This window comes from Arthrobacter sp. B0316-1-20, assembly GCF_059091865.1.
The window spans coordinates 1-57,273 of the sequence record NZ_JBNHHC010000007.1; the positions used below are offsets into that span (position 1 = coordinate 1).

General features: G+C 66.7%; 48 protein-coding genes, 1 tRNA gene and 3 riboswitches (1 of these 52 only partly in view). Of the genes, 28 read left to right on the plus strand and 21 right to left on the minus strand.

From position 1 onward, the window contains the following. Window positions 1-104 precede the first annotated feature (104 nt). The 4 genes from AC5RW2_RS13075 to AC5RW2_RS13090 form a co-directional block, all read right to left on the minus strand. Window positions 105-1,142, minus strand: a complete 1,038-nt coding sequence (locus AC5RW2_RS13075; protein WP_493964366.1) for an LLM class flavin-dependent oxidoreductase — start codon at window positions 1,140-1,142, stop codon at window positions 105-107. 87 nt (window positions 1,143-1,229) lie between these two features. After that, on the minus strand, window positions 1,230-2,648 hold the full coding sequence (locus AC5RW2_RS13080; RefSeq protein ID WP_493964367.1) for a lipase maturation factor family protein: 1,419 nt from the start codon (window positions 2,646-2,648) through the stop codon (window positions 1,230-1,232). A 191-nt stretch (window positions 2,649-2,839) separates the two neighbouring features. After that, window positions 2,840-2,941: an MFS transporter small subunit gene (locus AC5RW2_RS13085; RefSeq protein WP_414962484.1), complete on the minus strand. Its 102-nt coding sequence runs from the start codon at window positions 2,939-2,941 to the stop codon at window positions 2,840-2,842. Window position 2,942: 1 nt separating this feature from the next. Then, a complete protein-coding gene (locus tag AC5RW2_RS13090) occupies window positions 2,943-4,343 on the minus strand; it encodes an OFA family MFS transporter (RefSeq protein WP_493951155.1) in 1,401 nt (466 codons plus the stop codon). A 182-nt stretch (window positions 4,344-4,525) separates the two neighbouring features. On the opposite strand from AC5RW2_RS13090, the gene AC5RW2_RS13095 reads away from it, so the two are divergent. Beyond that, complete coding sequence (locus tag AC5RW2_RS13095; protein WP_493964368.1) at window positions 4,526-6,127, plus strand: sialidase family protein; 1,602 nt, start codon at window positions 4,526-4,528, stop codon at window positions 6,125-6,127. 87 nt (window positions 6,128-6,214) lie between these two features. Continuing rightward, entirely contained in the window at window positions 6,215-7,900 is a 1,686-nt protein-coding gene (locus AC5RW2_RS13100) for a threonine/serine exporter family protein (RefSeq protein WP_493964369.1), read from the plus strand. A 118-nt stretch (window positions 7,901-8,018) separates the two neighbouring features. Here AC5RW2_RS13100 and AC5RW2_RS13105 read toward each other — a convergent pair whose 3' ends face one another. After that, window positions 8,019-8,906, minus strand: coding sequence for a siderophore-interacting protein (locus AC5RW2_RS13105; protein ID WP_493964370.1), 888 nt, complete (start codon window positions 8,904-8,906; stop codon window positions 8,019-8,021). Window positions 8,907-9,334: 428 nt separating this feature from the next. Next, window positions 9,335-10,090 carry a uracil-DNA glycosylase gene (locus AC5RW2_RS13110; protein WP_493951151.1) on the minus strand — a complete coding sequence of 252 codons (756 nt, stop codon included), beginning with the start codon at window positions 10,088-10,090 and terminating at the stop codon, window positions 9,335-9,337. A gap of 140 nt (window positions 10,091-10,230) precedes the next feature. Between AC5RW2_RS13110 and AC5RW2_RS13115 the strand changes: the two genes are divergently transcribed. The 3 genes from AC5RW2_RS13115 (at window position 10,231) to AC5RW2_RS13125 (ending at window position 11,609) form a co-directional block, all read left to right on the plus strand. Further along, window positions 10,231-10,539 (plus strand): DUF3263 domain-containing protein, encoded by a 309-nt coding sequence (locus tag AC5RW2_RS13115; RefSeq protein WP_136786851.1) that lies wholly within the window; start codon window positions 10,231-10,233, stop codon window positions 10,537-10,539. A 60-nt stretch (window positions 10,540-10,599) separates the two neighbouring features. Then, a complete protein-coding gene (locus AC5RW2_RS13120; protein ID WP_493964371.1) occupies window positions 10,600-11,250 on the plus strand; it encodes a LytR C-terminal domain-containing protein in 651 nt (216 codons plus the stop codon). 152 nt (window positions 11,251-11,402) lie between these two features. Continuing rightward, the gene (locus AC5RW2_RS13125; protein ID WP_127515201.1) at window positions 11,403-11,609 is read left to right on the plus strand and encodes a cold-shock protein; all 207 of its coding nucleotides are present in this window, start codon (window positions 11,403-11,405) and stop codon (window positions 11,607-11,609) included. A gap of 167 nt (window positions 11,610-11,776) precedes the next feature. Here AC5RW2_RS13125 and AC5RW2_RS13130 read toward each other — a convergent pair whose 3' ends face one another. Then, a complete protein-coding gene (locus AC5RW2_RS13130) occupies window positions 11,777-12,358 on the minus strand; it encodes a TM2 domain-containing protein (RefSeq protein WP_493964372.1) in 582 nt (193 codons plus the stop codon). Between the two features lie 393 nt (window positions 12,359-12,751). Between AC5RW2_RS13130 and groL the strand changes: the two genes are divergently transcribed. Beyond that, the gene (gene groL, locus AC5RW2_RS13135) at window positions 12,752-14,380 is read left to right on the plus strand and encodes a chaperonin GroEL (RefSeq protein WP_493951148.1); all 1,629 of its coding nucleotides are present in this window, start codon (window positions 12,752-12,754) and stop codon (window positions 14,378-14,380) included. Between the two features lie 89 nt (window positions 14,381-14,469). Here groL and AC5RW2_RS13140 read toward each other — a convergent pair whose 3' ends face one another. Then, window positions 14,470-15,387: a DUF4031 domain-containing protein gene (locus AC5RW2_RS13140; RefSeq protein WP_493964373.1), complete on the minus strand. Its 918-nt coding sequence runs from the start codon at window positions 15,385-15,387 to the stop codon at window positions 14,470-14,472. A gap of 51 nt (window positions 15,388-15,438) precedes the next feature. On the opposite strand from AC5RW2_RS13140, the gene AC5RW2_RS13145 reads away from it, so the two are divergent. Continuing rightward, window positions 15,439-16,443, plus strand: a complete 1,005-nt coding sequence (locus AC5RW2_RS13145) for an RNase H family protein (protein WP_493964374.1) — start codon at window positions 15,439-15,441, stop codon at window positions 16,441-16,443. A gap of 31 nt (window positions 16,444-16,474) precedes the next feature. Here the strand turns inward: AC5RW2_RS13145 and AC5RW2_RS13150 are convergent, their stop codons facing one another. From AC5RW2_RS13150 to AC5RW2_RS13175, 6 genes are all read right to left on the minus strand, one after another. Continuing rightward, window positions 16,475-16,765: a WXG100 family type VII secretion target gene (locus tag AC5RW2_RS13150; protein WP_493951145.1), complete on the minus strand. Its 291-nt coding sequence runs from the start codon at window positions 16,763-16,765 to the stop codon at window positions 16,475-16,477. Window positions 16,766-16,883: 118 nt separating this feature from the next. Next, entirely contained in the window at window positions 16,884-18,293 is a 1,410-nt protein-coding gene (locus AC5RW2_RS13155; RefSeq protein WP_493964375.1) for a sensor histidine kinase, read from the minus strand. A 54-nt stretch (window positions 18,294-18,347) separates the two neighbouring features. Further along, window positions 18,348-19,058, minus strand: a complete 711-nt coding sequence (locus tag AC5RW2_RS13160; protein ID WP_493951143.1) for a response regulator transcription factor — start codon at window positions 19,056-19,058, stop codon at window positions 18,348-18,350. A 98-nt stretch (window positions 19,059-19,156) separates the two neighbouring features. Then, window positions 19,157-20,812, minus strand: a complete 1,656-nt coding sequence (locus tag AC5RW2_RS13165) for a DNA repair helicase XPB (protein ID WP_493951142.1) — start codon at window positions 20,810-20,812, stop codon at window positions 19,157-19,159. Then, a complete protein-coding gene (locus tag AC5RW2_RS13170; protein ID WP_493964376.1) occupies window positions 20,813-23,464 on the minus strand; it encodes a helicase-associated domain-containing protein in 2,652 nt (883 codons plus the stop codon). Window positions 23,465-23,534: 70 nt separating this feature from the next. Further along, window positions 23,535-23,789: a hypothetical protein gene (locus AC5RW2_RS13175; RefSeq protein ID WP_493951140.1), complete on the minus strand. Its 255-nt coding sequence runs from the start codon at window positions 23,787-23,789 to the stop codon at window positions 23,535-23,537. 231 nt (window positions 23,790-24,020) lie between these two features. On the opposite strand from AC5RW2_RS13175, the gene AC5RW2_RS13180 reads away from it, so the two are divergent. The 3 genes from AC5RW2_RS13180 to AC5RW2_RS13190 are packed head-to-tail and all read left to right on the plus strand — an operon-like array spanning window position 24,021 to window position 26,430. After that, window positions 24,021-24,404 (plus strand): cold-shock protein, encoded by a 384-nt coding sequence (locus AC5RW2_RS13180; RefSeq protein WP_136786865.1) that lies wholly within the window; start codon window positions 24,021-24,023, stop codon window positions 24,402-24,404. Window positions 24,405-24,413: 9 nt separating this feature from the next. After that, window positions 24,414-25,115 (plus strand): DUF3027 domain-containing protein, encoded by a 702-nt coding sequence (locus tag AC5RW2_RS13185; protein WP_493964377.1) that lies wholly within the window; start codon window positions 24,414-24,416, stop codon window positions 25,113-25,115. Window positions 25,116-25,164: 49 nt separating this feature from the next. Further along, window positions 25,165-26,430 carry an MFS transporter gene (locus tag AC5RW2_RS13190; RefSeq protein ID WP_493951138.1) on the plus strand — a complete coding sequence of 422 codons (1,266 nt, stop codon included), beginning with the start codon at window positions 25,165-25,167 and terminating at the stop codon, window positions 26,428-26,430. Window positions 26,431-26,515: 85 nt separating this feature from the next. Here AC5RW2_RS13190 and serC read toward each other — a convergent pair whose 3' ends face one another. Further along, window positions 26,516-27,649, minus strand: coding sequence for a phosphoserine transaminase (serC, locus tag AC5RW2_RS13195; RefSeq protein ID WP_493964378.1), 1,134 nt, complete (start codon window positions 27,647-27,649; stop codon window positions 26,516-26,518). Between the two features lie 248 nt (window positions 27,650-27,897). Between serC and AC5RW2_RS13200 the strand changes: the two genes are divergently transcribed. The 12 genes from AC5RW2_RS13200 (at window position 27,898) to AC5RW2_RS13255 (ending at window position 41,975) form a co-directional block, all read left to right on the plus strand. Next, window positions 27,898-28,590 (plus strand): iron-dependent transcriptional repressor DtxR, encoded by a 693-nt coding sequence (locus AC5RW2_RS13200; RefSeq protein WP_493951136.1) that lies wholly within the window; start codon window positions 27,898-27,900, stop codon window positions 28,588-28,590. 97 nt (window positions 28,591-28,687) lie between these two features. Further along, window positions 28,688-28,900: riboswitch (cyclic di-AMP (ydaO/yuaA leader) on the plus strand. Window positions 28,901-28,904: 4 nt separating this feature from the next. Beyond that, entirely contained in the window at window positions 28,905-29,672 is a 768-nt protein-coding gene (locus tag AC5RW2_RS13205; protein WP_493951135.1) for a M23 family metallopeptidase, read from the plus strand. 117 nt (window positions 29,673-29,789) lie between these two features. Next, window positions 29,790-29,963, plus strand: a riboswitch (cyclic di-AMP (ydaO/yuaA leader). Between the two features lie 3 nt (window positions 29,964-29,966). Then, a complete protein-coding gene (locus AC5RW2_RS13210) occupies window positions 29,967-30,689 on the plus strand; it encodes an NlpC/P60 family protein (RefSeq protein WP_493964379.1) in 723 nt (240 codons plus the stop codon). Between the two features lie 234 nt (window positions 30,690-30,923). Beyond that, a riboswitch (cyclic di-AMP (ydaO/yuaA leader) is annotated at window positions 30,924-31,099 on the plus strand. A 4-nt stretch (window positions 31,100-31,103) separates the two neighbouring features. Further along, on the plus strand, window positions 31,104-31,910 hold the full coding sequence (locus AC5RW2_RS13215; RefSeq protein WP_493964380.1) for an NlpC/P60 family protein: 807 nt from the start codon (window positions 31,104-31,106) through the stop codon (window positions 31,908-31,910). Between the two features lie 288 nt (window positions 31,911-32,198). Then, entirely contained in the window at window positions 32,199-32,699 is a 501-nt protein-coding gene (locus AC5RW2_RS13220; protein ID WP_493951132.1) for an HNH endonuclease, read from the plus strand. Continuing rightward, on the plus strand, window positions 32,696-33,394 hold the full coding sequence (mobA, locus tag AC5RW2_RS13225; RefSeq protein ID WP_493964381.1) for a molybdenum cofactor guanylyltransferase: 699 nt from the start codon (window positions 32,696-32,698) through the stop codon (window positions 33,392-33,394). Before AC5RW2_RS13220 ends, mobA begins: the two co-directional genes overlap by 4 nt. Before the next feature lie 12 nt (window positions 33,395-33,406). Further along, on the plus strand, window positions 33,407-33,724 hold the full coding sequence (locus tag AC5RW2_RS13230) for a DUF6457 domain-containing protein (RefSeq protein WP_493951130.1): 318 nt from the start codon (window positions 33,407-33,409) through the stop codon (window positions 33,722-33,724). Then, a complete protein-coding gene (locus tag AC5RW2_RS13235; protein WP_493964382.1) occupies window positions 33,721-34,890 on the plus strand; it encodes a molybdopterin molybdotransferase MoeA in 1,170 nt (389 codons plus the stop codon). Before AC5RW2_RS13230 ends, AC5RW2_RS13235 begins: the two co-directional genes overlap by 4 nt. Before the next feature lie 171 nt (window positions 34,891-35,061). Next, window positions 35,062-35,946: a formate dehydrogenase accessory sulfurtransferase FdhD gene (gene fdhD, locus AC5RW2_RS13240; RefSeq protein WP_493964383.1), complete on the plus strand. Its 885-nt coding sequence runs from the start codon at window positions 35,062-35,064 to the stop codon at window positions 35,944-35,946. Window positions 35,947-35,997: 51 nt separating this feature from the next. Continuing rightward, window positions 35,998-38,307, plus strand: coding sequence for an FdhF/YdeP family oxidoreductase (locus AC5RW2_RS13245; RefSeq protein ID WP_493964384.1), 2,310 nt, complete (start codon window positions 35,998-36,000; stop codon window positions 38,305-38,307). A gap of 363 nt (window positions 38,308-38,670) precedes the next feature. Beyond that, window positions 38,671-40,545: an ABC transporter ATP-binding protein gene (locus AC5RW2_RS13250; RefSeq protein WP_493964385.1), complete on the plus strand. Its 1,875-nt coding sequence runs from the start codon at window positions 38,671-38,673 to the stop codon at window positions 40,543-40,545. A gap of 200 nt (window positions 40,546-40,745) precedes the next feature. After that, window positions 40,746-41,975 carry an ROK family transcriptional regulator gene (locus AC5RW2_RS13255; protein WP_493951125.1) on the plus strand — a complete coding sequence of 410 codons (1,230 nt, stop codon included), beginning with the start codon at window positions 40,746-40,748 and terminating at the stop codon, window positions 41,973-41,975. A gap of 411 nt (window positions 41,976-42,386) precedes the next feature. Here AC5RW2_RS13255 and AC5RW2_RS13260 read toward each other — a convergent pair. Both AC5RW2_RS13260 and AC5RW2_RS13265 read right to left on the minus strand, forming a co-directional pair. Beyond that, a tRNA-Arg gene (locus AC5RW2_RS13260) sits at window positions 42,387-42,459 on the minus strand. 120 nt (window positions 42,460-42,579) lie between these two features. Beyond that, the gene (locus AC5RW2_RS13265) at window positions 42,580-43,221 is read right to left on the minus strand and encodes a hypothetical protein (protein ID WP_493951124.1); all 642 of its coding nucleotides are present in this window, start codon (window positions 43,219-43,221) and stop codon (window positions 42,580-42,582) included. Window positions 43,222-43,317: 96 nt separating this feature from the next. Between AC5RW2_RS13265 and pcrA the strand changes: the two genes are divergently transcribed. From pcrA to AC5RW2_RS13290, 5 genes are all read left to right on the plus strand, one after another. After that, complete coding sequence (pcrA, locus tag AC5RW2_RS13270) at window positions 43,318-45,714, plus strand: DNA helicase PcrA (protein WP_493964386.1); 2,397 nt, start codon at window positions 43,318-43,320, stop codon at window positions 45,712-45,714. A gap of 86 nt (window positions 45,715-45,800) precedes the next feature. Beyond that, window positions 45,801-46,847 carry a mechanosensitive ion channel family protein gene (locus AC5RW2_RS13275; RefSeq protein ID WP_493951122.1) on the plus strand — a complete coding sequence of 349 codons (1,047 nt, stop codon included), beginning with the start codon at window positions 45,801-45,803 and terminating at the stop codon, window positions 46,845-46,847. Window positions 46,848-47,067: 220 nt separating this feature from the next. After that, complete coding sequence (gene sucC / locus AC5RW2_RS13280; protein ID WP_493940474.1) at window positions 47,068-48,231, plus strand: ADP-forming succinate--CoA ligase subunit beta; 1,164 nt, start codon at window positions 47,068-47,070, stop codon at window positions 48,229-48,231. 19 nt (window positions 48,232-48,250) lie between these two features. Beyond that, window positions 48,251-49,171, plus strand: a complete 921-nt coding sequence (gene sucD / locus AC5RW2_RS13285) for a succinate--CoA ligase subunit alpha (protein WP_493951121.1) — start codon at window positions 48,251-48,253, stop codon at window positions 49,169-49,171. A gap of 115 nt (window positions 49,172-49,286) precedes the next feature. Then, window positions 49,287-50,342: a zinc-dependent alcohol dehydrogenase family protein gene (locus tag AC5RW2_RS13290; RefSeq protein WP_493964387.1), complete on the plus strand. Its 1,056-nt coding sequence runs from the start codon at window positions 49,287-49,289 to the stop codon at window positions 50,340-50,342. Between the two features lie 261 nt (window positions 50,343-50,603). On the opposite strand, the gene AC5RW2_RS13295 is transcribed toward AC5RW2_RS13290, so the two are convergent. The 4 genes from AC5RW2_RS13295 to AC5RW2_RS13310 are packed head-to-tail and all read right to left on the minus strand — an operon-like array spanning window position 50,604 to window position 56,467. Continuing rightward, on the minus strand, window positions 50,604-53,093 hold the full coding sequence (locus AC5RW2_RS13295) for a GcvT family protein (RefSeq protein ID WP_493964388.1): 2,490 nt from the start codon (window positions 53,091-53,093) through the stop codon (window positions 50,604-50,606). Window positions 53,094-53,115: 22 nt separating this feature from the next. Beyond that, a complete protein-coding gene (gene purU / locus AC5RW2_RS13300; protein WP_493964409.1) occupies window positions 53,116-54,087 on the minus strand; it encodes a formyltetrahydrofolate deformylase in 972 nt (323 codons plus the stop codon). Window positions 54,088-54,115: 28 nt separating this feature from the next. Next, window positions 54,116-56,083: a BCCT family transporter gene (locus AC5RW2_RS13305; protein ID WP_493964389.1), complete on the minus strand. Its 1,968-nt coding sequence runs from the start codon at window positions 56,081-56,083 to the stop codon at window positions 54,116-54,118. A gap of 33 nt (window positions 56,084-56,116) precedes the next feature. Next, window positions 56,117-56,467 (minus strand): bifunctional 3-phenylpropionate/cinnamic acid dioxygenase ferredoxin subunit, encoded by a 351-nt coding sequence (locus AC5RW2_RS13310; protein WP_493951117.1) that lies wholly within the window; start codon window positions 56,465-56,467, stop codon window positions 56,117-56,119. A gap of 294 nt (window positions 56,468-56,761) precedes the next feature. Between AC5RW2_RS13310 and AC5RW2_RS13315 the strand changes: the two genes are divergently transcribed. Then, window positions 56,762-57,273, plus strand: the 5' portion of a protein-coding gene (locus AC5RW2_RS13315; protein WP_493951116.1) for an NAD(P)/FAD-dependent oxidoreductase. It continues 691 nt past the right edge of the window; 512 of the gene's 1,203 nt are visible here — the first part of the coding sequence; its start codon is at window positions 56,762-56,764; its stop codon lies beyond the right edge, outside the window.

Sequence of the window (57,273 nt, forward strand, 5' to 3'; positions counted from 1 at the left end):
CAAGAAACCAGGGTACGGTTCCCCGGCGGGGGGGTGGTTTTCAAACAAACGCCTCCCGCCGGCGTTGTACTTTAAGCGACGTGCTTTAGGCGAGGTTGCGTTGCCTACTGCGCCAGCTGCTCCCGCACCAGCGGCGCCACCTTGGTGCCGTAGAGCTCAATGGATTTCATCAGCTTCTCGTGCGGGAGCGTGCCCAGGCTGTACTTCATGTCCCAGCGGGAGAGGCCAAGACCCTTGGCGATCTTCACGATCTTGGTGGCCACGGTCTGCGGTGAGCCGACGAACAGCGCACCGTCCGGGCCCGCCTCGGCTTCGAACTGGCCGCGGGTCATCCGGCTCCAGCCGCGCTCGCGGCCGATCCGCTCCTGCATGTCGGCATACGGCAGCCACATCTCTTCGCGGGCCTGTTCGTCCGTGTCCGCAACGTAGCCGGGCGAATGCGCGCCGATGGGCAGCGCGGGCTTTTCGAACTGGTCCAGCGCGCGCTGGTAGAGGTCGGTGAAGGGCGCGAAGTTCATCGGTGCCCCGCCGATAATGGCCAGCATCAGCGGCAGCCCGTAGTGGGCGGCGCGGACCACTGACTGCGGCGTGCCGCCGACGGCGATCCAGGTCTTCAGGCTGCCGGACGCGGTGGGCGGGTAGATCCGCTTGTTGTCCAGCCGCGGACGCGTGCGGCCCGCCCAGGTGACAGGTTCTTCCTTGAGCAGTTCTGTAAAGAGCTGGAGCTTCTCGTCAAAGAGAATGTCGTAGTCGGCCAAATCCAGGCCGAACAGCGGGAAGGATTCGGTGAAGGAGCCGCGGCCCAGGATCACCTCGGCGCGGCCGTTGGAGGCGGCGTCCAGGGTGGAGAAGCGCTGGAAGACGCGAACGGGATCGTCGGAGCTGAGTACGGTGACGGCGGAACCCAGGCGGATGCGGCTGGTCTGGCCGGCGATCGCGGCCAGCACCACGTCCGGTGCGGACACGGCGAAGTCCTCGCGGTGGTGTTCGCCGATGCCGATGAAGTCCAGGCCTACCTCGTCGGCCAGCTTGGCTTCGGCCATGACATTCCGGATCACCTGGTCCTGCGGCAGGAGCTTTCCGTCCGCCCCGGTGGTGACGTCCCCGAAGGTGTCCAGCCCGAGTTCGATTGTTTGCGCCACGCGGTGGCCGCCTTTCGTCTGCGTTGGAGGAAATGTGCATGCATATGCATCTTGTGGTTACTGGCGGCAACCTCGGGGAGGCAGCGGTTATTCCGCCGTGCGCAGCCGGGAGAGCGGGGGCACCAGCTGGCCCGCCTCGGTCCGGATCCACCATTGCCCGGTCTGCCACCGCTCCGCCCAGCTGGAAAAGCGGTAGTGATACAGCGTCGCGCGGACCAGCAGCGGCGGTTCGCCGTTGAAGGGATCGTGCCGCAGCAGCTTCAGCGTGGCCCTGTCCGCTTCGAGCAGCTTCCGCAGCAGCGGGATGAACCAGCTCTCACCGGGGGAGCCCAGCGCCAGGAACCACATCAGCCAGTCCAGTCTCAGGTGGTACGGGGCGAACTGCCGCGGCATCCGCTGCGGATCCCCGGGCTTGCCCTTGAATCCGTACTCTTGCCAGTGGACGCCGTCCGCAGATCCTTCCACCACCACTTCGTATCGTTGCCGGGTGATCGACCCGAACGCGCCGTAGGCGTTGGCCAGGTGCCAGTTATTGAAGCTGGCGTTCATCAGCTGGCGCCTGGCGAACAGGTTCTTCAGCGGCCAGTAGCTCAGATACACCAGCAGGGCGCTGACCGCGAGCACCAGCACGGTGAACCACACCGGCTCCGGCTGATACTCCGGCGTGAAGTCGCCCACCGGCAGGATGGCCTGCACCGCGCGGTCGGACACCGCGGAGAAGGCCAGCAGGATGGTCAGCGTGTTCAGCCAGGCGAAGTTGCCGGAGGCCACCAGCCACAGCTGCGTGAAGATCACCACCGCGGCCGCGATGCTGCCCACCGGTTGCGGAAAGAACAGGAAGAAGGGCACCACCAGTTGGGCAAAGTGGTTGCCGGCCACCTCCACTTTGTGCAGCGGTTTGGGCAAGTGGTGGAAGAACCAGCTGGCAGGATTCGGCATCGGCTGGGTCTCGTGGTGGTAGTACAGGGCGGTCAGGTCCCGCCAGACGGTATCGCCCCGCATCTTGATCATCCCGGCGCCGAATTCCAGCCGGAACACCAACCAGATGAACAGCCACAGCACGGGGGCCGGCGGCGCCACCCGGTCCGAGCCCAGGAACGCGGCCAGGAAGCCCGCCTCGAGCAGCAGCGTCTCCCAGCCGAAGCCGTAGAACGTCTGGCCCACGTTCACAATGGACATGTACAGGAACCACAGCGCCAGGAACGCCAGCAGCGGCAGCCACGGCGGTCCCAACTGCGGCAGCCCAGCCAGCAGAAGTGCTGAAATCACGACGCCGGTGCCCGCCACGGCGCGCAGCCTTCCGTCGGTGTAGCCCCAGCGGAAGAAGGTGAAGCCGCGCGGCGTGCGCCGTTCCAGCAGCCGGGGCACGGGGAGCAGTCCGTGCTCGCCCAGCAGGGCGGGGAACTGGGACAGGGCGGAGGCGAAGGCAATCAGGAACACCGCGGCGATGCCTCGTTGCAGCACTTGCCGCGCCAGTTCGAACCCCTCGGCGCTGAACCACTCCATGGCACCTCCAACGGTACGGCGGACCGGTCGGGTGTCAAGGCGGCCGGTCGCGGGGGAACAAGGCTGCACGGCTCTAAGCAACGGGGCTCAGCGGAGAAGGCCCAGCTCAAAGCGGCAGGCCCGGCTCAGGAGAGCCGGGCCTGCCGCTACGTCTCGCTTCGCCGGGGCGTCCGGCCAAGCGGTGTGAGGGATCAGCCGAAGAGCGCCGGGACCTTCATCAGGGTCTGGGTGATGCCGTAGAGCAGCGGGATGCCCACCAGCACCCAGCCGAGGGCTACTTGTGCTTTCTTCATGTCAGGCCTCCTTTCCGGCCATTGCGGATTCGCCGGCTTCTTGGGCAGGAGCCTCGTGGTACTTGCTGTCCACCGGCTTGACCATCAGGTTGGCAATGAAGCCGATGATGAGCAGGCCCACCATGGTCAGCAGCGCCGGCTGATAGGCCTGCGCCGTGAGTTCCCCGGGCTTGCCCTGGGCGTCCAGGAAGGCGTTGACGATCAGCGGCCCGGCAATGCCCGCGGCGGACCAGGCCGTAAGCAGCCGGCCGTGGATAGCGCCCACCTGGAAAGTGCCGAACAGGTCGCGCAGATAGGCCGGAACCGTGGAGAAGCCGCCGCCGTAGAAGCTGATGATGACGGCCGCCAGCAGCACATACAGTCCGGTGGACGTGTAGCCGAACAGTGCCAGCACCACGTACAGCACGGCGCCGACACCCAGGTACAGCATGTAGTTGTTCTTGCGGCCCAGATAGTCGGACGTGGTGGACCAAACGAACCGGCCGCCCATGTTCGCAATCGAGAGCAGCCCCACGAAGCCGGCGGCAACGCCCGCCGTCACCAGCGAGACGCCGTCGGGCTGGCGGAAGAAGTCCTGGATCATCGGCGAGGCCTGTTCCAGGATGCCGATGCCCGCCGTGACGTTGCAGAACAGCGCGATCCACACCAGCCAGAACTGGCGGGTCTTGATGGCGTTCTTGGCCGACACATTGGCCGTGGTGACCAGTGCCTTGGCCTTGATCTTGGCGGCGTCGAAGCCGTCCGGCTTCCAGTCGGCTGCCGGCACCTTGATGGTAAACGCGCCGAACAGCATGTAGGCCAGATAGACCACGGCCAGGGTCAGGAAGAGTTTGCCGACCGCATCGCCGCTGGCCACCCAGCCCGGCGTGCCGTCGAAGCTGGGGTCATAGAACTGCAGCAGTGCGGTGGAGACCGGGCTGGCGATCAGCGCACCGCCGCCGAAACCCATGATCGCCATCCCGGTAGCCAGACCGGGGCGGTCGGGGAACCACTTGATCAGCGTGGACACCGGCGAGATGTAGCCGATGCCCAGGCCGATGCCGCCGATCACGCCGTAGCCCAGGTAGACCAGCCAGAGCTGGCCGGTGAAGATGCCCAGCGAGCCGACCAGGAAGCCGGCACTCCAGAAGACGGCGGACGTGAACATGGCCATCCGCGGGCCGTTGCGGTCCACCCAGGTGCCCATCACCGCGGCGGACAGCCCCAGCATCACCATGGCAATGGAGAAGATGATGCCGATCTCGGTCAAGCTCACGTCAAAGTGGGCCACCAAGGCGTTCTTGTACACGCTGGTGGCGTAGGCCTGGCCAATGCACAGATGCACGGCCAGGGCTGCCGGCGGAATCAGCCAGCGGTTAAAACCCGGAGGGGCGATCGTACGCGATCGGTCCAACCAACTCATCGTTGGGCGTCCTTTCAAAGACGGGTGCGAGGCGAAACTGCAAGATGTGTTTCACTTCACATCCTGACTGATGGTTGAGCTGGGCAACCGTATTCGTCCGGCGTGTCGCGCTGAGCCTTCCGCGGTCCCTGCCACTCCGGCTGCCTCTGCCCTCCAGGCATCGCGGCCGGTACGGTGGAGGAATGGAACAGGTCCTCGCCGTTCGGGGCGTGGGCGGCTACCGCGGCTACCGGACCCCGGCGCTCGCCGTTGCCCCATCCGGCAGCGTGATGGCCGCCTATGCCGGCGTGGGCGGGCAGGGCGGAACACGTCACTCCGGGGACCTGCTGCTGCGCCGCAGTTTCGACGGCGGCGCCAGCTGGGAGCCGCAGCAGGTGGTTTGGGGTGGCCAAGACGGGCAGGCGCCGGGCCGGCCGGGACTGCTGTCCGACGCCGCGACCGGGCGGATCCTGATGGCCTTCGTCGCCCGGGACAAAGCTGGCAGTGCGGGTCCGGTTCCTTCCGCCGCGGACCGTCGCTTTGAACTGATGTCATCCGACGACGACGGCGCCAGCTGGCAGCACCGGACGGTCACCCCGCGGGCGGCCTCGGACACGGTGACCGGACTGGCTGCGGCCGGCTCAGGGACTGGACTGCATGCCGGGCCATTCGCCGGACGGCTGCTGGTGCAGTTCGCGGTGACGGCGACGGACGGGCGGCCGGGTGCAGCCTCCGGTTACAGCGATGACCACGGTGACAGTTGGACTGTGGGTGAGCCGGTGGACGCGCCGGCCCCTGCCTCGGCCATCTCGGAGGCGCCGGGGGTGGCTAGGGCCTTGGAGTTGCAGCGGGCCTACCCGGTAGTGGACATGCCGGAACCGGAGCTGGACCCGGGCGCTGCGGCCTGCTTGCCCGATGGCCGAGTGCTGCTGCATCTGAGCGCCGCTGCCAGCCGGTGGGCCGCCGTCTCCGACAACGGTGGGCACAGCTATGGGCCACTGCAGCCGATCGAGGAATTGCCCGATTCCGGGACCCCCGGCTCGCTGATCCGCTTCGACGGGTTACCGGCCCTGGGCGGGTTGGCCGCACCGGAGAGCAGTAACTGGTTGCTGGCTGCCAACTGCCAGGATCCAGTGCTGAACCGTAACGTGGTGCTCAGTCTGTCCCGGGACGAGGGGGAATCCTGGCCGCACAAACTCACCATCTGGGGCAGCGGAGCCAGCGGGCCGGCCGTGGTAAGGCTGGCCGACGGCCGAATAGGGGTGCTGTACGCGCGGCAGGGTGGCCGCGAACTGGCCTACGCCACCGCTGATCCCGGAATGCTGCGGGCGGCATGGCCCCGCGGAGCGGTGACACGGAAGGCCGTTGAAGGCACCAGCCGGCAGCGGCCCGAGACCGGCCCGCTGCCGCTGGCCACAGATTATCCGTTGCGCTTCGACATGGTGCTGCACGCGATCCTCAGTACGGAGGTGGGGCAACCGGAGCCGGGCTATCGGGCCGGGGACCTGCTGGTATTTGCCGGACGGGCAAAGGTTTTGGGGCCGCAGCACTTGCGCGTGCAGTTGTCCGGCGCGTTCGACAATGCCGAGGATTTTCCGCCGCGGGAACTCGGGCCGGGTGCGGAAGCGCACTACCTCCATCCCATCCACACCGTGACCGCCGCCGACGTTGCTGCCGGCCGCTTCACCGTAGTCTTCACCTGCACTGCGGCTCCGGTGAACAACGCTCTGGGGGGTGCCCCAGTGGTGGACCGAGCGCGGGAGTTCAGCCTCGACGTCGTCAGCGGGGAAATCAGTGAGGGGTGACGCGGCTCTCTGCCTCGTCGGCAGTGTTCTCCCGGTGGCAGTGTGCAAGGATTTAACCGGGATCAACGAGCCGCCGTCACGGTGGCGATGACGCAGAACGGAGTGGGAGTGCAGGACAAGGACCCGGACCAGGAATCCATGTCGCCCATGACCCCGCAGGCGGGAATGCTGCCGATCATCAAACCAAAGAACGTTCCCGCTCCCGACGCCGGAACCGGCCGTTCCTCGACCCCCGGGCGCACCGGCTCCGCCGCCGGTCCACAGCCCACTCATCCTCCGGTGCCGCGTCCTACCGACCGGCCGGTGGCCAAGCAGGTCAAGCCCGTCCCGACCGGAACCGCACCTTTGCGCGCGTCGGCGGCGGCATCACGCTCCAACGTGGCGGCGCGCCGGATGCTGCGCAAGCTGGTGCAGGGCGAGGCGCCGCCCACTGCTCCGATGAGCATTGTGGAACGGCTGGCGGGCAGTCCGTACGCCAACCCGATGATCCAGGCCGCCGGCATCGACGCCTCCGCGCGGATTACGTTGGACTTTGTGCTGGACGTGGCAGAAACCATGTTCCGTTACGGAGCCGGCGCGCTGGAAGTGGAAACCAGCATCATTGCCGTCACCGCGGCGTTCGGCCTCAGCGATATCGACGTGGACATCACCAACCAGTCCGTGCTGATCAACTACGCCAAGCCGGACACCGTGCCGATCACTGTGATGCGCGTGGTGCGCTCCTGGACCAACAATTATGCCGGCCTGTCCCTGGTGCACGAGCTGGTCACCGACATCGTCAACGGGGGCGTGGGCCGCAGCGAAGCCAAGGAGCGGCTGCAGGAAATCACCTCCCGCCCCAAGCCCTTTCCGCGCTGGATGGCCATCGCGGCCGGCGGGGTGTTCTCCGGCTTCATCATCGCCTTTCTCGGCGGCAGCGTCTTCGCGGCCCTGGTGGGAGGCATCTCCACGGTGCTGATGGGTTTGGTGGGGCGGAAGCTGAGCAAATGGCGGATGCCGGACTTCTTCATCACCGGCATCGGCGCCTGCCTGGCCACCGTCATGGCGCTGTTGTTCTGGACGCTGCACGTGCCGATGAGCCCGTCGCTGGTGATCGCCGGCGGCATCCTGTTCCTGCTGCCCACCGGACGATTGGTCTCAGCCACGCAGGACGCTATCAACGGCTTCCCGGTGACCGCGTCGGGGCGTTATCTCTCGGCCTTCTTTACCTTCGCTGCGATTGCCGCCGGCGTCGCTGTGGGGCTGGTGGGCGGCTCGATGCTCGGCGTCAGCCTGCCCGAAGTCTTCGTGGAGGGCCAGGGCCAGTACCCCTACGCGGTGCGGGCGCTGCTGCTAGTCGTGGCAACCATTGCTCTCAGCATGACCGAGCAGACCAAGCTGAACATGCTGCTGCCCACGGCCGCCGTCGGGCTGGCCGGGCTGTTGATCTACGATCTCGCGGTGTGGGCGGGGATCGGCGACCGGATCGGCCCCGCCGTCGGCGCAGTGGTGATCGGCTTCCTGGGCCGTATTGTCGGCCTGCGGATGGGCTCTCCGCAGCTGGTGGTGGCCGTTCCTGCGGTGTTGTTCCTGCTGCCGGGCCTGTCTGTGTTCCGGTCCATCTTTGAACTGACCGTCAACTCGGAGGCCCCGTTCAATGGCATCCTGGGGCTGTTTGGTGCGCTGACCGTGATCCTGGCGATCGCCGGCGGTACCGTGCTCGGCGACAACCTGGCCCGGCCGTTTACCAAGGGGCTGGGCTCGAACGAAAACCGGCGGGCCCGGCGCCGGTAAGGGCGCCTTGTCCGCCGGTGCCGGCGGACCCGTTCTTCGTGAAGGGGCGCCTAGACGCCCCTTCAGGCAGGGTCAGGCCGGTTCGTTCTCCGCGCCTAATTCGCCGGTGCGGGCAGGGTCAGGCCGGTTCGTTCTCCGGGAAAATCTGGCCCACCGCGGTGCGCTTCTCAGCTTGGAAAGCGTCTTCGGCCCGACCGTAGGCCCAGTAGCCGGAGATCGAGACCTGCTCGCGGGACAGCCCGTGGTCCTTGAACAGCACGTCGCGCAGCGACTTCACTTCGCCTCGCTCGCCGTGGACGAATGCATCCACCCGGCCCTCGGGCCACTCCACGGCGGAGATCGCGTCGCGCAGCATGGTGGCGGTCCCGGGTGTCTGGCCGCGGCGGAACAACCAGTGGATTTCCAAGCCGGCCGGAGAGTCCAGTTCCTGGACGTCGTCCTCGGAATCCACTTCCAGGAAGGCATGGCCGCGGGCCTCCGGAGCCAAGGCTTCGATGGCGGCCGCGATGGCGGGGAGCGCCGAATCGTCACCGGCAAGCAGGTACCAGTCGGCGTCGGGGTCGGGGCGGTAGGCGCCGCCGGGGCCAGTGAACATCATCCAGTCGCCCGGCTTGGCCTGCGCGGCCCAAGGCCCGGCAAGGCCTTCGTCGCCATGGACCACAAAGTCGACCACGACTTCGCGCGTCTCGCGGTCCACTCGCCGCACTGTATAGGTGCGGGTGACGGGCAGTTTGTCGGCCGGCAGCGTTTCCTTGAGCTCCGCCACATTGACCGGGAGCTCCACGTCCAGGGACGAATCCAGGAAGAAAATCTTGATGTACGGGTCCGTCGCTTCCTTCGCTGCGTACCTCTCAGCAAACGAATCAAAGGCGTCGCCGCTGGCGTACACGCGGACCATGTGCTTCGAAAGCCACTCGGTGCGGGTTACTTGGAGGTTGGTCTGCACGCGCGGCGGCCGGGCGCTCCGTCCTGGGCGGGCGGGGGCTGCTGCCGGTTGCGTCTGCATAGGCTTACTACTCCTGACAAAGGGAAACTGCTACTTAGGCCAACCTAACCCACGGACAGATGATTCCCAATTTGTTGATGTGAAAGGTCATCTTGCAGAACCCGCAACCACTTCTGCGGGCCCGCCCGGTCTCCTCGGTTGGCAAGCCGGAACGAACCTCTGCGGTGGTTCGTTGCGGCCACGTTGCTTAGTTCGCTCCCATGTCTCGGCCTAACCTCCCATGTTTCAGGGCCCTCCCAGGCCGCTGACGTGCGACGATGCAAATGGCCCCTCCGAAACATGGGAGCGAGCGTCGGGTGGCGGACCGCGGATGGCGGATTTGGGTCAGGGTTGCCCGGCTCCGCGGCTTCCGTCACGTAAGCGGTGCGCTGCCATCGGGGCAGGGCTACCCGGCTCAGCCGTGCCCCTGCCAGCAAGCTGGCGCCGGATCAGCGCAGCGCCCACTCCACCGGTTCGGCGTGCTGCGCGGCCAGCAGTTCGTTGACCCGGCTGAAGGGCCGCGATCCGAAGAACCCGCGGGATGCCGACAGTGGGCTGGGGTGTGCGGTCTCGATCCGCGGCACGTGTTCCAGTACCGGCGCCAGTTGCTGGGCTTCCCGGCCCCAGAGCAGCGCCACCAGCGGGCCGCCGCGTTGTGCCAGGGCCCGGACCGCCAGTTCGGTGATTTGCTCCCACCCCTTGTTGCGGTGCGAACCGGCCTTGCCGGCTTCCACCGTGAGGCAGCGGTTAAGCAGCAGCACGCCCTGGTCGCTCCAGGCGCTTAAGTCACCGTGCTGCGGCGGCCGGAAGCCCAGATCCATCTGCAGTTCCTTGTAGATGTTGGCCAAGCTGCGCGGCAGCGGCCGGACGTGCCGCTCCACCGCGAACGACAACCCGATGGAATGTCCCGGCGTCGGGTAAGGGTCCTGGCCGACAATCAGCACCTTGACCTTGGACAGCGGCCGCTGGAACGCCCGCAACACGTTCCCCGGCGCGGGCAGCAAGGTCTTGCCGGCGGCGCGCTCGCCGTCCAGATAGGCGGCAAGGTCCCAGAGCAGCGGTTCGGCCGGCGCCAGCACTTCGGCCCATTCAGGGTGGATCACGCCGGCCAGTTCCTGCGGCGCGGCGAACGGATACGGGGCGCCAAAGTCCGCGGCAGGCGGGTGGGCAGGCAGCGGAAAGAGGGCACCGTCGTCGTAGTTCACCGTTCTATCTTTGCGGATGTTGCACGCCGGTCGGCAATCAGGCCCGGCCACAGGGGAGTGAATGACAGGCCTGTGATTCGCCCTTATCATGGAGGGGGTATTGATTGCCGTCGGCAAGTACTAGGAAGAGCAGGTGTGTTGTGGCAGGTTCGGCCGAGGCCAGTGCGTTTTCACTCGAGGCCGAGGTTGACGACGCCAGCCCGCTGAGCGAGCGCGACCAGCGCATGCTGGCGCTGGAGCGGCAGTGGTGGAAATACGCCGGCGCCAAGGAACAGGCCATCCGCGAACTGTTCGACATGTCCGCCACGCACTACTACCAAATTCTCAATGCGCTGATTGACACCGAGGATGCGCTGGCGCACGATCCGATGCTGGTGAAGAGATTGCGTAGACTACGTACGTCCCGCCAGCGCGCGCGCACTGCTCGCCGGCTGGGCAACGACGCCTGACTCCCGGACCGCACGGGAGGCCGGTTCCCGATTCTCCACCACCAAGGATGCAGCGCCGCGATGAGTAAGTACCCCCGGGATGAGTTCGACCAGGTCCCCGAAACTTCAGACCGCCACGGCGTGCACCGCGCCCGCATGGCGACGCCGAAGTCCAACGGCCTGGGCCTGATCATCCTGGCCGCTGTGCTGGCACTGGCGGTCGGAGCCTTGTCCTTCTTCGTGCTGCCGCTGCTGGGGACCGGAGGGCCTTCGAGTCCGGTCGCCGGACCCTCCAGCCCGCCCGCCGCAATAGCTTCGGCATCGCCGTCGGCAACGATGCAGGAATCCGAGCAGGAAGCCGAAAGCGCAAAAGCGAAAGCCACCACGGAGCCGAGCGACGAGGCCACGCCGGAACCCACCGAAGAGGCAACAGAAGAGCCCACCGAAGAGGCCGCGCCGGTCAACAAGCAGGACCCGGTAATGATCCTCAACGGCGCCGGCGTGTCCGGGTTGGCCGGAACCGTGTCGCAGAGGGTGCAGTCGGACGGCTGGTCCATAGCCGTGGTGGACAACTGGGGCGGCGCACCGCTGGCCGGCTCGGTGATCTTCTACAACCCGGGCCAGGAAGCCAACGCCCAAGCCTTGGGCAAGCTGCTCGGCATCGCCGACCTGCAGGAAAACGGCAACGTCTCCCAGTACGTGACCGTGGCGCTCGGCCCCGGCTACCACTAGGCGGCCGCGCAGGATTTTGAGGATTTCGGTTACGCCTCAATAACATTAAGTGTGCCGCAACTCACTTTCCGCCCCACGCGTAGATAGGGTGAGACCACCCTGCCGCTGAACCGACTGCGGCAGAGGCGGAACTACTGAGTATGGAGAACACTATGGCGCTGGGAACCGTCAAATGGTTCAATGCGGAAAAGGGCTACGGCTTCATCACCGTGGACGAAGAAAATTCCGATGTATTTGTCCACTGGTCCGCAATTCAAATGGATGGTTACCGTTCCCTGGATGAAGGGCAGCGCGTAGAGTTCCAGATTGGCCAGGGTCAAAAAGGTCCGCAGGCAGAAGAAGTCCGGGTCGCTCCTTAGCGAGACACTTTAACGACGACGGCGGTGGAGGCTAGGGTGCCTCCACCGCCTTTTCGCCCGGGGTCCTTTCGGCGGCTTTTGTCGGACCGGCTGTGCGCGCCGACTTTTTCTGGCCGGTTGCGCGGCCGGTGTTACGCGCTGCGCAGCGGCATTGTTACGTGGGAGGGCTACTCTTTCAGCGGAATGCCGCGGGCGTCGCGCTTGAACGGTTCCGCCCCCACCAGGATCATGATGCCTTCGATAAAGCCCCAGACGGCGCCGACGCCGAAGGTCAGGAACGTAACCACTATCTGCAGCACGCCGATGCCGACGTGGCCGAGGTAGAAGCGGTGGACGCCGAGGCCGCCCAGCAGGATGCCCAGTAGGCCGCCGATCAGACGCGACTTCTGCTCCGGGTAGTAGTAACCGGGCGGCGTCCCGGAATACTGCTGCTGGCCGTAGGGCTGTCCCGGTTGGGGGAACTGGCCGGGCTGGCCGGGCTGGCCGTATTGCGGGCCGGGCTGACCGGGCTGGCCGTAGGGTTGACCGGACCGGGGCGGATACTGCGAGTACTGCTGGCCGGGAGCGCCGAAGGGCGGCTGGCTGGGAACGCCTTGCTGTGCTCCCGGGGCACCAGCGGGCTGCTGCCCGGCGGGCTGTCCGGCGGCACCGGCGTGCGGTGGCTGCCCGATCGGCCTGGTCGGGTTGGTGCCCGTTCCCAAGGGTTCGGTGGGGTTGCTGGCGTTCTTTTCGTCGCCTGGTTCAGTCATGGTTTCTCCGACCTTGCCCGTTGCCGGACTGCTGGAAGCTGGTTTCTCTTACCAGCCAATCTACGCGCGAGGACCCGGCCGTATCCATGGGGGTCCACCCTGATTGTTTACCCGGGGGCGCTCAGGGTCATTCGCCCTCCGCGAAGCGGACCGATCGGTCAGCCCAACGGCTTGCACTCGACCCCTGCGAGTGCTAATTATTGAGTTAGCACTCTCGCGGGCCGACTGCTAGAAGTCTCCGTAGGGAGTGAAACCCGCCACCTCGGTGAGGTGAGCGGCGCGGCGTACCGAAATCGCCGTCGTCGTGAGCCGTCCGTCGCGGGCACCGCAGGTGGCCAGCAGCCGTCAAAAGCTGCGTCCAGTGTCTATTGTCCAGAAGGGACGTAAGCCGCTATGGCAAAGATCATTGCATTTGACGAAGAGGCCCGCCGCGGCCTCGAGCGTGGACTGAACACCCTCGCTGACGCCGTAAAGGTTACCCTCGGCCCGCGTGGCCGCAACGTCGTGCTCGAGAAGAAGTGGGGCGCTCCCACGATCACCAACGATGGTGTTTCCATCGCCAAGGAGATCGAGCTTGACGACCCGTACGAGAAGATCGGCGCCGAGCTGGTCAAGGAAGTTGCCAAGAAGACCGACGACGTCGCCGGCGACGGTACCACCACTGCAACCGTTCTGGCCCAGGCCCTGGTCAAGGAAGGCCTGCGCAACGTTGCTGCCGGCGCCGACCCGCTGAGCCTGAAGCGCGGCATCGAGAAGGCTGTTGACGCTGTCACCGCCGAGCTGATCGCCTCCGCCAAGGAAATCGAGACCAAGGAGCAGATCGCTGCCACCGCGTCCATCTCCGCCGGAGATCCGCAGATCGGCGAGCTGATCGCTGAAGCTCTGGACAAGGTCGGCAAGGAAGGCGTTGTCACCGTCGAGGAGTCCAACACCTTCGGCCTGGAGCTGGAGCTCACCGAGGGCATGCGCTTCGACAAGGGCTACCTGTCGGCGTACTTCGTCACTGACGCAGAGCGCCAGGAGACGGTCCTCGAGGATCCGTACATCCTGATCGTCAACTCCAAGATCTCCAACGTGAAGGACCTGGTTGGCATCCTGGAAAAGGTCATGCAGTCCGGCAAGCCGCTGCTGATCATCGCCGAGGACGTCGAGGCTGAGGCTTTGGCCACCCTGATCGTGAACAAGATGCGCGGCACCTTCAAGTCCGTGGCCGTGAAGGCTCCGGGCTTCGGCGACCGCCGCAAGGCCATGCTGGCCGACATCGCCATCCTGACCGGCGGCCAGGTCATCGCCGAAGAGGTTGGCCTGAAGCTGGAGAACGCCACCCTGGACCTGCTGGGCCAGGCCCGCAAGGTGGTTGTCACCAAGGACGAGACCACCATCGTCGAAGGTGCCGGCGAAGCCGACGCCATCGCCGGCCGCGTCAACCAGATCCGTGCCGAGATCGACAACTCCGACTCCGACTACGACCGCGAGAAGCTGCAGGAGCGCCTGGCCAAGCTGGCCGGCGGCGTGGCAGTTATCAAGGCCGGTGCCGCAACCGAGGTTGAGCTCAAGGAACGCAAGCACCGCATTGAGGACGCAGTCCGCAACGCGAAGGCTGCCGTTGAGGAAGGCATCGTCGCCGGTGGCGGCGTGGCCCTGATCCAGGCCGGTGCCAAGGCGTTCGCCAACCTGACCCTCGAAGGCGACGAAGCAACCGGCGCCAACATTGTCAAGGTTGCCATCGACGCTCCGCTGAAGCAGATCGCCCTCAACGCCGGCATGGAGCCGGGCGTTGTGGCCGACAAGGTCCGCGGCCTGGCCGACGGCCACGGTCTGAACGCTGCCACCGGTGTCTACGAAGACCTGCTGGCTGCCGGCGTGAACGACCCGGTCAAGGTCACCCGCTCTGCTCTGCAGAACGCGGCCTCCATCGCCGGTCTGTTCCTGACCACCGAAGCCGTTGTCGCCGACAAGCCGGAGAAGGCCGCTCCGGCCATGCCGGGTGGCGACGAGATGGGCGGCATGGGCGGCTTCTAAGCTTCCCTGCACCTACCTCGGCCTGGCAGCAGGCCACGGTTTGCGCGAGGCGCGGTTCCCCATACGGGAGCCGCGCCTTGCGGCTTTAACTAGCCGTTTTCGCGCAGCCAGTCCGGGCCGTGCAGCCGCCAGGCGTCCAGTTCCGCGGAGAGGTTCCGTTTGGCATTTTCCAGCCATTTCTCCCGCGCTGCAGGTGTCCGGTACAGCGGGTCCAGTTCCAGCAGCCCGCGCACGACGGCGGTGCGTCCGGCGGCGAAGTCCACGTCGGCCACATGGGCATAGTCTTGGCGGACGTTCCGGACATAGCTGCGGTACTCCGCCGGCGTTCCGCCGAGGACGGCCAGATCGGCGTCGCACAACAGCGCCCCGGATTCGTCCTGCGGACCGGGGGAGTGTCCCGCCGTGAGCAGCACTAGCCGGACCACTTCGGCCGTCTCGTCAGGGCCGACGCCGGCAGTCGGTAGGCTGTCTGCGGCCAGGTCTGCGGACTCCTGTTCATCCTGCCCAGCCCGGCCGTTGTAGACCGCATCGTGGAACCAAGCCGCCAGCCACACTGCGCGTGGACGGAGCCCGGACCCAACCGGCGCGAGCTGTCCCAGCGCTTCCAAAACTGCCAGCAGGTGGCCGGTGCCGTGGTAGTGGCGGTGCGGCTCCGACCAGCGGTCCAGCAGCTCCCGGCCCAGATCATCCTCGCCGGGCAGCAACTCGTTCCACCGCCGCAGCAGCACGCGGCGCAGCCTTTCCGGGCGCTGCCGGGCCGGGACACGGAGTCCGCTGGCCTGCAGCCGGCGGGTCAGTTCGCCGGCACTGACCTCGACTGCTCCCAGCGTGACCAGCTCACGGTAGCGGCTGACCGGCACGTCGTAGTGGTCCCGGTCGAAGGCACGTTCGCGGATGCCGGCGGCCGCGGCGAAGCGGTGCAGCTCGGCCAGCGAGCTGTCCGAGACGAGGTGCGAGAAGTGCGTGCCGTGCGCGGGCCAGAGCGGAGGATCGATAAGTATTGCCACCTGCCCAGCCTAGGGCCAGGAATGTCGGCCGGATCTGAAAAGATGGAAATCATGACTATCACTGCTGCCGCCGACGGCTCCGCACTCGGCAACCCCGGACCGGCCGGCTGGGCTTGGTACATCGACGACTCAGCGTGGGCTGCCGGCGGCTGGCCGCACGGGACCAACAACCAAGGCGAACTGATGGCTGTGCTGGATCTGTTCCGCGCCACCGCGCATGTGCCCCAGGAGCACCTGCGCGTGCTGTGTGACAGCCAGTACGTGATCAACTGCGTGACCAAATGGATGCCGGGCTGGAAACGGCGCGGCTGGAAGAAGGCCGATGGGAAGCCGGTGCTGAATGTCGACTTGCTCAAGGACATCGACGCCGTGATTAAGGGGCGCAGCTACGAGTTCGAGTGGGTCAAGGGCCACGCCGGCCACCCGCTGAACGAGGCCGCCGACGAACGGGCCCGCGCGGTGGCCGTCGCCTTCCAGAACGGAACCGGCGCACCCGCGGGTCCGGGATTCCCGGGGGGACCCGGCACCTCGGGCAGCGCCGTCCTGGGAGCTGGGTCGGCCGGCGCACCCCGAGCCGGAACAACCCCGGCGGTCAGCCCGGCAGCGGCACCCCTCACTGTTCGGAACGCGGTCCAGCCGACGGTGGCAATGACGCCTGAACCGGATTTGTTCTCCGAACTGGAGGACTTCGCCGGCGACGAAGCCATCGAGGGCTCGCCGGAAGAGCTGGTGGTCCGGCTGGAGCAGCAGCTCCTCAGCCCCGCGGTCCGCGCAGACTTCGGCCGGCTGGCGGTGCTGCTGCACCCGGACTTCGTCGAGATCGGCGAGTCCGGCCGGATGTGGACGCGGGACGCGGTGATCAGCGAACTGCAGGAAAGCCCCGAACTGGATGCCTCGCTGGAGGTCTTCGCCGTCGAACGGCTGAGCCAAGACAGCATCCTGCTGACCTATCGCAGTATCCGCCGCGAGGGGTCCGCCCTGCGCAGTTCGCTCTGGCTGCGGGACGGCCAGCAGTGGCGCCTGCGCTTCCACCAGGGCACGCCCGAACAGGGCTGAGCTGCCGCGCCCGCACCTGGCCGGACAGTGCTCAGGCCAGAAACATCCGGGCGTTGGCTTCCTCCGCCTGCAGGTACTGCTGCGAGGCGTGGGACAACGCCGCGTTGATGCTGGCCAAGGATTCCTCCACCCTCAGTTGGGTGGCCCGCCAGTCGGTCACCAGCTGTTGGAAGTTCGCCGCAGCCGCGCCGGTCCAGAGCGATTCCAATTCTCGCAGTCCGGACTGCATGCTGTTCACCTCCGCCTGCAGCCGTCCGATGGTGCCCTGCACCGCCATGCTCTTGGCCGCGAGGGCCTCGCTGTCTACTTGGAATACGGCCATGATGTCCTCCGCTGGTGGTGTACCTATCCGACACCGTTCAGGCTAGGCAGCGGCGGAAGCTGCCGCGAGGCTCCAGCCGACAGTTGTGGACAACCCAGACGTGCGAGCAGCTTGTGGATTAGCCGAGGGCGAACGGCTCGTCCTCGTCCGCCAGCGGTTGATAGGGGATCCTGATGGACATGGTGGCGCCACCGCCGGGTGTCTGCGTCACCCGGACCGTGCCGTCGTGCTGTGCCACCAGGGCGGCAACAATGGCCAGGCCCAAGCCCGTCCCGCCGGTTTCGCGATAGCGGGAGGTATCTGCCCGGTAGAAGCGTTCGAACACCCGCGAAGCCTCGTCTTCGGGGATTCCGGGACCGTGGTCACGGATCTCGAGGACGGAATCCAACCGGTCGTCGATGACCGGTTGAACGCCGACGGCAATCTCCAACGGCGAGCCTTCGGGCGTGTAGCGCAGGGCGTTGGTAACCAGATTGGCCACCACCTGGCGCAGCCGGGCTTCGTCGCCGAGGATCGGCGCCGGACGGGGCGCACCGCCGTCGAGCCCCACCACAGTGATCTCCCGGTCGGGTGCGCTGGCCCGCGCGTCCAAGGCGGCGTCGTTACCGAGCAACAGAAGGTCCAGCGGCTTGGCTTCAAGGGGGCGCTGTTCGTCCACCCGGGCCAGCGTCAGCAGGTCATCCACCAACTGGCCCATCCGCGTGGCTTCGCTTTCGATACGGCCCATGGCAGCGCCGACGTCTTCCGGTGACTGCAACGCCCCGTGCCGGTACAGCTCCGAAAAGCCGCGGATGGTGACCAACGGGGTGCGGAGCTCGTGCGAGGCATCCTGAATGAAACGGCGCATGCGCTGTTCGGAGGCGGTGCGGGAAGCGAAGGCTGATTCAATGTGGGCGAGCATGGCATTCAACGAACTGGCCAGTCGGCCGACCTCGGAGGCGGGGTTGACTACCTCGACGCGGCGCGAGAGGTCGCCGGCGGCAATGGCAGCGGCTGTTTTGTCCACCCGGGTCAAGGGCTGGAAGGACCGGGTCACCGCCAACCAGGCGACGCCGATGGCCGCAACCGTTGACGCGACGCCGATGAGAAGAGTGCTCACCGAAACCTTGTTGAAGGTATCGTTTACCTCCTTGTAGCTCACCGCTACCACGACCGAGCCGGCGCCATTTTGCAGTGGCCACACGGACACGCGCCAACCGTCGCTGTCCCGCTTGGTCCCCGGCACATAGAAACCGCGGTTTTGGAGGTCGGCCGCGTCGTCCGGCGTCAGGGGCGGCAGATTCGGACGGTCGCCTTGCGGGTTCGTGTCGATGCTGATGCGGCCGACTTGCGACAGCAAAGCGCCGTAGTACCGCTCCGACGAATAGGCGTTTTGGGTGGGGTTGGTCGCTTCGCGGACCAGGAAGGAGGCGAGGGCTTGGCGGTTCTTGGCCAAGTCAGCATCGAGTTGCTTCACCAGCGTGTCATGCAGCAGCGTCAGGGTCAGCACCGAAATCAGCGTCAGGGTGCCGATCATGAGTACACCCATGATCAGGACCAGTTGCGACCGCAGGGACGCCGACCTCCAGCGCTCCACCATCGGTCAGCGGCGGTCGGCCGTACGCAGCAGGTAGCCCACGCCGCGCTTGGTCTGGATCAGCGGCGGAGTGTCCGGATTCGTGTCGATTTTCCGCCGCAGGTAGGAGATGTAGGACTCAACGATCGAGGCGTCGCCGTTGAAGTCATACTCCCAGACATGGTCCAGGATCTGTGCCTTGGACAGCACCCGGTTCGGGTTCAGCATCAGGTAGCGCAGCAGCTTGAACTCGGTGGGGGAGAGGTCGATGACCTCGCCGCCGCGGCGAACTTCATGTGCGTCGTCGTCGAGCTCCAGGTCGTCCACGTGGATGACCGCGTCGTCCTCCAGCAGCGGCCGGGTGCGGCGGAGCACAGCCCGGATGCGGGCCACCACTTCGTCCAGGCTAAAAGGTTTGGTCACGTAGTCGTCGCCGCCCACGGTCAGGCCGGTGACCTTGTCTTCGGTCTCGTCCCGGGCGGTCAGGAAGACCACCGGAAAATGGCGGCCCGAGGCACGGAGTTTGCGGGTCACGGTGAAGCCGTCCATGTCCGGAAGCATGACATCCAGCACGGCCAGATCCGGCAAATGTTCTTCAGCCGCATCCAAGGCCTCGCGGCCGTTGGCGGCAGCCACTACGTCAAACCCGGCGAACCGCAGCGACGTCGACAGCAGTTCGCGGATGTTCGGCTCGTCGTCGACGACCAGCAGTTTGGCTTCGGGCTCAGGCTTTTTCACGTTCCCAGTGTGCTCCCGGTTTCTGGGAGTTTGCTGAATGGATGCTGCAGGCAATGAGGGCCCGCGCTGTGACCGGCGAGGCCAGTCCGGCGGAGCGGTTACCCCTGCAGCACGTCCTTGGCGTCCTTGATGGTGTACGCGTAGCCCTGCTCGGCCAGGAAACGCTGCCGCTTGGCGGCGAAGTCCTGATCCAGCGTGTCCCGCGCCACCACGGTATAGAACCGCGCCGACCGTCCGTCCGCCTTGGGACGCAGCAGCCGGCCCAGGCGCTGGGCTTCCTCCTGCCGGGACCCGAACGACCCGGACACCTGGATCGCCACGGTGGCTTCGGGCAGGTCGATGGAGAAGTTGGCCACCTTGGAGACCACCAGCGTCTGCAGCTCGCCGCGGCGGAACGCGTCGAACAGCCGCTGCCGTTCCTTGACCGAGGTGCCGCCCTTGATCACCGGCGCGTCCAGGTGCTCGGCGATCTCGTCCAGCTGGTCAATGTACTGCCCGATCACCAGCAGCTGTTCGCCCTCGTGCGCCTTCACCAGGGCATCGACCACCGGCGTCTTGGTCGGGGACGTCGCGCACAGCCGGTACTTGTCGCCGTCGTCGGCCATGGCGTACGCCACCCGCTCGTCCCGCGGCAGGTCCACCCGGACCTCCACGCAGTCGGCCGGAGCGATGTAGCCCTGCGCCTCGATGTCCTTCCACGGGGCGTCGTAGCGCTTGGGCCCGATCAGCGAGAACACTTCGCCTTCGCGGCCGTCCTCGCGCACCAAGGTGGCGGTGAGCCCCAGCCGCCGCCGCGCCTGCAGGTCGGCCGTCATCCGGAACATCGGGGCCGGCAGCAGGTGCACCTCGTCGTAGATGATCAGGCCCCAGTCGTTGGCGTCCAGCAGTTCAAGGTGCGGGTACAGTCCGCCGCGGCGCATGGTCAGCACCTGGTAGGTGGCGATGGTGACCGGCCGGACCTCCTTGACCGAGCCCGAGTATTCACCCACGTCCTCGGCGGTCAGCGTGGTCCGCCGGACCAGCTCGTCCTTCCACTGCCGTGCGGCAACGGTGTTGGTCACCAGGATCAGCGTGGTGGTGGAACTGGTGGCCATTGCGGCCGCTCCCACCAGCGTTTTGCCGGCCCCGCAGGGCAGGACGACGACGCCGGAACCGCCCGCCCAGAAGTTCTCCACGGCCAGCCGCTGGTACGGCCGCAGCTGCCAGCCGCCCGGCGCGGCGGATTCGGCCAGCGCGATGGGATGCGGCGTGCCGTCGACGTAGCCGGCCAGGTCTTCCGCGGGCCAGCCGAGCTTGAGCAGCAGTTGCTTGAGCTGACCGCGCTGTGAGGAATGCACCACGGTGGTCTCGGCATCGATCCGCGGACCCAGCAGCGGCTGGATCTTTTTGGCGTGCATGACTTCTTCGAGCACCGGGTAGTCGGTGGTGCGCAGCACCAGGCCATGCTGCGGGTCCTTCTCCAACCGCAGCCGCCCGTACCGGGACATGGTTTCCTCGATGTCCACCAACAGGGCGTGCGGCACCGGGAAGCGCGAGTAGCTCAGCAGCGTGTCCAGCACCTGTTCGGCATCCAGGCCGGCGGCACGCGCGTTCCACAGCCCCAGCGGAGTGATCCGGTAGGAATGCACGTGCTCCGGTGCCCGCTCTAGCTCCGCGAACGACGCGATGGCATGCCTGGCCTCGTTCGCCTGCTCATGGTCCACTTCCAGCAGGATGGTTTTGTCGCTCTGGACGATCAACGGTCCGTCGGCCATTCAGCTGCCCTCCAATAGTTCAATGTCCATCACCCGGTGGATGGAGACGGTGCGCTCGCTGTCGCGGTCGGGATCGAACACGCGCAGCCGTCCGCCGCTGACGGACAGCGGCAGCATGACCTGCCGCCGGTGGGTGCCGTCCGGATCCACAATCCCAATCCGCACCCGCTGCTTCAACCGGATGGCGGTCCGCAGCGTTTCCAGGGTCAGCACCGGCCCCGCCTCGGCGGCTGGCTTTGCCGGGATCCCGGTGCTCCGCAGCGCCGCCAGCTGGGCGTCGGTCGCTTCGGCGGTGAGCTCCCAGGGATTGGTCTTCACCGGGAACGACGACGGCGCGCGGCCGGCTTGCGCCGTCGCGGCACCCTCCGCCGGGGTGCCGTCCGCAGCGAAACCGCCGCTGCCGCTTCGCGCGCCGCTGCCGCTGCCGCGTGCCCCGCCGGGTAGGCCGCCGCCCGTGCCCGCGGCGCCGCCCAGCGCCACGCCGTCGTCGGCCTCCGGCGCCGGCGCATAGCCGAACTGGCGCAGCGAGGCGAGCAGATCTCGGGCGGCGGTCCGCGAGACGGCCACAGTGGGGGCCAGCCGGCGCAGGCCCAGGCGCGCGGTGCGCGGGTCGGCGAGCAGGTCCGTCAGCGCGTCCTCGTCGTCGCTGCGCAGGAAGCTGGCGGCCGCGCCGAACCGCAGCGCACCGTGCCGGGACGCAGTGTCCTCCACCAGGTACTCCAGCGGCTGCGGCACACCGGTGGCCGAGTGGCGGGTCAGGAAGCCAAGGATGTTGGCCGCATCGCGCCCGGCATCCAGCGCATGCCGGATGCTGTCCGCCGAAAACCGGTAGATGGTGGCCGGGCCTTGGCCTTCGGCGGTGGACAGCAGGGACAGCTCAGCGGCGATGTCCGGCGCCAAGTAGCCGGGTGCCACCGCCGTCAGGTCCGCCTGCAGCACGAATTCGACCAGCGGGTCCGGCAGTTGATCGGCCAACAGTTCAGCTGCCTCGGCGAGCCTGTCCTGCGCCAGCGCGCGTCCCAACTCGGTCAGCGCGCCGGACCCTACCAGCCCGAGCCTGGCCGCCTCGGCCAGGATGCCCGGCACCAGCCGCTCAAACCGCCGCCGCTGGCGAGGCCGGCGCCAAACCAAATAGCCGGTGACCGCGTCCGGCGAGGGCGCCGGGGTGCTGCCGGTTGCAGCGGCGTCCGGTCCGCCGCCCGGCCGGAGCTCCGGCCCGTCGGGACGGTCGGCCAAAGCCGCGGGCGTGCACAGCTCTTCCAGCGCCTCCAGCACGCGGCGGCGGACGGCCGGCGCATCGGGACGGGACGCTTCCGCGGCCAGCGCATTAATGGCGGTGTCCGACGGCGTCCTGCCGCCCACCAGCGAGGGCGCGCGGTCCAGCTGCAGCCAGGCCGACACGAGCAGCAGCCACTGGTCCTGCCGCGCCAAGGTCCCGAACATGGCGCCGGCGTGGACCACCCAGCGGGAGGTATCCACGTCCAGGATGAGCAGTCCGGCAGCGGCAGAGAGCTCCAGCAGCCAGCTGGTCTCGTCCGGTTCGATCCGCAGCGAGTCCGAAAGCCGACGGACTTCGCGGACGCCTACACCGCCCGCGCGCAGCGTAGCAACAGGGCCGCGGCGGACCTGGTCCAACAACTCGGCCACCAGCCGCAGCGTCTCGGCGGCGGCGGAGAAGGCGGCATTGTCGCGCAAAGAATTCCGGACCTGCCGTGCAGTTGTCGCCGGCGGCAGGGTGTGCCACGGATCGGCGACCGCACCGCCGCGTACCGCCCGGCCGGCCGGCCAGGGGAGTTCCACGTGTGATGCGTCAAGGGGAACCAGCAGCCCGTGCGCCGCCAGCCAGTCGATCGGCGAGGTTGCCTCGGTGGGGCCGGTGCCGGCCAACGGGTGCGGCAGCGCGCCCAGCGGGGAACGGCGGAACTTTCCGAGCAGCTCGCCGGTCTGCTCCGGTGCCTGCGCGATCAGCGCCGGCCAGGTCCGCGGGTCGGCCAGCCAGCGGTCCAGGGCGGCGGCCGCGCGCGCAGCCGAGGCTGCCGCCGGGTCGGCGTCTTCGTCCCCGCCTGGCTCGGGGGCGTCGGCCGGCAACTCGTAGCCGGCCTCGCGCAGCAGCCGCACGGTGCGGACCAGATGGTCCGCCGCTACCGAACTGGAGGCGGCCAAGGCGGCGTAGCTGCGGCCCAGGCCGGCCGGATACGGTCCGAGCGCTTCGGCCAGACTGGCCACCGGAAGGTAGGCCGGGGGCTGCAGGAGGTCCCCGCCGTCGTCAGCTGGAAAAGCACTGTTGTCAGATGAAGGCTCCGCGCGCACCAGCAGGGCAAGTTCCTGCAGGCGGGCCAGGTAAGAGTCCAGGTCCGGCTGGACGACCGTGCCTGCCTGCGGAACCAGCAGGGGCTGCAGGGAGCGGGCGTCGGCGGCGCGGCCGGCATCAACATCGGTGCTGAGCACCACGGCTTCAAGCACCTCCAGCTCAGGCCGGGAGAGGTTCTCCAGCACCCGCTGAAGGCTGATCCGCGTGCAGGCCCGGGCAGCTAGCGCGGAAAAGTCCGGTACGGGCGGCAGGCAGAGGTCCGGCCGGGCACTGAACAGCTGGCGCAGCTCGGCGTCGCTGCGGGCGGCCAACTGGCCGGCCAAGGCGCGGATGGAGGACACCGGATTAACGTTACCCGCACCACTGCGGCCGGTAGCGCCCGGGGCAGGGTCGCCTTCACCGGCGGTGCCGCTAGCTGCTGCGGCGGCGGCGGATGCTGCCGGCCATCAGCAGCACCATCAGCACGAAGGCGAGAGGAAAGCAGAACCAAGCCAGGCCCATGAAACCGGTCCACACCGGAGTTCCGATCATGGCACCGGCCAGAATGACGCCCAGGCTGCCCAGCCCTGCCAAGAGCAGGACGACAGCGGCGAAGACCAGCAGACGGTGCAGCGCACCCGACTCGGCGGGGCGCGGCGCATTCTGGGCGGGGACGGTTCCGGACATGCCACCAGATTAACTCCCGGCCGTGCCGGGGCCCAATCCCACCCGCACGCCGGAAGCGAAAACGGCTGCGGACCGGCCTCCGCGGTCGGCGGAACAAGCTAATCTAGAGACAGACTTTCCCCGCCACGCACCGGCCGCACCTGCGGCCGGTGTACTGTCGGCGGGGCACATGGTAAGAACGCAGCAGCGGGCGGTACCGTCGCAACATTTAAGCAGAACGAGGTAAGCAAAGTGCCCATCGGCAAAGTCAAGTGGTTCGACACGGAAAAAGGCTTCGGGTTCCTGGCCAGCGAAGATGGCCAGGAAGTGTTCCTGCATGCTTCTGCGCTGCCGGCCGGTGTCAAGGACGTAAAGGCGGGCACCCGGATGGAGTACGGCATCGCCGACGGCCGCCGTGGCCCGTCCGCACTGTCCGCCCGCATCCTCGACGCGGCTCCCTCGGTGGTGCGCGCAACGCGTAAGCCGGCCGAGGACATGGCCGTCATCACCGAGGACCTGATCAAGCTGTTGGACGGCATCTCCAACGGGCTGCGCAAGGGCCGCTACCCGGAACGCTCCCACGCGTCCAAGGTTGCTGCGGTGCTCCGCCGAGTGGCCGACGATCTGGACGCGTAAGCGGACTTGATGACTGAAAACCTGAACGGCTCCAGCGCTGAAACCGCGCCAGTGGAGCAGCCCGTCGCCAACGGGTCCGAGACCGAGGCTGCGCCCCGGCGTCGTCCTGCGCGTCGCACCGCCAAACTGGACCTGGTCCTGGCCGCCGCGGTGGACCGCGCTCGGGAAGGCGTGCTGGAGATCGCCCCGCCCGAACAAATTGGTGCGCACGTCGGCAGCTATGCCGACGGCGACCGTCTGGTCACCCACCGGTTCGAGGCACAGTTGGCGGGCTACGCCGGCTGGCAGTGGTATGCCACGTTGGCCCGTGTCCCGCGCGGCAAGGAAGCAACGGTCTGCGAAGTAGGCCTGCTCCCGTCCGAGAAATCGCTGCTGGCTCCCGAGTGGGTGCCGTGGGCAGACCGGGTGCGGCCTGACGAAGTGGCGGCTGCGGCCGAAGCCGAGGCAGCCGAGGCAGCCGCGGCGGCGGAGGCGCAGGACGACGCCGAGGCGGCTCCCGGAACTGATGCTGCAGAGGAAACTCCGGCAACCGCGGGCGAAGACGAGGCAGCGGATGCGGAAGCCCCTGCAAGCGAGGACAAGGACGCAGCGGTGGAGGAAGCCCCTGCAAGCACGGGCGAGAACGCAGCGGCGGAGGAAGCCGCTGACGGGAATCTGACAGAGGCAGCCGAGAACGACACGACCGAGGAATTCACCGAAGCCACCTCCTGAGGTGGCCGATCGACGAGGCAGGTTCTGCAGCCGGAAGGGGCGGTAAAGCATGTTTCGTTCCTTGAGGCTGTTCAATTACCGGATCTGGTTTATCGGTGCGCTGATCTCCAATGTCGGCACGTGGATGCAGCGAACGGCGCAGGACTGGCTGGTTTACGACATCCTGACGCAGCAGGACGCCGCCGCGATGGGCATTGTGATGGCGCTGCAAATGGGGCCGCAGTTAGTGATGGCCCCATGGGCCGGGCTGGTCGCCGACCGGTTCGACCGGCAAAAGCTACTGATGGCCACGCAGATTTCCATGGCCGTGCTGGGCCTTGCGCTGGGCCTGATGGTGATCGCCGATGTGGCGCAGCTGTGGCACGTGTATGCCTTCGCCCTGGCACTGGGCATGGTGACGGCGGTGGATGCGCCGGCGCGGCAGACATTCGTTTCGGACGTGGTCCGCGACGACTACCTGCCCAACGCGGTGGCGCTGAACAGCACCTCGTTCAACCTGGCCAGGATGATCGGTCCGGCCATTGCCGGCGTACTGACCGTGGCCATCGGCCCGGGCCCGGTGTTCCTCATCAACGCCGCCACATTTGGGGCGATGATCGTGGCGTTGTTGGCCATCCGCCGGCAGGAACTCCACCCGCGGCAGAAGGTGGCCAAGGGCCGCGGCCAGATCATCGAGGGCTTCCGTTATATTAAGGACCGGCCGGATCTGGTGGTGGTGATGGCCGCCATCTTCATCATCGGCACCTTCGGCCTGAATTTCTCCGTGTTCGTGGCGTCCATGGCGCGCACCGAATTCGGCGGCCATGCCGGTGACTTCGGCGTGCTCTCCTCGGTGATGGCGGCCGGATCGGTGACCGGGTCACTGCTCAGCGCGCGGCGCGAGAGACCACGGCTGCGCTATATTTTCGGCGCGTCGGTGGCCTTCGGCGTTGCCTGCACGGCGGCGGGCTTGGCTCCGACGGTCTGGCTCTTCGGGCTGGCGCTGGTGCCGGTCGGCGCGTCGGCCATCACCATCATGACCAGCGCCAATGCGTATGTGCAGACCACCACCGAGCCGATGATGCGCGGACGCGTCATGTCCTTGTACATGGCCATCCTGATGGGCGGAACCCCGATCGGTGCTCCTCTGGTCGGCTTGGTGTCCAATAGCTTTGGCCCACGCTGGGGGCTGGGGGTGGCAGCGATGTCCGGGGTGGCCGCCGCCGCCGTCGGGATCCTGTGGGCATGGCGCGCGCATCACATGCGGCTGCGCTTCGACCGCTCGGCCAGGCGGAAGCTGAGCATTACCTATGGCGTGCCGGACCGGCGCGTCTAAGCGGCGGGACAAGGGAGACCTAAAGAATAAAGGTCCGGCTCCCCGTGATGGGGGAAGCCGAACCTTATCCATGTACGGTGCGGGGTTAGCCCTGCAGGCGGTCCACCACGTAGTCGATGCAGGCCAGCAAGGCGCTGACGTCTTCCGGCTCAACCGCGACAAAGGTGGCGATGCGCAACTGGTTGCGGCCGAGCTTGCGGTACGGCTCCACATCCACCACGCCGTTGGCGCGCAGCACCTTTGCCACGACAGCGGCATCAACCGAGTCGTCGAAGTCGACGGTCGCGATGACGTTCGATCGGTGTTCCGGGTTGGCCACATACGGCGTCGCCAGTTCGGAAGCCTCGGCCCACTGGTACACCCGCCCGGCCGAATCGGCGGTGCGGCCGGAGGCGAAGTCCAGGCCGCCGTTGCCGTTCAGCCACTGGATCTGCGCATCGAGCGTCACCAGGGTGGCCAACGCGGGCGTGTTATAGGTCTGGTTCTTCAACGAATTATCGATCGCGGTTTCCATGTTGAGGAAGTCCGGAATCCAGCGGCCGGAGGCGCCGATTTTCGCCGCGCGTTCCAGCGCGGCGGGGGAGAAGACGCCCAGCCACAGGCCGCCGTCGGACGCGAAGTTCTTCTGCGGGGCGAAGTAGTAAACATCGCTCTGGCTGACGTCCACGGCCAGCCCCCCGGCAGCCGAGGTCGCGTCGATGAGAACCAGGGCGCCGTCGTCGGCACCTTCCACACGCTGCACCGGAGCCGCGACACCGGTGGAGGTTTCATTCTGCGCCCAGGCGTACACGTCCACGCCGGCCTCTGCCCGCGGCTCCGGCCGGGAACCGGGCTCCGCCGTGATGATGCTGGATTCGGCCAGGAACGGGGCCTTGTTGGTGGCCGCGGCGAACTTGGAGCTGAACTCGCCGAAGGACAGGTGCTGGGCCTTCTGCTCGACCAGTCCGAACGAGGCGACATCCCAGAAGGCGGTGGAGCCGCCAACGCCCAGGATGATCTCGTAGCCCGCGGGAGCCTTGAAGAACTCCTGCAGTCCCTCGCGGACGCTGCCGACCAGGTTCTTCACTGGAGCCTGGCGGTGCGACGTTCCCAGCAGGTTGCGGCCCGCGGCGACCAGCGCGTCGACCTGTTCCGGACGGACCTTGGAAGGACCGGCGCCAAAACGCCCGTCCTTCGGGAGCAGGTCGGCGGGAATGCTGATGGACTGGGTATCGCTCATGAATACCTTTCCTGGCGTGGTGGCAGTGATCTCGATGGCAGTTCACCGTTGAACGCCCGTATCATTCTGCCCCAACGCCAGCGGGCGCTGTTAGTCGGAACCGGGAATGTTGCGTGGCGCCGCGGCGCGTCTACCAGCGACGAAACTGCCAGTCGTGTAGGGAAAACAAGCTAGGCTGGAGAAGGGCCCCACCCTCATGCCTGCTGCTGGAGCAGCCTTTTCACCGCGCGCCGAGGAGCAAGAACCAATTGACCGATCTCATCGACACCACCGAGATGTACCTGCGCACCATCCTCGAGCTTGAAGAAGAGAACATTGTCGCGCTGCGCGCCCGGATTGCGGAGCGGCTGCGCCATTCCGGCCCCACCGTTTCCCAGACGATCGGCCGGATGGAGCGGGACGGACTGGTAGTCGTCACCGGTGACAGGCATTTGGAACTGACCGAACTGGGCCGGCGCAAGGCAACCGAGGTCATGCGCAAGCACCGGCTGGCCGAGCGGTTGCTCTCCGACGTCATCGGCCTGGACTGGGCCTATGTCCATGACGAGGCCTGCCGCTGGGAACACGTGATGAGCGAACGGGTGGAGCAGCGGCTTTACGAACTGCTGGGCAAGCCGACGGTTTCCCCCTACGGCAACCCGATCCCGGGGTTGGAAGCGCTCGGAGGCCAGCCCGTGGAGGAATCCTACGGCTTGCTCAACCTGGCCCAAGCGATGGGCACATACACGCCCGACAAGCAGGTCAGCATCATCCGGCTGGCCGAGCCGATCCAGGTGGAGCCGGAACTGCTGGTCCAGCTGGAAGAGGGCGGACTGAAACCCGGCGCGACACTGCAACTGGAGACCGCCGGGGACTACATTTCCGTGCGCGTGCCGGGCATCGAGGGGGCCTTGGAATTGCCTCCGGAGGTCGCGGCCCACATCTTTGTCTCGATGGAATGAAACGTTGCGCCCCGGAATCACGCGGCGTGGATAACGGATTTATCACTTTCACTGACTTTCCGTATAGTTAATCCGGGCACCGAGCCATCGGTCCCGCACCCTCCGCAAGCCGAACCCTGTCGGCGGGGGAGTGGATCCGTGAGACAGGGGCGGAGGACCCACCAAGCGGCAGTTTGTACGCTGCCTTGGGGTGAAGCCGCAGCGGGCAAGCCACAGTGAATCGTTCCACTAGAGCTCTGCGCGATGCGGCCGAGTTTTCTCTTGACTCGAATCCGACAGCTAACTTCGCAGGCGCTTTGGGAGAGGTATAAATTTTGGCAGGACACAAAGCCTCGGGACGGCGCCGTTCAACCGCCCCGGTCGAGCACCCACGCCCTCGCGCAGCGACAGCCGGCCGGCGGCGTGCGCAGCCGGCACCGTCGCCGGTAGCAGCGGCCGCCCGCGACGTCGGCCATAAAACCGCGATTGTCGCTGCCGCCTCCGGCATGGTGCTGACCGTGATGCTTCCGACGACGGCCGGCGCCACAGCCGACGCCCCGCAGGAAGCGCTGGCAACCAGCAGCATCTCAGCGGCCACCGAAGCGCGCCTGACCTTTGAACGGGCCGCGCTGACCAGCAAGTTCGACCCGGACACCAAGCTGAAGCAGGTCATGGTCGCCTCCGGCGGGAAGGCCAAGCCCATCGGCAGCGAAGGGTCCCTTTCGCAGCCGATGGACGAGCTGATCAAGACCTCGCCGTTCGGCTACCGGGTCAGCCCCATCACCGGTTACGCCGGAGAACTGCACACCGGCCAGGACTACGGAGCCCCCTGCGGCACGCCGGTCCACGCCGCGGCCGGCGGCACCGTCGTCGAGGCCGGGTTCCAGGTCGGCGGTGGCGGCAACCGGATCGTGGTGGACCACGGCAACGGCCTGGAGACCACGTACAACCACCTGAGCACCATCGACACAACGGTGGGCGCCACCGTGGCGCGTGGAGAAGTTCTGGGTGAAAGCGGCACCACCGGAGCGTCAACCGGCTGCCATTTGCACTTCGAAGTAATGGTCAACGGCAAGCTGGTGGACCCCACCGGCTGGCTCTGATTGACACGCCGTAACCGGAATGTGACTCAGTCGCCAAACTGTTATAAGGTTTCACCTGTGCCTGGCATCAACTGCCAGGCACCTTCGGGCGGAATGCCGAACTCTGCCGTCGCCCGAAGTTCGTTCGCACCGAATCGCATGGCAGAGGCGGGGGAACCACTTCCCGGACATCGCAGGATGTCCTTGGGGTAAAGCCGATCAGGCCCGGGCCACCAGCCCGGAAACCGGCCGGCCGGATGAACTCCCATCCGAACCCGACAGCTCACCTCGCAGGCATTTGGGAGAGGTACAACCGTGTCCAAGAGCATTACTGCGGGCCGCCACCGTGCGACCCCTGTCCGCACCAGCCCGCTTGAGACGATTTCCAAGGCTGTTTCCGCAAACGCCGGAACTGTTGGACGCCAGGGTGCCGTCTTCGCCGCTGCTACCGGCATCGTTCTGACCGGTGCCATTCCGGCTCAGGCCGTCAGCGCCGACCGCAGCGTCGACGCCCCGGCCCGCGTTCAGGTGGAAGCCGTGCAGGCTTCGGCGGCCGTGAAACTGACCTTCGAACGTGCAGGGATCACTTCCACCCCGGCACCGCAGACCGTGGTCCAGGCCGTCTCGAACGAGATCAACCCAACGACCGGCAACGACGCCGCATCGGACAAGGGCAAGTCCAGCAAGAAGAGCGGCGAAGCTGCCGCCAGCGGAGCGGCCGGCGCCATCGTCGCTGCCGCGTACGGCCAGATCGGTGTGGGTCAGGACTGCACCGCACTGGTCGAGAACGCGCTGCGCGCGGCCGGCTTCTCGGTCGGCGACCTCGCCCCGGCACAGTTCTTCGCCTACGGCACCCAGGTTTCCACCCCGCAGCCGGGCGACATCATCTACTACGCCAACGGCGGCGCCGGCGTGGCCCACGTGGCCATCTACGTTGGCAACGGCCAGGCCGTCCACGGCGGCTGGGCCGGTTACAGCACCGTGCTGGGCAGCGCCTACATCGGCTCCGGTCCGGTGTTCATCCGTCCGGCAGGCTAAGAGACTTCCTGACGCCCCTTTTATATGGGGTGTACCGCGGCGCGCCTTTCGGGGCGCGCCGTCGGTCCTTAAGCGCTCCCGGTTTCGGTGCGTCCCGGGCAACCTCCGTAACCTAAAGATCACCGTTCCGTGATCAGAACGTGACAATGCCCGCCGCATCGTATACGCTGTTACTCGTTCCAGCTGCCAGACGGCTGGTACCTCCGGGTGGATTGCCGAGCTCTGCCACCATCCGGGGTTCGTTCGCAAAAACTTCGCGGGCAGAGGCGGGGGAACCAAATTCGGGTTCCGTACAGGAACCCTTGGGGTTAAGTCGTAGGACTCTCAGGCATTTGCCGGGGGAGGACTGCGGCCGGGTGCACTCCCATCCGAATCCGACAGCTCACCTCGCAGGCATTGGGAGAGGCCTTTAACGTGTTCAATAACACCGCCACGGGGCGCCACCGCGCCGTTTCCGTCCGCACTAACCCGCTGGAGACGATTTCCAAAGCCGTCTCCTCCAATGCCGGATCCATGGGGCGCTCCGCAGCCGTTATTGCTGCCGCCTCCGGATTGGCCCTGACCGCCGGCATCCCCGCGCAGTCAGCCACCATCGAACGCACCGCGTCCACCGTGTCCGTCCCCAGCCGCGTGCAGGTGGACACGGTCCAGGCTTCCAGTGCTGTCGAACTGACCTTCTCGCGCCCCGACATCACGTCGACTCCGGCCCCTAAGCCGGAGCCAGTGGTCCAAGCCGTGGCCCAGGAAGTGGAGCCGGTTGTCGAGCAAGCGGCAGACGCAGCACAGACTGCCGTCCAGCAAGCCGCCCCGGCAGCCGCGCCGGCAGCCGTAGCGAAGCCCGCAGCCGCCAAGCCCGCAGCCGCCAAGGACGCCGCGCCCGCCACCGCCTCCGCCAGTGGCGTGGCCTCCACCCTGGTCTCCTCCGCTTACGGCCAGATCGGTATTTCGCAGGACTGCACCGCCATGGTGGAGAAGGCCCTGCGCGCCGCCGGTAAGTCGGTGGGCGACCTCGCCCCCGCGCAGTTCCTTAGCTACGGAACACAGGTTTCCACCCCGCAGCCGGGCGACCTGCTCTACTACTCCGACGGCGGCGCCGGTGTTGCGCACATCGCCATCTACGTGGGCAACGGCCAGGCCGTCCACGGCGGCTGGACCGGTTACACCACCGCGTTGGCCAGCGCTGATGTGGGATCCGGCTACGTCGCCATCCGCGTCAACTAAGCTTCGGCCTTTCCGGTCTGCTAGACCGTCCGCCGGCCCCGGTACACGCCCAGCGTGCACCGGGGCCGGCGGCGTTTTTGGCCTAACGGCAACCGCCCGCCGGATACGCCGACGATCCAAGAACAGCCGGTGAACAGTGGCTGCTCCGGTCGAAACTGCCCACCAACAGCGAAAAAAGTTAGCGCAGAACGTATCGACCGTCATACCCTTTGACTGTTAGTGCAGAAAATCCAGTCCCTGACCGGAACTGAAACGCCGGTCGGGTTGGCCACACCTAGAGGAATGTGCATGCGCACACTCGTTCTGAATGCTGGATACGAACCGCTGGCGGTCGTCACCTTCCGCCGGGCGCTGCTGCTTGTGCTCACCGGTAAGGCCAGCGTGATCGCGGAGGACGGTGATCCCGTCGTCGGGCCGAACGACATCCTGGGCCGCCCTTCGGTGATCCTGCTCAACCGGTACATTAAGATTCCGTACAATCAGGACACCGCCGTGACCCGCCGCGGAGTGCTGCGCCGGGACAACCACCTGTGCGCGTACTGCGGCAAGACGGCCACGACGGTGGACCATGTCAGGCCGCGCTCGCGCGGAGGCGCGGACAGTTGGGAGAATCTGGTGGCCTGCTGCCTGCGCTGCAATAACGCCAAGGGCGATCGCACACTGGCCCAGATGGGCTGGAGCCTTCGGTTCACACCCCGCCCGCCCAGCGGTGCGCGTTGGCGGATCCGCGATCTGGACCGGCCGGCCCCCGCCTGGAGCCAGTTCCTCGACACGCATACCGCCGCGTGACTGCTCCTGATTTCGACGCCGTCGTACTGGCCGGCGGCCGATCCTCGCGGTTGGGCGGAAGCCCCAAGGCACTGCTGCAACTGGACGGGTCCACGCTGTTGCGCCGCACGCTGGAGGCTGTCCGCGGCGCCCGGCGGATCGCCGTCGTCGGCCCGGATGAGCTGCTGGAGGAAGTGGACGCTTTCCGCCGGTCGGTGGCTTCCGGACCGCCCCGGCTCCTGCTGACCCGGGAGGACCCGCCGTTCTCCGGTCCGGCAGCGGGCATCGCGGCCGGGATGCAGGCTCTGGCGGCCGACAACCACGGCGGTGCGCCGGCTGTGGAGCCGGACGACGACGGCGGCGTCCAGAGCCGGGCGCCGTTCACCCTGCTCTTTGCCTGCGATATGCCGTGGCTGGCCGGGCTGCCGGAACTGCTGCTGGGCGGTGCCTCCCGCGCGCCGCAGGCGAAGCTCTGGATCCCGGTGGACACCGACGGCAAACGGCAGCAGTTGGCTTGCTGCGCGGACAGTGCAGCCTTGGCGGCAGCGGTGCAAGAGGCCGGGGGAGCGGCCGGGCTGGCCGGGCAACCGGTGCGAAGGCTGCTGGCCGGTCTGCAGGCGGTCGAGCTCCCGTTGGAGGGGGCCGCGAGGCACACGTCCGACGTCGACACCTGGCAGGACGCGGGCCGCTTTGGCATTGCCCCGCCCGCACCGTAGCCTGAAACAAACGTGTTCCTAGCCCGCGCGTCGGGCGGATCGGAGGCCATTGTGTCCGGAGCGGCCGAACAGCTCTCCCCGTATGTCAGCGAACTGCTCCAGGCGCTGGAACTTGAGGACATGCCGGTGGATATCGACGCCGTGCTGGGGCTGGCAGGGGTGGCCGCACACAGCGTGGTCCGTCCCGCTGCGCCGCTGACCACCTTCGTGGTGGGCTACGCCGCCGGCTTCGCGGCCGCCACCGGACAGGCCACACCGGAAGTGGCCATCCGCGCGGCCTCGCGCGTGGCCGACGCAGTTGCGCGCCGCCACGGCGCAGTGCAGGAGTGAGCGGCTCCGGCCTTCGCTGGGAAGACGCCCGGGCCGCCGCGTACGCGGCCGGCCAGACGGCAGCGCGCCGGCCAGCCTCCGAGGTGGCGCTGGCAGCATGCGCCGGCCGCACCCTGGCCGCCGACCTGCCGGCGCTGCTGCCGGTCCCGCACTACGCGTCGTCCGCCATGGACGGCTGGGCCATTGCCGGCACCGGGCCGTGGCAGCTGGTTCCGGCCGGCACACCGCTGCGGCCGGGGCAGGCCGCGCCGGTGGTCACCGGCGGCCTGATCCCCGACGGCACGGACAGCGTGCTGCGCAGCGAATGCGGAACGGCGGCCGGGCAGCAGTTGGAGCTGTGCCCGGGGACCGCGGAGCGGGAATTCGCCGCCGGCCGCCACATCCGCCCGGCCGGCGAAGAGACCGCGGCCGAAGCCATCGTGGTGGCCGCCGGCACCGTGCTGACCCCCGCGCATCTGGCCGTCGCCGCGGTCTGCGGCCACGATGCGCTTCCGGTTGCCGCGGTGCCACGGGTCGAGCTGCTGCTCACCGGGGACGAAGTCGTCACCTCCGGGATCCCCGTGCCGGGGCGGGTGCGCGATACATTCGGCCCCACCCTGCCGGCCATCATCGCCCGGTTCGGCGGCCAGGTCGCCGGCAGCCGGCGGCTGCCCGACGACTTCACTGCTACCGCGGAGGCCATCGCGGGCTGTGGCGGCGACGTGGTGGTCACCACCGGCGGGACCGGCACCTCCGCCGCCGACCATCTGCGCCGGGTGCTGGACGCCGCCGCCGCCACGATCCTGGTCCCCTCCATCCGGATGCGCCCGGGGCACCCGGCACTGCTGGCCCGGCTGCCCGACGGCCGCCCGCTGGTAGGCCTGCCCGGGAACCCGCTGGCGGCCATGATGGCGTTGCTGACACTGGCGGACCCGCTGCTGGCGGGGATGACCGGCCGGCGGCCGGCGCCGCTACGTACCGTGCGCGCCGGAACAACCCTGCCTCCGCTGCACAACCAGGACCGGCTGGTGCCCTACGGAACCGCTCCCGATGGCGGTGCCGTCCCCGCCGACCACATCGGTTCGGCCATGATGCGCGGACTGGCGGCCGCCGACGGCGTCATGGTGGTGCCGGCTGCCGGCGCCGACCCCGGCCAGCAGTTGCCGGCCCTTGACCTGCCGTGGTGATCCGCCGTCACTGGCCCGGTCCGCAGCCTCCGGCCTTCCCGCTTCGGGCTGCGGCCTTCTGCCCCCGGCTTCGGCCTGGCTTCCCGGTCTCCCGCCTGCCTCCCGCTTCCGGGCGGCCTCCCCGGTGCGTGGCGTGGATTACGCTTGTAGCAGCCAGTAGAGGAGAAGTACATGGGCCGCTTGACGCAGCGCCGCAAGGTGCTCAAACTCAGTCTTGACGCGCCGCCGCGCCGCCGCGAGGACGTGCTGGCGGTGGAGGAGCCGCTGGAAATCCGGTTGGCCGGGCGCGCGTTCTCGATCACGATGCGCACGCCGGGCGACGACTTCGACCTGGTGGCCGGCTTCCTGGTCTCCGAGGGCATCGTCTGGTCGCCCGACCAGCTGCTCTCCCTGCGCTTCTGCGCCGGCGAGGACGAGGACGGCCGGCAGACGTTCAACGTGGTGGAGGCACAGCTGGCGCCCGGCGTGGCCCTGCCGGATCCGCGGCTGGACCGGCAGGTGGTCACCAGCAGCGCATGCGGCATCTGCGGCACCGCGTCGATTGATGCGGTGACCAAGCGGTCCCGCTTCGCGCTGCCTGATGACGACGGGGGTGCCGCCCCCGGCACGGATGGCACCGACGGCGGCGGTGCAGTGGCGCTGGACCTCCTGCTGCAACTGCCCGACCGGCTGCGTGAGCAACAGCAGGTCTTCGAGCGCACCGGCGGCGTCCATGCGGCCGGCCTGTTCAGCTTCGACGGCGAACTGCTCTGCCTGCGCGAAGACGTGGGACGCCACAACGCGGTGGACAAGGTGGTGGGCTGGGCCCTGCGCGAAGGCAGGCTGCCGCTGCGGAACACGGTGCTGCAGGTCTCCGGGCGGGCCTCCTTCGAATTGGTCCAGAAGGCCTATCTGGCGGGGATCCCCGCCCTGTCGGCTGTCAGCGCGCCGTCGTCGCTCGCCGTCGAACTGGCGGAAAAAGTTGGCCTGACGCTGGCGGGATTCAGCCGCGGCCGCAGCGTCAATGTCTACGCGCACCCGGAACGGATCGGCGCCGCCGTCGGCCATTTGGTGTGAGACCGGCTGCGGCTGTCGAGAAATCCTTGTGAGCCGGGATACATTAGGGGCATGACTCGCCCGGCACCTGTGAATGACATTGATGAAAGCACCCTGAAGGTCAAGGAACCGAAGAAGGCTGCCGCCGGTATTCCGGCCGTAAAGATCGCGTTGGAGCGCGGCATCGAGCAGGCCGGCGTCGCGCGCACCGCACGCTCGCTGCTGCGGATCAACCAGCGCGGCGGCTTCGACTGCCCGGGCTGTGCCTGGCCCGAATCCATCACCGGACCGCGCAAACCGGCCGAGTTCTGCGAAAACGGCGCCAAAGCCGTGGCCGAGGAGAACACCAAACGCACCGTGACGCCGGAGTTCTGGGCGCGGCATTCCATTGAAGAGCTGGCCACCAAGACCGAGTACTGGCTGGGCCAGCAGGGCCGGATCACCGAGCCGGTGATCATCCGCGAGGGCGAGACGCACTATTCGCCGATCTCCTGGTCGGACGCCTTCAGCCTGATCGGGGAGCGCATCCGAGCGACGACGCCGGACCGCTGCGTCTTCTACACCTCGGGCCGCACCGCGAACGAGACCGCGTTCATGTACCAGCTGTTCGCGCGTTCGCTGGGTACCAACAACCTGCCGGACTGCTCCAACATGTGCCACGAGTCCTCCGGCAGCGCCTTGAACCCCACCATCGGAATCGGCAAGGGCACCGTGTCGCTGGAGGACATCCACCACTCCGAACTGATCTTCGTGGTGGGCCAGAACCCGGGCACCAACCACCCGCGCATGCTCTCGGCGCTGAAGGAGTGCAAGGACAACGGCGGCACCATCGTCGCCGTGAACCCGCTGCCGGAAACCGGGCTGATGGCGTTCAAGGACCCGCAGTCGGTGGACGGGCTGCTGCGCGGCGGCACCGAGCTGGCCGATGAGTTCCTCCAGATTAAGGTGGGCGGGGACCTGGCCCTGTTCCAGGCACTGGGACACCTGCTGCTGGAAGAGGAAGACCGGGCTCCGGGCACCGTGGTGGACAAGGCCTTCATCGAGGCGAACACCGACGGGTTCGAGGACTACGCCGCAGCCCGCCGGCACATTGACTGGGCCGAGACCGAGAAGGCCACCGGGCTCTCCCGGCTGGACATCGCGAAGGTGGCCGGGCTGCTGGCCAAGTCCAAGGCCACCATCATTTGCTGGGCGCTGGGGCTGACCCAGCAACCGCATTCGGTGGATACCCTGCGCGAAATCGTGAACCTGCTGCTGTTGCAGGGCAACTTCGGCAAGCCCGGCGCCGGTGCCTGCCCGGTCCGCGGCCACTCCAATGTCCAGGGCGACCGCACCATGGGCATCTGGGAAAAGCCGAAGGAATGGCTGCTGGCCGCGCTGGACAAGGAATTCGGCATCACGTCCCCGCGCGAGCACGGCGTTGATTCCACCGAGGCGATCGACGCTTTTGCCGAGGGCAAGGTGGACGTCTTCGTGTCGATGGGCGGCAACTTCGCGCTGGCGAACTCGGAGACCGAGGCGCTGGAAGCCGGGATGAAGAAAGCCGGCCTGACCGTGCATGTGTCCACCAAGCCCAACCGATCCCACGTGGTGCACGGCAAGACCTCGTTGATCCTGCCCACGTTGGGCCGCACCGACCGGGATGACAAGCACCCCAAGGGCGCCCAGTTCCTCTCGGTGGAAGACTCCATGTCCGTCATCCGCTCCACCCAGGGCCGGCTGGAGCCGGTCAGCGAGCACCTGCTGGCCGAGCCGGTGATCATCGCCCGGATGGCCCAGGCCACCTTCGGTGACGACCACCCGGTGGACTGGCGGGCGATGGCCGAGGACTACGACGTGATCCGCGACCACATCTCCCGCGTGCTGCCCGGCTTCGAGGACTTCAACACCCGGATCCGGAACAAGAGCGGCTTTGTGCTGCCGAACCCGCCGCGCGACACCCGGTCCTTCGCCACGGACATCGGCAAGGGCCGGTTCACGGTCAGCCCGCTGGAATACCTGGAAGCGCCCGAAGGCCACCTGATCCTGCAGACCCTGCGCAGCCACGACCAGTACAACACCACCTTCTATGGACTGGACGACCGCTACCGGGGCATTTCCAACGGGCGGCGGGTGGTCCTGGTGCATCCGGACGACTTGGCTGAACTGGGCTTCGCCGACCGCGACCTGGTGGACGTGATCAGCACGTTCAAGGGAACCGAGCGCCGTGCGGATGAGTTCCGATTGGTGGCCTACCCGACGGCGCGCGGCTGTGCCGCTGCCTACTTCCCGGAAGCCAACGCGCTGGTCCACCGTGACCTGGTGGCCCGCGAGTCCAACACCCCAGGCTTCAAGGCGATGACCGTTCGCTTCGTCCCGCACGAGGAGAAGCAGCTCAGCTGACCCTGGGCGGGGGTGCGGCCGTCACGGGCCGGGCTGTGTGTCCCGGCCCTGGCGGCCCTAGCCACGAGGGTCACGCGTCCAAGTCAGGGGTTGGCGTCCAACTCATGGATTGCTGCCCCTGACCTCACGGGCAGGCTACCCCTTGCCGTCGAAATCCCAGGTTATAACAGGTGATCTGGGCGCCAAACCCTGAGCCGGGCCAGGAGTGATTCCACCGAGCCCCGCGGAACTTGGACGGAATCCCGCGCGTCCAACCCCCGCGCTCCGAGGACAGATTCTGGCCGCGGCGCCACCGGCGGGAACAGCACGAGGCTCCGGATGGTTCTAGGGTTGCAGTAGGACCATCAGCCGTAAGGAGCCATCATGTCCATGGAAGGTGCAGCCTGGAGTTCGCTCTACCGGCTTTCGCACTCGAAGGACCAAAAGTCTTTCTCCCGCGAGACCGTACGCCGCACCTTTGCCTTCGCCGCGCCGTACAAGGGCAAGATCACGATCTTCGTGGTGCTCTCGGTCGTGACTGCCGCGCTGGCTGTTGCCACGCCGGTCCTGGCCGGCCGCGTCGTGGACGCTATCGTGGCCAAGAGCGACGTCCAGCTGGTGATCTGGCTGGCCGTGGTGATCGCGCTGGTGGCCATCGCCGACGCCGGACTCAGCATGGTGACCCGGTGGATCTCCTCAGGCTTAGGCGAGGACATCATCCTTGATTTGCGCACCGCCGTGTTCGACCATGTGCAGAAAATGCCGATTGCCTTCTTCATGCGGACCCGCACGGGCGCACTGGTCAGCCGGCTGAACAACGACGTGATCGGTGCCCAGCGGGCGTTTGCCGGCACGCTCTCCGGAGTGGTCAGCAACGTGGTGGCACTGATCCTGACCCTGATCGTCATGCTGAACACGTCCTGGCAGGTCACGCTGCTGGCCGTGTTGATGCTGCCGGTGTTCCTGTTGCCGGCCCGCCGGATGGGCAGCCGGCTGGCCGACCTGCGGCGCGAGACCGCCAACCATAATTCCGCCATGAGCACGCAGATGACCGAGCGGTTCTCCGCGCCCGGCGCCACGCTGGTCAAACTGTTCGGCCGCCCCGCTGACGAATCCCGCGAGTTCAAGCTGCGGGCCCAGCGCGTGCGCGACATCGGCATCAAGACCGCGGTCATGCAGTGGGTATTCGTCACCGCGCTGACCCTGGTGTCGGCGCTGGCGCTGGCGCTGGTCTACGGGCTGGGCGGTTTCTACGCGATCATCGGCCAGTTGGATCCGGGCGACGTGGTGACGCTGGCCCTGCTGCTCACCCGCCTGTATGCACCGCTGACGTCCTTGGCGAACGCCCGGGTGGAGATTTCCAGCGCCTTGGTGAGCTTTGAGCGGGTCTTCGAAGTACTGGACCTGAAGCCGCTCATCACGGAAAAGGACGACGCCGGAACCGTCCCGCCGGGACCCGTCTCCGTTGAGTTCAAGGACGTGCGGTTCGCCTACCCGTCCGCCGAGAAGGTGTCGCTGGCCTCGCTGGAAGAGGTGGCGACCCTGGACACCCGCGGCGGCGAGGAAGTGCTGCACGACATCAGCTTCCGGATGGAACCCGGCCAGACGCTGGCGCTGGTGGGTTCCTCCGGCGCCGGAAAGTCGACCATGGCCCAGCTGCTGGCCCGGCTGTACGACGTGGACTCCGGTTCCGTTGAACTCTCCGGCGTCGATGTCCGCGACCTGAGCTTCGAGGCGCTGCGCGGGACCATCGGGATGGTGACCCAGGACGGGCACCTGTTCCACGAGACCATTCGCTCCAACCTGCTGCTGGCCCGGCCGGAAGCCAGCGACGCCGAGATCTGGGACGTGCTGCGCCGTGCCCGGCTGGAGGAACTGATCCGGACACTGCCGGACGGCCTGGACACCATGGTGGGGGAGCGCGGCTACCGGCTCTCCGGCGGCGAACGCCAGCGGATGACCATTGCCCGGCTGCTGCTGGGCCATCCCCGGGTGGTCATCCTGGATGAGGCAACGGCCGCACTGGACTCGACCAACGAAGCCGCGGTGCAGGCGGCGCTCACCGAGGCACTCGAGGGGCGCACCGCCGTCGTTATTGCGCACCGGCTCTCCACCGTGCGCTCGGCAGACCGCATCCTGGTGGTGGAGGGCGGCCGGATCGTGGAGCAGGGCACGCACGCCCAACTGCTGGCGCTGGAAGGCCGCTACGCCGAGCTCTACCAGACCCAGTTCCTCAGCGACGCCGCGGTGCCCAACTGATCCGAACGGATTGAAGCGATCCGCGCAGGTAGACCCGACGCACCGGCAACCCGGCGCAGCGGCAACCCGCCGCGCTGGAATCCGGCCGCAGCGGCAGGCCGCCGCGCCGACAGGCCAGCCGCGCCAAGAGTGTGCTCCGGCCGGTCAGTGACTAGAGTTGCTGTGGGGTCCCCGGCGACAGATGAGCGGAAAGCGGTGCAATGCAGCGAGGAACCAACCTGGGTCGCTTGGGTGGCTACAACCAGGCTGTGATCCTGGATGCCATCCGTCGCGCCCATGAAGGCATCGCCAGGGTGGAGCTGGTGGAGCGCACCGGACTGTCCCCGCAGACGATCTCCAACGTCGTGCGCCGGCTGGTGGACGAAGGCTTAGTGCGGGAAGACCGCAAGACGGTCAGCGGTCCAGGCAAACCGCGCACGGTGCTGCAACTGGAAGTTTCCAGCCGGTTGGCTATCGGGATCCACCTTGACCCGGTGGTCATGACCCTGGTCATGCTCAATCTCGACGGCGAGGTGGTGGCTCGTGCCCGGCACGATAATCCTGGTGCCGGCCAGCCCGACGGCATGACCGCGGCCATGGCCGCCGCGGTCGAAGAGTTGATCGCCGGCTCCGGCATCGAGCGCCACCGGATCCTCGGCATTGGGCTGGCTGCGCCGGGGCCGATCGATACCGCCCAAGGAGCGGTGGTGGACCCGCCGATGATGCGCGAATGGACCTCGGTGCCGCTGCGGGAACCACTGAGCCGCCTGACAGGGCTGCCGGTGCTGATGGACAAGGACACGACTGCGGCGGCGGTAGCGGAGCTGTGGGCCAGCGGACGGCTGGAACCCGAGAACTTTGTGTTCGTATATCTGGGCACGGGCTTGGGCGCCGGCGTGGTGCTCGACGGCGCGGTGCTGCGCGGCGCCTCCGGCAACATCGGCGAGATCGGTCATTTCCCGGTGGATGCGGAGGTGCCGCTGTGCGAGTGCGGGAAACGCAGTTGCGTGGGCATGGCGTTGAATTTCGGCACGTTGTTCCAGCAGGCCGTGGAGTCCGGCGTGTTTCCGCCCGACGCCGAACTGGGCGACCGGCACCAGGCCACCGAAAGCATCATTACGCTGTGCCGGATGGCCGTGGACGGGGATCCGGCCGCCGCCGCCATCATCAGCCGGGCTGCCCGTTTGGTCGGCGGCACCGTGGCGCAGTTGGTGAACATCCTCGACGTGGACCGGGTGATCCTTGGTGGCCCGCTGTGGATTGGTCTGGAGGACCTGGTGCTGCCGATCCTGCACCAGGAGATCAACACCCGCTTCGTCTCCCGGGCCATCCACGGGGTCGAGGTGGTCTCCTCCACGCTGGGATTCGAAGTGGGCGCTATTGGTGGCGCCTGCCTGGTCCTGGACGACGCGTTGTCGCCAAAGGCCAGCGGGCTGCTGCTGGGCAGCTGAACCGCAGGGCGGTATCACGTTCCGCTGCGCTTGCTGTATTTTTCGTCATGTTCCTTGACTTGGGCGGCTGTCGCGCCGCAGAACTTGCTTTATTAAATCCAATCGATTTAGATAAGAAGTGGCGGCAGTGCCTGGAGTACTCACACTCTGGGAAATGAACGGTCCCGGAGCGGCTTAGGTGCTTCAGGGGAACGGTGCGGTCGCCAGCCATTAGATGGCAGGAAGATGCCGCTGGCTCCGGGGAACGGGAAGATGCGGAACCAGCGGTCCCATGCTGACAGGGGACTCCTGCCTACTTCGGTGGAAATGCACTACAGCCGGCCACCGTCTGTGCTTCCGTGGGGGGTTGCACAGGCGGGGGCCTGTTCCCGTTTAAGCAGATTGCTGCCGGTACGCCGCGGTCAAGATCAGTGCCCCCGGGCAGATTCGAACTGCCGACACCCGCTTTAGGAGAGCGGTGCTCTATCCCCTGAGCTACGGGGGCAACGCCAAAAGCTTAGCTTAAGTGGCGTGCCAGGCCGGCGCGGCGGTCGGACGGCGGCCGGATGGCGGTCGGGGCGGCGGAAGCCTGAGTGCCTCACGCATGGCCCGGACCAACGCCGGCTCAGCCCTCGGCCGGACTGGACCCTTCGGCTGGCTTGGGCTTGCGGGTGAAGACCGCTACTGCGGCGACGACCAGGCTCAGTCCGAACAGGATGGACTTGGCCACCGTGAGGAAGCTCGCCAGCGAGGCGTCGCCCACCGGGTCCGTTGCCAGCATGGCATCGACCGCAACGTTTTCGCCCAAATCGGCCGCCACATAGAGCACGACGACGGCCCAGGCCAGCCAGCGCCATAGCCCGCGACGGATTTGCTGGCCCAGCAGGATCAGCCAGGTGAAGCCGAACAGCAGCGGAAAGATGGTGTCCGCGGTCTTGTGCCAGTAGTTGTACTGTCCGGCACCGTCCGCGCCGAACGCAGTCCGGAGTTGCTGCGCGTATTCGGTGGAGTACCCGCCGATGAGGGTGTCCGGCAGGCCCAGTCCGCCGGTCAGCTGGGCGAATTGCGGCATCACCAGCAGGAATGAGTAGCCGAACAGGAAGGCGGAGGCAACTGCGCCCGCGATGACGATCAGGTTGGCGTTGCCAGCTGCGCGCTGCGGAGACCGGGTGCTGCCCGGGACGGCCGGCTTTGCTGCGCCGCTGCCCGTGGCCGGGGCTGCCGCGGCACCGTGTTTCTTAGCGCGCTGTGCTGGGGTTTTGGACATGCTTCCATTATGCCGGTGCAGCGATCCGCCGCCCGCTGACGCAGGATCTGGCGGCCGTCCCCGAGTGTCGGTGGCGGCTAATAGACTTATGGGACCATGGATTTCCTCACCGACCCGGCGTTCGACCCGCATGTTGCCTCTCCGCCCGCCCCGCATCTGCCCGGCGCAGAAGAGCTGCTCTCCGGGCTGAATCCGCAGCAGGAAGAGGCCGTCAAGCATGCCGGCTCCCCGCTGTTGATTGTCGCCGGTGCCGGTTCCGGCAAGACCCGTGTGCTCAGCCACCGCATCGCCTACCTGCTGGCCACCCGACGGGCGCGCCCCGGCGAAATTCTGGCCATCACGTTCACCAACAAGGCCGCCGCGGAGATGCGCGAGCGGATTGAGTCGCTGGTCGGGGACCCGGCCAAGCGGATGTGGATCTCCACGTTCCACTCCTCGTGCGTGAAGATCCTGCGCCGCGAAGCCAAGCACGTCGGGCTGAACTCGAATTTCTCCATCTACGATTCGGCCGACACCCTGCGCATGGTCAGCCAGGTGGCCAAGGGGCTGGACCTGGACCCGAAACGGTTCCCGCCCAAGTCCATTCAGCACAAAATCTCGGCGCTGAAGAACGAACTGATCGACGACGAGTCCTTCGCCTCCAGCGCCAATTACTCGGACCCGTTCGAGCAGGCGGTCGCCTCGGTCTACACCGGGTACACGCAGCGGATGCGGCAGGCCAACGCCATGGATTTCGACGACCTGATCGCCCAGGTGGTCTTCATCTTCCAGGCCTTCCCGGCGATTGCCGACTCGTATCGGCGCCGCTTCCGCCATGTGCTGGTGGACGAGTACCAGGACACCAACCACGCCCAGTACCGTCTGGTGCGCGAGCTCACCCGCGAGTCCGAAGACGGGGCGCTTCCGGCCGGCGAGCTGACCGTGGTCGGTGACTCGGACCAGTCGATCTATGCCTTCCGCGGTGCGGACGTGCGCAACATCGTCGACTTCGAAAAGGATTACGCCAACGCGCGCACCATCCTGCTGGAGCAGAACTACCGGTCCACCCAGACCATCCTCAGCGCCGCCAACTCGGTCATCTCGCGGAACCCGAACCGTCCCGCCAAGCGGCTGTGGACCGCCGAGGGCGACGGCGAAAAGATCATCGGCTACGTGGGCGAGAACGAGCACGACGAGGCCCGGTTCATCACCGATGAGATCGACCGGCTACAGGACTCTGAAGGGGTGCGGCCCGGAGACATCGCGGTGTTCTACCGGACCAACGCCCAGTCCCGCTCCATTGAGGACCTGCTGGTCCGTGTGGGGCTGCCCTACAAGGTAGTGGGCGGCACCCGCTTCTATGAGCGCAAGGAAATCAAGGACGCGCTGGCGTACCTGAGGGTCCTGGTGAACCCGGACGACGTCGTCAACTTGCGCCGGATCCTCAACGAACCCAAGCGCGGGATCGGTGACCGGGCCGAGTACGCGGTGGCCGCGTTGGCGGAGCGTGACAGGGTTTCGTTCATGGCGGCGCTGCGCCGTGCCGAGGAAGCGCCCGGCATGGCGACCCGGTCGGTGAACGCGGTGGCCGGCTTCGTGAAGCTCATCGACGATTTGGCCGAGGTGGCAGCCGGTTCGGGTGCCGCCGCAGCGCTGGAAGCAGTGCTGGAGCAGACCGGCTATCTGGCCATGTTGCGCCAAAGCTCTGACCCGCAGGACGAGTCCCGGGTGGAGAACCTCGCGGAACTGGTGGCAGTGGTTCGGGAATACGAGCGGGACAACCCCGACGGGTCGCTGTCCGAATTTCTGGAACAGGTGGCGTTGGTGGCCGATGCCGACCAGATCCCGGACGCCCCGGACGCCGAAGCAGCCCAGCTGGCCCAGGACCAGGGCGTGGTCACGCTGATGACGCTGCACACCGCCAAGGGGCTGGAATTCCCGGTGGTTTTCCTCACCGGCATGGAACACGGGGTCTTCCCGCACCAGCGCTCGATGTCCGACCCGACGGAACTCGCCGAAGAGCGCCGGCTGGCCTATGTGGGACTGACCCGGGCCCGCAAACGGCTGTACCTGACCCGCTCCGAGTCCCGCAGCATGTGGGGGCAGAGCCAGTTCAATCCGGCCAGCCAATTCATCGAAGAGGTTCCGGCCGAACTGATCGAATGGAAACGCGAAGGTTCAGCCCGGCCGATGTTTGCCTCGGCGGGCAGCTTCGGATCGAGCCGCTACGGAGGCTCGCACTGGGGCGCCGGAACAGCCAGCAACCAAGACATCAACAACCTGCGCGGCTCTGCGCCGTCGATCACCAGTGCCAAGACCCGGGCCGGCCGGGTGCAACCGCAGAAGGAAGTCATTGCGCTGTCCATCGGGGACAAGGTGAACCACACCAGCTTCGGCAACGGCACGGTGCTGGGGCTTGAAGGAGCCGGAGACAAGACGGTGGCCAAGGTGAAGTTCGACGCCGGCGAGAAGCGGCTGCTGCTGCGCTACGCGCCACTGACCAAGATCGTTTAACCCGTCGCCCACCCTACTGGGAGATTGGCCACGTTTCCGCTGCTGCATTTGGCAGCCACCCGACCCGGCGCTTACCGTTCTTATCCATGGATCACGTGGACATTAGGACCTTGGAACGGCTGGCAACCCCCGAATTTTGGCTTGACAAGCCGCTGCGCGTTTCGCTGATCCTGCTGGGTGGATTCCTGCTGAACATGGTGCTGCGGATGGTGATCAAACGGGTCACCGGAAAGATCGCCGACGGCGAGACCGCCAAGCTGGACAAATTCGACCCCGCCGCGGTGCGCAAGAACACCAAAGACCCGCGCTACTGGCTGATTCAGGATTCGCCAATCGCCGCGGTTCGACGAGCCCAGCGTTCGAAGACGATCGGATCAGTGCTGCGGTCGATCACCACCATCGTGCTGGCCACCCTCACCATTCTGATGGTGCTCACGGAACTGGAATTTAACCTCGGCCCCGTGCTGGCCAGTGCCGGTATCGCCGGCGTGGCCATTGGCTTCGGCGCCCAGACTCTGGTCAAGGACTACCTGTCCGGCCTGTTCATGGTGGCCGAGGACCAGTACGGCATCGGCGACGTGGTCGATCTGGGCGAGGCATCCGGCACCGTGGAGTCGGTTGGACTCCGGGTCACCCAGGTGCGCGCGGTGGACGGCACGCTGTGGCACGTCCGCAACGGGGAGATCCTGCGCGTGGGCAACTCCTCGCAGGGCTGGGCGCGGGCCGTGCTGGACATCCCAGTACCTTACGACTCCGATGTGGAGAAGGTCTCCGACCTGATCCTCAAGACCGCCATGGAACTACGCATGGACGAGGACAACCGCAGGCTGATTCTGGACGATCCCGAGGTCTGGGGCGTGGAGGCGCTGACCGGTGAATCCGTGGTAATCCGTCTGGCCATCCGCACCAAGCCGTTGGAACAGTGGGCAATCGCGCGCAAGATGCGCGCCCGCCTGAAGGATGCCTTGGCCGAAGAAGGCTTGCGCATTCCGCTGCTGAACCAGACCGTGATCAGGGGCAGCGCACCGTCCGCCGCGATAGCGCAGGGTGGCGGCGCCGCGCAGGCCGACGATGCCGCCCAAGGCGGGAACACCGCCGTCGTCGATCCGGCGGAAGCCGGCGGCAAGCACTAGCCGCACGGCGCCGTTACCTCAAGCTGTGACCGCTCTACAAGTTGTAGAAGTGTGCCCTTCGCCACTAAAGCGGTACTCTGGGACCGGCGCCCGATGCCAAAGGGACTAGAGTTCCCCATGGAGCATTGCAGGCATCCGTCCACCGTCCGTGGTTACCGTCACGGCAATCGTGGATGCCGCTCCGAGTCAGAAACGACTTCGACGTAGAAGGACACAACCCGTGGACCTGTTTGAATACCAGGCGCGCGATCTCTTCGAGGCACACGGAGTACCCGTGCTGGCTGGAATCGTTGCGTACACCCCAGAAGAAGCCAAGGCAGCTGCTGAGAAAATTGGCGGCGTAGTTGTCGTCAAGGCTCAGGTGAAGGTCGGAGGCCGCGGTAAGGCCGGCGGCGTCAAGGTCGCCAAGACCCCCGACGAGGCATTCGAACACGCCTCCAACATCCTCGGTATGGACATCAAGGGCCACACCGTCAACAAGGTCATGATCGCCCAGGGCGCCGACATCGCCGAGGAGTACTACTTCTCCGTGCTGCTCGACCGGGCCAACCGCAACTACCTGGCCATGTGCTCGGTGGAAGGCGGCATGGAGATCGAGCAGTTGGCCGTCGAGCGGCCGGACGCGCTGGCCAAGATTGCCGTTGACCCGGCCGTCGGCATCGACCAGGCGAAGGCCGACGAGATCGTCGCTGCAGCCGGCTTCGCCGAGGAGCTGCGCCCGAAGGTCGCCGAGGTCATCATCAAGCTCTGGGACGTGTTCAAGAAGGAAGACACCACCCTGGTTGAGGTCAACCCGCTGGTGAAGACCGGCGCCGGCGACATCGTCGCCCTGGACGGCAAGGTCTCGCTGGACGAGAACGCCGCCTTCCGCCAGCCCGGCCACGAGGAACTCGAGGACAAGGACGCCGCGGATCCGCTCGAGGCCAAGGCCAAGGAGCTGGACCTGAACTACGTCAAGCTCGACGGCCAGGTTGGCATCATCGGCAACGGCGCGGGCCTGGTCATGTCCACCCTGGACGTAGTTGCCTACGCCGGCGAGAACCACGGCAACGTCAAGCCCGCCAACTTCCTGGACATTGGCGGCGGCGCCTCGGCCGAGGTGATGGCCGCAGGCCTGGACGTCATCCTCAATGACAGCCAAGTCAAGAGCGTGTTCGTGAACGTCTTCGGCGGCATCACCGCCTGCGACGCCGTGGCAAACGGTATTGTCAAGGCCCTGGAAATCCTGGGCGAGAAGGCCACCAAGCCGCTGGTCGTCCGCCTCGACGGCAACAACGTCGACGAAGGCCGGCAGATCCTGCTCAACGCCAACCACCCGCTGGTCACCCTGGCCCTGACCATGGACCAGGGCGCCGACAAGGCCGCCGAACTGGCCAACGCCTAAGGACCGAGGAACTAAGAATATGTCTATCTTCATCAACAAGGACTCGAAGGTCATCGTCCAGGGCATCACCGGCGGCGAAGGCTCCAAGCACACCGCCCGCATGCTGCACGCCGGCACCAACATTGTGGGTGGCGTGAACGCCCGCAAGGCCGGCACCACCGTCACCCATGGTGAGAAGACCCTGCCGGTGTTCGGCACGGTCAAGGAAGCCATCGCCGAGACCGGTGCCGACGTCTCCATCGTCTTCGTGCCGCCGGCTTTCACCAAGGACGCCGTGGTCGAGGCCATCGAGTCCGAGATCGGCCTGGTTGTGGTGATCACCGAGGGTGTGCCGGTGCAGGACTCCGCCGAGTTCTGGGCCCTGGCACAGTCGAAGAAGGATGCCGACGGCAACCAGATCACCCGCATCATCGGCCCGAACTGCCCGGGCATTATCACCCCGGGTGAGTCGCTGGTGGGCATCACCCCGGCGAACATCACCGGCAAGGGCGGCGTGGGCCTGGTGTCCAAGTCCGGCACGCTGACCTACCAGATGATGTACGAACTGCGCGACCTTGGCTTCTCCACCGCCATCGGCATCGGCGGCGACCCTGTCATCGGCACCACCCACATCGACGCCCTGGCTGCGTTCGAGGCCGATCCGGAGACCAAGGCGATCGTGATGATCGGCGAAATCGGTGGCGACGCCGAAGAACGTGCCGCCGAGTTCATCAAGAACAACGTCACCAAGCCCGTCGTGGGCTACGTGGCCGGCTTCACCGCGCCGGAGGGCAAGACCATGGGCCACGCCGGCGCCATCGTGTCCGGCTCCAGCGGCACCGCACAGGCCAAGAAGGAAGCACTCGAGGCCGCGGGCGTCAAGGTCGGCAAGACCCCGTCCGAGACCGCGCACCTGCTGCGCGAGGTGTACCCGGAGCACGAAGAGGCCTCGAACCTCTAAGCACCGCCACCAGCTGTTGAAGCCCGCCACCTGCGCACGGTGGCGGGCTTCGCGTTTCTTGCCGGCGCCGAAACCGGTCTACGCTGGACACAACACCACTGCACAGGAGGCCTCATTGCGCGCTGCCATCATCCACGGACCGGGCGACATCCGCGTTGAGGAGCGCCCGGATCCGGAAATCCTCACGTCGACCGACGCCGTCGTGCGCGTAACGGCTTCCTGCGTCTGCGGCTCCGATTTGTGGCCGTACCGTGGCGCGCGTGAGCCGGGGGATCCGCATCCTATCGGCCATGAGTTCATCGGCATCGTTGAGGCCGTCGGCGATGAGGTCCGGACCTTGTCCGTGGGCGACCTGGTGATCGCACCGTGGGCGATCAGTTGCGGCCAGTGCCCGGCCTGTCGTGACGGCGTGCAGACGTCGTGCGAGCACCGGGCCAGCTGGGGAGGCAGCGATGAGCACGGACTGCCGGTCGACGGCGGCCAAAGCGAAACAGTGCGGGTGCCCCTCGCTGACGGCACGCTCGTGGCCGTTCCCGGGGTAAGCCAGCCGGATGAAGCCCTGGTCAAGAGCCTGCTCACGCTCTCCGACGTGATGGGCACCGGCCACCACGCCGCCCTCGGCGCCAAAGCCGGTCCGGGGCGCACCGTCGTCGTGGTGGGCGATGGGGCGGTCGGGCTCTGCGGAGTACTGGCCGCCAAGCGGCTGGGCGCGGAGCGGATCATCGCCATGTCGCGCCACGAAGACCGGGCGGTGTTGGCCCGGGAATTCGGCGCCACCGACATCGTCGCGGAACGCGGCAAGGCCGCAGCGGACAAGGTCAAGGTACTGCTCGGTGGAGTCCTCGCCGATTCCGTGCTCGAATGCGTGGGCACAGCTGAGTCGATGGACCAGGCGCTCCGCTGCACCCGGCCGGGCGGTGCGGTAGGGTTCGTCGGCGTGCCGGTCGGCGGCGCCGAGTTGCCCGTCTGGACCCTGTTCCAGAAGAACATCTCCGTGGCCGGCGGCGCGGCTCCCACCCGCGAGTACCTGCCCGAACTGCTCGACGACGTTCTGGCCGGCAGGATCAATCCCGGCAAGGTCTTCGACGCCGTGATGCCGCTGGAAGACGCCGCGAAAGCCTACAGCGCCATGGACGAACGGCGCGCCATTAAGGTCATGCTGCTGCCCTGACCACGCACGCGGCCCTGACCACGCACGCGGCCCTGGCCGCGCCGTCCGCCGTCAGCTGCGCAACCGTTCCATGCCGGATAGGTGCCCCGGCGGTGGCGGGACGGGGTCCGGTTGGTTGGCCAACGGGCGGCCCCACGGTGACGCCGAACGCCGCACTGGTGGCCTACCCGGCGGGAAACGTTGTCCACGTGCACCGGTAAGCAGCGGCACCGCCCCTTTCATCTGAGCGGTGCCGCTGCTGCCTGCCAGGTGCATGGTCTGCTACCCGCGTAGTCGTTCCATCTTCGGATCGACCAGCGGTTCGGCAGCGATGGTCGCGGCGACCTTCCGGCCGAAGTAGCCGATCTCCACGGAATCGCCCTCCGTGAGCCCCGCCGGCAGCCAAGCGTAGGCGATGGGCCGGCCAACGGTGTAGCCGTAGGCCGCGCTCGTGACGTAACCCGCCGGCTCGCCGTTGACGAACACCGGTTCCTTGCCCAGCACTACGGACGTGCCGTCGTCGACCGTCAGGCACCGCAGTACCCGGGAAGCCGGCTCGTCGCGCCGGGCAGCCAAGGCCGCGTGTCCCACGAAGTCCGTTTTGTCCTTGAAGACCGAGAATCCCAGTCCAGCTTCATACGGGCTGTGCTCGGGAGTAACATCGGTGCCCCAGAGTCGGTAGCCCTTTTCCAGCCGGAGGCTGTTGAAGGCGCCGCGGCCAGCGGCGATGATGCCGTGCTCCTGGCCCGCTTCGAAGAGCAGGTCCCACAGCTTCAGCCCGTGCTCCGCCGAGGTGTACAGCTCCCAGCCGAGTTCGCCGACGTAGGACAGCCGCATGGCGGTGACGGGGATGCCGCCGATACGGACCTCCTTGGCCCGGAAGTAGCGCAGCGAATCGTTGGTGTAGTCGTCCCCGCTGACCTTGTTGATGACCTCGCGGGCCAGCGGTCCCCACAGCCCGATGCAGCAGGTGCCCCCGGTGATGTCGGCGACATGGACCCACTGTGCCGGATCGGCCGCGGCCTGCTTGCGGGCCTCGACCCTGAAGTAGTCGAAGTCGATGTTGCCGTTAGCGCCGACCTGGAAAGTCTCCTCGGCGAGCCGTGCGATGGTCACATCGCTGCGGACACCGCCGTCGTTATTGAGCAGCAGGCAGTAGGTGACGGCCCCAGGCTTTTTAGCGATGTTTCCTGAGCTCAGCCGTTGCAGCATCGACAGCGCGCCCGGGCCGCTAATCTCCAGACGCTTCAGCGGTGTCATGTCATAAAGAGCGACGGCGGTGCGCGTCTTCCACGCTTCGGCTGCGGAGATGGGGGAGTGGAACATTGCGGACCAGGGGTCCCGCTCCGGGGCCTGCCAGGCTTCCGGCAGCTCCTGCAGCAGGGCACGGTTGGCCTCGTACCAATGCGGGCGTTCCCAGCCTGCGGATTCCAGGAAAAACGCACCGAGTTCGTGCTGCCGGACGTTGAATGGGCTGACCCGCAGGTCGCGGGGGGATTCCCGGGGCTGCAGCGGGTGGAGCACATCGTAGATCTCCACGAAGTTCTGCTGTGAGGTTTCGCTGACGTACTCCTCGCCGACCTGGATCTTTTCGAAGCGGGAAACCTCGCATTCGTGCAGGGACGTGCTGGACTGGCCTTCCACCAACAGCTCGGCCACAGCCTTGGCGACGCCGGCCGAGTGGGTGACCCAGACAGCCTCTGCAACGTAGAACCCCTCGACCTCCGCCGACTCGCCGATCAGGGGGCCGCCATCGGGCGTGAAGGAGAAAATTCCGTTGAAACCATCCTCTATTGAGACGCCTCGCAGGGCGGGCAGCAACGCCTGGCTGTCCTGCCAGGACTGCAGGAAATCAGCTTCGGTAAATTCCAGCCGTGAAGGCATCCGGTGCTCGGACATCTGGTCTGCCAGTACCTGCGGCAGCTCGTCCAGGTCCACGGGCATCGGGCGGTGCGCATATGAGCCGATGCCTATGCGTTCTCCATGCTCGCGGAAGTACAGGTCCCTGTCCTGATGACGCAGGATGGGCAAGCGGGCACCATTGGGCAGCTCATTCTGGCCTGCGAGTGCCGGCAGCGCCGTGGTCTTGGCATATTGGTGCGCCAGCGGCAGCAGAGGCACCGGCATGCCTACCATGGCACCGATTTTGGGACCCCAGAAACCGGCGCAACAAACCACAATGTCCGCCGGCACAACGCCCTCAGATGTTTGCACCCCGGTGACCTTTCCACCGGCCTGTTCAATACCGGTCACGGCGGTGGAGCCGATGAACTTTACGCCGGCTTCGCTGGCCCGTTCGATCAGCAACTGCACTGCCCGGGCGGCGGAAGCCAGACCGTCGGAGGGCACATAGAGTCCGCCCAGAACCATGTCCCGGTTGAGCATTGGGTAGCGCTTCTCGCACTCATCCGGGTCAAGCAGTTGACCCCCAAGACCCCAGGACGTGGCGAAGCCCAACCGGCGCTTCAGCTCCTGAAGCCGGGCCTCCGTGGTGGCGATCTCAAGTCCGCCGACCTGATTGAAGCAGGAGCGCCCGTTCGCATTCAGCGAGAGCAGTTTGTCCACCGTATAGCCGGCGAACTCGGTCATCGTTTTGGACGGGTTGGTCTGGAACACTAAGCCGGGTGCATGCGAGGTTGACCCGCCGGCCAGGCGCAGCGGCCCCTGCTCGACGACGGTGACATCGTTCCAGCCGCGGATTGCCAGTTCGTCGGCGAGATTGGCGCCGACAATGCCGGCCCCGATGATGACGACGCGTGGTGTGGGGCTCATAGGTTTTCTCCTTGAATCGCGGTTAGCGGAAGACGACGGTGCGGGTGTTGTTGAGCAGGACCCGGTGCTGGCAGTGCCACATCACGGCGCGGGACAGGGCCTGGGCCTCCGCATCCCGGCCTACGGTGACCAAGGACTCCGGATCCAGGCTGTGGTCTACCCGGAAGACCTCCTGCTCGATGATCGGGCCTTCATCAAGGTCTGCCGTGACGTAGTGGGCCGTGGCGCCGACCAGCTTTACCCCGCGGTCGTATGCCTGGTGGTAAGGCTTGGCGCCCTTGAAACCGGGCAGGAACGAATGGTGGATGTTGATGGCGCGGCCGCGCAAGGCCTCACACAGGTCGTCCGAAAGCACCTGCATGTACCGCGCCAATACCACCAGGTCTGCGTCGTACTCCGCGACGAGGTCGAGCAGGCGCCGCTCGGCACCCGCCTTGGTGTCGGCGGTGACCGGCACATGCACAAAGGGCAGGCCGGCCGCCTCGGCCATCGGGCGCAGAGCTTCGTGATTGGAAACGACGACGGCGATCTCGGCACCGAGGCTTCCGGCCTGCCACCGGAAGATCAGATCATTAAGGCAGTGGCCGAATTTCGAGACCATGACCAGCAGTCGCTTGGTGCTGTCGTCATGGAGATTGAAGTTCATATCGAACTGGTCCGCCACATCCGCAAATTCCCAGGCCAAGGCCGCGGCCATCGCCGAGTGTTTTGCCTCGCTGCCCTTGGCCCGCCCGCCGGATTCAGGGGTCGAGTCCGCAGGGACAAACGCCGTCCGCAGGAACAGAGTGCCGCTGACATGGTCATCGAATTGCTGATGCTCGGCAATATCGAAACCTCGCTGAGCCAGGAAGCTGGTCACCGCGTGGACAATGCCGGGGCGATCCGGACAGGAAAGCGTCAGGACAAGCGGGGCCGTGCGTTTTCCAGCGTACGCGTGAACCCGTGCAGCGGGAAGGTCATGGTTGAGTGGTTCAGTGGTGGCCAAGGCCGTCATTGTCATTTGCCTCTCTTGGTCATGTAGGTCAGGAGTCAGCGGCGGGACGGGGGCCCGTCGTGCGGTCGGGCTCCGCATTAGCTGAGGCGCGGATGGCGGAACCAGCGCATTCATTGCCGAAGCTGCATTGCTCGTCACAGTCGTGCTTGGTGACCAGATCGAATTGGACCCCGCCATGCTCGTCCACGCCGGAACGGATGGCCCGTTCGACGACGGAGTCGGCCAGCCTGCGCCGCAGCGAGAGCGGGTCGCGGCGCAGGTCCTTCACCAGCGCCACGCACATCAGCAGCATGACCAGCACGAACGGCAACGCCACCACAATGGTGATGTTCTTCAGTCCGTTCAGCGCCTCGGCCGGTTCGTCTCCGCCCGCAAGCATCATGACTGCTGCAACAGCGCCGGTTAGGGCGCCCCAGAAGATCACGACACCGCGCGAAGGATGCTCTGTTCCATTGGAGCTAAGCGACCCCATGACCAGGGAAGCGGAATCGGCCCCGGTGACGAAGAAGATTCCCACCAGGACCATCGCCAGGACGGCCACGAGGCCGGCGATGACGTTAGGCAGGGAAAGATTCTGCAGCAGGTCGAAGAGCGCGCCGTCGAAGGAGATGGAGGGAACGCCGTCGACCATGTCGACAAGACCGTCCGTCTCATCGGCACTGGCGTCGGCCGCCGCCTGAACGCCGAACGCTGCGCCACCGAAAATGGAGAACCAGATGACGCTGACGATGCTCGGGACCAGCAGAACTCCGGTGACAAATTGCCGTATGGTCCGGCCGCGGCTAATGCGGGCGATGAACATGCCTACAAAGGGAGTCCACGATATCCACCAGGCCCAGTAGAAGATGGTCCAACCGGACATCCAAGTCCGTAACGCCTCATCGCCAACAGCCTCGGTCCGAGTGGCCATTTCAGCGAAATCACGGGCATAGTCGCCGATGGCGGACGGAACCAAGTTGAGGATGAACAGTGTGGGGCCCGCTACGAAAACAATGAGGGCCAGGACGATGGCGAGGACCATGTTGATGTTGGCCAGCCACTGGATTCCACGGCGAATGCCGGAGACGGCCGAGGCAATGAAGCAGATGGTCAGCAGGGCCACAATCGCTACCAGTACCGGTGTGGCCAGATCACCTACCCAACCGTTGAACGCCAGGCCACTGCCGATCTGCAGCGCGCCCAATCCGAGTGAGGCAGCCGTGCCGAAAAGCGTGGCGAAGATGGCCAGGATGTTGATGAATTTGCCTGCCGGACCTTCAACTGTCTTCGGGCCGAACAACGAGGTGAAGGTTGCCGAGATCAGTTGCTTGCGGCCCAACCGGTAGGTGCCATAAGCCATGGCGACACCGACGACGGCGTACATGGCCCACGGGTGCAAAGTCCAGTGGAAGAGGGAGGTGGCCATTGCGGTCTGGATGGCCTCGGGGGTCTGGCCGTTGACGGTGCCGGGCGGCGGAGCGACGTAGTGGTACATGGGTTCGGCCACGCCATAGAACATCAGCCCGATGCCCATGCCGGCCGCGAACATCATGGAAATCCAGGAAATGGTACGGAACTCGGGTCTCTCACCGTCCCTGCCTAGGGGAATGCTGCCGAAACGCCCCAGCGCTAGCCATAGGACGTAGACAACGAAAAGAGACGCCAGCAGGATGAACAGCCACCCCGTGTTCTCCATGACCCAGTTCAGTACTGTGGTGGAGGTGGTCGCTAGGGTCGCGGTGCCCAGGAAACCCCAGGCGACAAATCCCACGGCCAGGGCGCCAGCCACGACGAACACCGTCTTGTCCAGGCCGGGTGGGACTTTGCTGCGGCGGGCCGCCGCATGTTCGGTTTCGCTTTCACGGAGTTCCTGCAGGATCTGGTGGTCATGGGCAGGTTCTTCTGTCGGAACATCGTCGGCGGCCGGCGTTTCGGGCAATGATCCGCCACGGATAAGCTCGTTGGGCCCGTCGTCGGTATTGCCATGATCAACTGCGATTTCTTTATTCGTTGTCATGAATTTCCTTTGCTCGATGACCCATGTCCGGCGCTAAACATGTCCGCCTGCGGTCAAGCCAGGCGGGAGATTCGGAGCGTCGTCTGATTCCCGGACCATGATGGTTCCGTCTACAACCTTGACTTCGTGGACTCTGACCGGCAGCTTCGCCGGCGGGGCGTCTACCTTGCCCGTCCGTAAATTGAATTTGGAGGCGTGCAGCGGGCACTCCACTTCGCAGCCCTCAACCCAGCCGTCGGCAAGGGATGCGTCCTGATGGGTGCAGGTGTCGTCGATGGCAAAAAGTTCGCCTTCCTCCGTGTGGAAGACCGCTATGGGAGGCGAAGTGTCCAGCCGGATGGCATCGCCAGGTGCGAGTTCTGTGAGCGGGCATGCGTGGTGCATAGGGGCAGAACCTCTTTCAGTGCCGGGCCGCGGGCGGCGCAGTTCCGTCATGAACAACTCTGTTCACAATAGGCAACAGCCTGTCTGCAGTTGCCTGAGGCTGTCAAGGCTTTTTTCTGCTGATTTGGAGAATGCTTTCACCCCCACAGAATGTATGGCTGTGACTCTTGACACACACTTCGCTGGCCAGTCATGCTGTTTCACATAGCGATGCAAGTTGCGGTATGCGCAATGAATCAGCGCTCTTGCCCACCAGGTGCACAGCACCAATTCCGTGTTGCGAAAGGCTTAACTATGCAGACTCTTGTAGTCGTGGGGGCGTCACTGGCCGGACTCTCCGCCGCGCGCGCAGCGCGGGCCCTAGGTTTTGCCGGCAGACTAGTCATTATCGGAGACGAAGCGCCCCGTCCTTACGACCGGCCGCCGCTGTCCAAGGATTTCCTCGCTGGGAAGATCGGCTCGGATGACTTGTCGCTGGAGGAAGCCGGCGAGGACCTGGATGCAGAATGGATGCTCGGAGTCCGAGCCGAACGCTTCGACGCCCTCACCCTGACGGTTACGCTCGACGACGGGCGAACCGTTGCCGCAGACCGTGTAGTCATTGCCACCGGTGCCTCTGCCCGGGGGCTGGCCGAACTGCAAGGCATGCAGAACGTTTTTACTCTGCGCACGCTGGCCGATGCCCAGGCGTTGCGGACACATTTGGTCCCCGGCCGTCGACTGGTGGTCATCGGTGCGGGGTTCATCGGCGCGGAAACCGCTTCCACGGCCAAGGCGGCAGGCATGGACGTGACCGTGGTGGAAAG

What these genes read in the sequence shown, in the direction of transcription:
- AC5RW2_RS13305 (WP_493964389.1), bottom strand. Translation starts at nt 56,083, where the DNA reads ATGACAACGAATAAAGAAATCGCAGTTGATCATGGCAATACCGACGAC.
- AC5RW2_RS13220 (WP_493951132.1), top strand. Translation starts at nt 32,199, where the DNA reads ATGCGCACACTCGTTCTGAATGCTGGATACGAACCGCTGGCGGTCGTC.
- pcrA (WP_493964386.1), top strand. Translation starts at nt 43,318, where the DNA reads ATGGATTTCCTCACCGACCCGGCGTTCGACCCGCATGTTGCCTCTCCG.
- AC5RW2_RS13190 (WP_493951138.1), top strand. Translation starts at nt 25,165, where the DNA reads ATGTTTCGTTCCTTGAGGCTGTTCAATTACCGGATCTGGTTTATCGGT.
- AC5RW2_RS13150 (WP_493951145.1), bottom strand. Translation starts at nt 16,765, where the DNA reads ATGGCCGTATTCCAAGTAGACAGCGAGGCCCTCGCGGCCAAGAGCATG.
- AC5RW2_RS13105 (WP_493964370.1), bottom strand. Translation starts at nt 8,906, where the DNA reads ATGCAGACGCAACCGGCAGCAGCCCCCGCCCGCCCAGGACGGAGCGCC.
- AC5RW2_RS13275 (WP_493951122.1), top strand. Translation starts at nt 45,801, where the DNA reads ATGGATCACGTGGACATTAGGACCTTGGAACGGCTGGCAACCCCCGAA.
- AC5RW2_RS13130 (WP_493964372.1), bottom strand. Translation starts at nt 12,358, where the DNA reads ATGACTGAACCAGGCGACGAAAAGAACGCCAGCAACCCCACCGAACCC.
- purU (WP_493964409.1), bottom strand. Translation starts at nt 54,087, where the DNA reads ATGACGGCCTTGGCCACCACTGAACCACTCAACCATGACCTTCCCGCT.
- AC5RW2_RS13310 (WP_493951117.1), bottom strand. Translation starts at nt 56,467, where the DNA reads ATGCACCACGCATGCCCGCTCACAGAACTCGCACCTGGCGATGCCATC.
- AC5RW2_RS13295 (WP_493964388.1), bottom strand. Translation starts at nt 53,093, where the DNA reads ATGAGCCCCACACCACGCGTCGTCATCATCGGGGCCGGCATTGTCGGC.
- AC5RW2_RS13250 (WP_493964385.1), top strand. Translation starts at nt 38,671, where the DNA reads ATGTCCATGGAAGGTGCAGCCTGGAGTTCGCTCTACCGGCTTTCGCAC.
- AC5RW2_RS13255 (WP_493951125.1), top strand. Translation starts at nt 40,746, where the DNA reads ATGCAGCGAGGAACCAACCTGGGTCGCTTGGGTGGCTACAACCAGGCT.
- AC5RW2_RS13155 (WP_493964375.1), bottom strand. Translation starts at nt 18,293, where the DNA reads ATGGGTGTACTCATGATCGGCACCCTGACGCTGATTTCGGTGCTGACC.
- AC5RW2_RS13100 (WP_493964369.1), top strand. Translation starts at nt 6,215, where the DNA reads ATGACGCAGAACGGAGTGGGAGTGCAGGACAAGGACCCGGACCAGGAA.
- AC5RW2_RS13125 (WP_127515201.1), top strand. Translation starts at nt 11,403, where the DNA reads ATGGCGCTGGGAACCGTCAAATGGTTCAATGCGGAAAAGGGCTACGGC.
- AC5RW2_RS13175 (WP_493951140.1), bottom strand. Translation starts at nt 23,789, where the DNA reads ATGTCCGGAACCGTCCCCGCCCAGAATGCGCCGCGCCCCGCCGAGTCG.
- AC5RW2_RS13090 (WP_493951155.1), bottom strand. Translation starts at nt 4,343, where the DNA reads ATGAGTTGGTTGGACCGATCGCGTACGATCGCCCCTCCGGGTTTTAAC.
- fdhD (WP_493964383.1), top strand. Translation starts at nt 35,062, where the DNA reads ATGGGCCGCTTGACGCAGCGCCGCAAGGTGCTCAAACTCAGTCTTGAC.
- AC5RW2_RS13120 (WP_493964371.1), top strand. Translation starts at nt 10,600, where the DNA reads ATGAGTAAGTACCCCCGGGATGAGTTCGACCAGGTCCCCGAAACTTCA.
- AC5RW2_RS13080 (WP_493964367.1), bottom strand. Translation starts at nt 2,648, where the DNA reads ATGGAGTGGTTCAGCGCCGAGGGGTTCGAACTGGCGCGGCAAGTGCTG.
- AC5RW2_RS13265 (WP_493951124.1), bottom strand. Translation starts at nt 43,221, where the DNA reads ATGTCCAAAACCCCAGCACAGCGCGCTAAGAAACACGGTGCCGCGGCA.
- AC5RW2_RS13165 (WP_493951142.1), bottom strand. Translation starts at nt 20,812, where the DNA reads ATGGCCGACGGACCGTTGATCGTCCAGAGCGACAAAACCATCCTGCTG.
- AC5RW2_RS13095 (WP_493964368.1), top strand. Translation starts at nt 4,526, where the DNA reads ATGGAACAGGTCCTCGCCGTTCGGGGCGTGGGCGGCTACCGCGGCTAC.
- AC5RW2_RS13245 (WP_493964384.1), top strand. Translation starts at nt 35,998, where the DNA reads ATGACTCGCCCGGCACCTGTGAATGACATTGATGAAAGCACCCTGAAG.
- AC5RW2_RS13185 (WP_493964377.1), top strand. Translation starts at nt 24,414, where the DNA reads ATGACTGAAAACCTGAACGGCTCCAGCGCTGAAACCGCGCCAGTGGAG.
- AC5RW2_RS13085 (WP_414962484.1), bottom strand. Translation starts at nt 2,941, where the DNA reads ATGAAGAAAGCACAAGTAGCCCTCGGCTGGGTGCTGGTGGGCATCCCG.
- serC (WP_493964378.1), bottom strand. Translation starts at nt 27,649, where the DNA reads ATGAGCGATACCCAGTCCATCAGCATTCCCGCCGACCTGCTCCCGAAG.
- AC5RW2_RS13145 (WP_493964374.1), top strand. Translation starts at nt 15,439, where the DNA reads ATGACTATCACTGCTGCCGCCGACGGCTCCGCACTCGGCAACCCCGGA.
- groL (WP_493951148.1), top strand. Translation starts at nt 12,752, where the DNA reads ATGGCAAAGATCATTGCATTTGACGAAGAGGCCCGCCGCGGCCTCGAG.
- sucD (WP_493951121.1), top strand. Translation starts at nt 48,251, where the DNA reads ATGTCTATCTTCATCAACAAGGACTCGAAGGTCATCGTCCAGGGCATC.